The organism is Salinibacterium sp. 10G20-15, assembly GCF_057365065.1.
In genome coordinates, this window is record NZ_CP195118.1 from 2,400,131 (window position 1) to 2,457,801 (window position 57,671).

At 59.2% G+C, this 57,671-nt stretch carries 51 protein-coding genes and 1 tRNA gene (1 of these 52 cut by a window edge); 35 read left to right on the top strand and 17 right to left on the bottom strand.

Features of this window, described 5'->3' with window-relative positions; translation table 11 throughout:
• The 8 genes from ACR3YK_RS11635 to pyk all read left to right on the top strand — a co-directional run.
• On the top strand, positions 1-174 hold the 3' portion of the coding sequence (locus ACR3YK_RS11635) for a DUF6704 family protein (RefSeq protein WP_100388952.1). Its footprint begins 57 nt before the window's first position; the window shows 174 of its 231 coding nt (coding positions 58-231); its start codon lies beyond the left edge, outside the window; its stop codon occupies positions 172-174.
• 1 nt (position 175) lies between these two features.
• Positions 176-946, top strand: a complete 771-nt coding sequence (gene trpC / locus ACR3YK_RS11640) for an indole-3-glycerol phosphate synthase TrpC (protein WP_486175019.1) — start codon at positions 176-178, stop codon at positions 944-946.
• Complete coding sequence (gene trpB, locus ACR3YK_RS11645) at positions 946-2,163, top strand: tryptophan synthase subunit beta (protein ID WP_486175020.1); 1,218 nt, start codon at positions 946-948, stop codon at positions 2,161-2,163. Before trpC ends, trpB begins: the two co-directional genes overlap by 1 nt.
• A gap of 2 nt (positions 2,164-2,165) precedes the next feature.
• Complete coding sequence (gene trpA / locus ACR3YK_RS11650) at positions 2,166-2,948, top strand: tryptophan synthase subunit alpha (protein WP_486175021.1); 783 nt, start codon at positions 2,166-2,168, stop codon at positions 2,946-2,948.
• A gap of 24 nt (positions 2,949-2,972) precedes the next feature.
• Positions 2,973-4,031, top strand: coding sequence for a prolipoprotein diacylglyceryl transferase (gene lgt / locus ACR3YK_RS11655; protein WP_486175022.1), 1,059 nt, complete (start codon positions 2,973-2,975; stop codon positions 4,029-4,031).
• Between the two features lie 107 nt (positions 4,032-4,138).
• Positions 4,139-8,713 (top strand): glutamate synthase large subunit, encoded by a 4,575-nt coding sequence (gene gltB, locus ACR3YK_RS11660; RefSeq protein ID WP_486175023.1) that lies wholly within the window; start codon positions 4,139-4,141, stop codon positions 8,711-8,713.
• Positions 8,706-10,163: a glutamate synthase subunit beta gene (locus ACR3YK_RS11665; RefSeq protein WP_486175024.1), complete on the top strand. Its 1,458-nt coding sequence runs from the start codon at positions 8,706-8,708 to the stop codon at positions 10,161-10,163. The genes gltB and ACR3YK_RS11665 overlap by 8 nt, the downstream gene beginning before the upstream one ends.
• Positions 10,164-10,209: 46 nt before the next feature.
• Entirely contained in the window at positions 10,210-11,655 is a 1,446-nt protein-coding gene (gene pyk, locus ACR3YK_RS11670) for a pyruvate kinase (protein ID WP_486175025.1), read from the top strand.
• A 115-nt stretch (positions 11,656-11,770) separates the two neighbouring features.
• Here pyk and ACR3YK_RS11675 read toward each other — a convergent pair.
• Positions 11,771-11,853, bottom strand: a tRNA-Leu gene (locus ACR3YK_RS11675).
• Positions 11,854-11,892: 39 nt separating this feature from the next.
• Between ACR3YK_RS11675 and ACR3YK_RS11680 the strand changes: the two genes are divergently transcribed.
• Positions 11,893-12,498 carry an ANTAR domain-containing response regulator gene (locus ACR3YK_RS11680; RefSeq protein WP_100388959.1) on the top strand — a complete coding sequence of 202 codons (606 nt, stop codon included), beginning with the start codon at positions 11,893-11,895 and terminating at the stop codon, positions 12,496-12,498.
• An 84-nt stretch (positions 12,499-12,582) separates the two neighbouring features.
• On the opposite strand, the gene ACR3YK_RS11685 is transcribed toward ACR3YK_RS11680, so the two are convergent.
• Entirely contained in the window at positions 12,583-13,014 is a 432-nt protein-coding gene (locus tag ACR3YK_RS11685) for a PaaI family thioesterase (RefSeq protein WP_341619918.1), read from the bottom strand.
• A gap of 87 nt (positions 13,015-13,101) precedes the next feature.
• On the opposite strand from ACR3YK_RS11685, the gene polA reads away from it, so the two are divergent.
• The 4 genes from polA to rpsA all read left to right on the top strand — a co-directional run bounded on the left by polA (position 13,102) and on the right by rpsA (position 19,544).
• A complete protein-coding gene (polA, locus tag ACR3YK_RS11690; protein WP_486176413.1) occupies positions 13,102-15,750 on the top strand; it encodes a DNA polymerase I in 2,649 nt (882 codons plus the stop codon).
• 76 nt (positions 15,751-15,826) lie between these two features.
• Positions 15,827-16,093 carry an HPr family phosphocarrier protein gene (locus tag ACR3YK_RS11695; protein ID WP_486175026.1) on the top strand — a complete coding sequence of 89 codons (267 nt, stop codon included), beginning with the start codon at positions 15,827-15,829 and terminating at the stop codon, positions 16,091-16,093.
• A gap of 37 nt (positions 16,094-16,130) precedes the next feature.
• Positions 16,131-17,843: a DUF885 domain-containing protein gene (locus ACR3YK_RS11700; protein WP_486175027.1), complete on the top strand. Its 1,713-nt coding sequence runs from the start codon at positions 16,131-16,133 to the stop codon at positions 17,841-17,843.
• Positions 17,844-18,077: 234 nt separating this feature from the next.
• Positions 18,078-19,544 (top strand): 30S ribosomal protein S1, encoded by a 1,467-nt coding sequence (gene rpsA / locus ACR3YK_RS11705; RefSeq protein WP_486175028.1) that lies wholly within the window; start codon positions 18,078-18,080, stop codon positions 19,542-19,544.
• Between the two features lie 77 nt (positions 19,545-19,621).
• On the opposite strand, the gene ACR3YK_RS11710 is transcribed toward rpsA, so the two are convergent.
• Complete coding sequence (locus ACR3YK_RS11710) at positions 19,622-20,212, bottom strand: DUF4126 domain-containing protein (protein WP_486175029.1); 591 nt, start codon at positions 20,210-20,212, stop codon at positions 19,622-19,624.
• A 38-nt stretch (positions 20,213-20,250) separates the two neighbouring features.
• Here ACR3YK_RS11710 and coaE point away from each other — a divergent pair, with 38 nt between their 5' ends.
• A complete protein-coding gene (gene coaE / locus ACR3YK_RS11715; protein ID WP_486175030.1) occupies positions 20,251-20,868 on the top strand; it encodes a dephospho-CoA kinase in 618 nt (205 codons plus the stop codon).
• A gap of 59 nt (positions 20,869-20,927) precedes the next feature.
• Complete coding sequence (gene uvrB, locus ACR3YK_RS11720; protein ID WP_486175031.1) at positions 20,928-23,000, top strand: excinuclease ABC subunit UvrB; 2,073 nt, start codon at positions 20,928-20,930, stop codon at positions 22,998-23,000.
• Between the two features lie 65 nt (positions 23,001-23,065).
• On the opposite strand, the gene ACR3YK_RS11725 is transcribed toward uvrB, so the two are convergent.
• Entirely contained in the window at positions 23,066-24,193 is a 1,128-nt protein-coding gene (locus tag ACR3YK_RS11725) for a glycosyltransferase (protein ID WP_486175032.1), read from the bottom strand.
• Between the two features lie 79 nt (positions 24,194-24,272).
• Between ACR3YK_RS11725 and uvrA the strand changes: the two genes are divergently transcribed.
• The 10 genes from uvrA to ACR3YK_RS11775 all read left to right on the top strand — a co-directional run bounded on the left by uvrA (position 24,273) and on the right by ACR3YK_RS11775 (position 35,591).
• Positions 24,273-27,146 (top strand): excinuclease ABC subunit UvrA, encoded by a 2,874-nt coding sequence (gene uvrA, locus ACR3YK_RS11730; protein ID WP_486175033.1) that lies wholly within the window; start codon positions 24,273-24,275, stop codon positions 27,144-27,146.
• 17 nt (positions 27,147-27,163) lie between these two features.
• Complete coding sequence (gene uvrC / locus ACR3YK_RS11735; protein ID WP_486175034.1) at positions 27,164-29,110, top strand: excinuclease ABC subunit UvrC; 1,947 nt, start codon at positions 27,164-27,166, stop codon at positions 29,108-29,110.
• A 21-nt stretch (positions 29,111-29,131) separates the two neighbouring features.
• Positions 29,132-30,007, top strand: a complete 876-nt coding sequence (rapZ, locus tag ACR3YK_RS11740) for an RNase adapter RapZ (protein WP_486175035.1) — start codon at positions 29,132-29,134, stop codon at positions 30,005-30,007.
• 45 nt (positions 30,008-30,052) lie between these two features.
• A complete protein-coding gene (gene whiA / locus ACR3YK_RS11745) occupies positions 30,053-31,036 on the top strand; it encodes a DNA-binding protein WhiA (protein WP_486175036.1) in 984 nt (327 codons plus the stop codon).
• A gap of 108 nt (positions 31,037-31,144) precedes the next feature.
• Complete coding sequence (locus ACR3YK_RS11750; protein WP_486175037.1) at positions 31,145-31,771, top strand: superoxide dismutase; 627 nt, start codon at positions 31,145-31,147, stop codon at positions 31,769-31,771.
• 109 nt (positions 31,772-31,880) lie between these two features.
• Positions 31,881-32,888, top strand: coding sequence for a type I glyceraldehyde-3-phosphate dehydrogenase (gene gap, locus ACR3YK_RS11755; protein WP_486175038.1), 1,008 nt, complete (start codon positions 31,881-31,883; stop codon positions 32,886-32,888).
• Between the two features lie 12 nt (positions 32,889-32,900).
• A complete protein-coding gene (locus ACR3YK_RS11760; RefSeq protein WP_486175039.1) occupies positions 32,901-34,118 on the top strand; it encodes a phosphoglycerate kinase in 1,218 nt (405 codons plus the stop codon).
• The gene (gene tpiA / locus ACR3YK_RS11765; protein ID WP_486175040.1) at positions 34,106-34,903 is read left to right on the top strand and encodes a triose-phosphate isomerase; all 798 of its coding nucleotides are present in this window, start codon (positions 34,106-34,108) and stop codon (positions 34,901-34,903) included. The genes ACR3YK_RS11760 and tpiA overlap by 13 nt, the downstream gene beginning before the upstream one ends.
• Positions 34,904-34,949: 46 nt before the next feature.
• The gene (secG, locus tag ACR3YK_RS11770; RefSeq protein WP_129071428.1) at positions 34,950-35,198 is read left to right on the top strand and encodes a preprotein translocase subunit SecG; all 249 of its coding nucleotides are present in this window, start codon (positions 34,950-34,952) and stop codon (positions 35,196-35,198) included.
• Positions 35,199-35,228: 30 nt separating this feature from the next.
• Positions 35,229-35,591 (top strand): RNA polymerase-binding protein RbpA, encoded by a 363-nt coding sequence (locus ACR3YK_RS11775; protein WP_486175041.1) that lies wholly within the window; start codon positions 35,229-35,231, stop codon positions 35,589-35,591.
• A gap of 160 nt (positions 35,592-35,751) precedes the next feature.
• Here the strand turns inward: ACR3YK_RS11775 and pgl are convergent, their stop codons facing one another.
• From pgl to tkt, 6 genes are read right to left on the bottom strand one after another with little or no spacing between them, the layout of a single operon-like run.
• On the bottom strand, positions 35,752-36,555 hold the full coding sequence (pgl, locus tag ACR3YK_RS11780) for a 6-phosphogluconolactonase (protein ID WP_486175042.1): 804 nt from the start codon (positions 36,553-36,555) through the stop codon (positions 35,752-35,754).
• Positions 36,556-37,521, bottom strand: coding sequence for a glucose-6-phosphate dehydrogenase assembly protein OpcA (locus tag ACR3YK_RS11785; protein WP_486175043.1), 966 nt, complete (start codon positions 37,519-37,521; stop codon positions 36,556-36,558).
• Positions 37,518-39,059 carry a glucose-6-phosphate dehydrogenase gene (gene zwf / locus ACR3YK_RS11790; RefSeq protein ID WP_486175044.1) on the bottom strand — a complete coding sequence of 514 codons (1,542 nt, stop codon included), beginning with the start codon at positions 39,057-39,059 and terminating at the stop codon, positions 37,518-37,520. Before zwf ends, ACR3YK_RS11785 begins: the two co-directional genes overlap by 4 nt.
• Positions 39,060-39,094: 35 nt before the next feature.
• Positions 39,095-40,693, bottom strand: coding sequence for a glucose-6-phosphate isomerase (locus tag ACR3YK_RS11795; RefSeq protein WP_486175045.1), 1,599 nt, complete (start codon positions 40,691-40,693; stop codon positions 39,095-39,097).
• A complete protein-coding gene (tal, locus tag ACR3YK_RS11800) occupies positions 40,690-41,802 on the bottom strand; it encodes a transaldolase (RefSeq protein WP_486175046.1) in 1,113 nt (370 codons plus the stop codon). The genes ACR3YK_RS11795 and tal overlap by 4 nt, the downstream gene beginning before the upstream one ends.
• 24 nt (positions 41,803-41,826) lie before the next feature.
• Positions 41,827-43,920 carry a transketolase gene (tkt, locus tag ACR3YK_RS11805; RefSeq protein ID WP_486175047.1) on the bottom strand — a complete coding sequence of 698 codons (2,094 nt, stop codon included), beginning with the start codon at positions 43,918-43,920 and terminating at the stop codon, positions 41,827-41,829.
• Between the two features lie 230 nt (positions 43,921-44,150).
• Between tkt and ACR3YK_RS11810 the strand changes: the two genes are divergently transcribed.
• Positions 44,151-45,071 carry a heme o synthase gene (locus ACR3YK_RS11810; protein ID WP_486175048.1) on the top strand — a complete coding sequence of 307 codons (921 nt, stop codon included), beginning with the start codon at positions 44,151-44,153 and terminating at the stop codon, positions 45,069-45,071.
• Between the two features lie 28 nt (positions 45,072-45,099).
• Here ACR3YK_RS11810 and ACR3YK_RS11815 read toward each other — a convergent pair whose 3' ends face one another.
• Positions 45,100-46,029 (bottom strand): COX15/CtaA family protein, encoded by a 930-nt coding sequence (locus tag ACR3YK_RS11815; RefSeq protein ID WP_486175049.1) that lies wholly within the window; start codon positions 46,027-46,029, stop codon positions 45,100-45,102.
• Positions 46,030-46,274: 245 nt separating this feature from the next.
• Between ACR3YK_RS11815 and sufB the strand changes: the two genes are divergently transcribed.
• From sufB to ACR3YK_RS11840, 5 genes are read left to right on the top strand one after another with little or no spacing between them, the layout of a single operon-like run.
• Positions 46,275-47,693, top strand: a complete 1,419-nt coding sequence (gene sufB, locus ACR3YK_RS11820) for a Fe-S cluster assembly protein SufB (protein ID WP_486175050.1) — start codon at positions 46,275-46,277, stop codon at positions 47,691-47,693.
• Positions 47,694-48,881 carry a Fe-S cluster assembly protein SufD gene (gene sufD, locus ACR3YK_RS11825; RefSeq protein ID WP_486175051.1) on the top strand — a complete coding sequence of 396 codons (1,188 nt, stop codon included), beginning with the start codon at positions 47,694-47,696 and terminating at the stop codon, positions 48,879-48,881.
• Complete coding sequence (locus ACR3YK_RS11830) at positions 48,878-49,213, top strand: non-heme iron oxygenase ferredoxin subunit (RefSeq protein WP_486175052.1); 336 nt, start codon at positions 48,878-48,880, stop codon at positions 49,211-49,213. The genes sufD and ACR3YK_RS11830 overlap by 4 nt, the downstream gene beginning before the upstream one ends.
• 37 nt (positions 49,214-49,250) lie before the next feature.
• A complete protein-coding gene (gene sufC, locus ACR3YK_RS11835; protein ID WP_486175053.1) occupies positions 49,251-50,015 on the top strand; it encodes a Fe-S cluster assembly ATPase SufC in 765 nt (254 codons plus the stop codon).
• 4 nt (positions 50,016-50,019) lie between these two features.
• Positions 50,020-50,349 (top strand): metal-sulfur cluster assembly factor, encoded by a 330-nt coding sequence (locus ACR3YK_RS11840; protein ID WP_486175054.1) that lies wholly within the window; start codon positions 50,020-50,022, stop codon positions 50,347-50,349.
• On the opposite strand, the gene ACR3YK_RS11845 is transcribed toward ACR3YK_RS11840, so the two are convergent.
• Positions 50,346-50,972, bottom strand: coding sequence for a biotin transporter BioY (locus ACR3YK_RS11845; RefSeq protein WP_486175055.1), 627 nt, complete (start codon positions 50,970-50,972; stop codon positions 50,346-50,348). The two genes, ACR3YK_RS11840 and ACR3YK_RS11845, sit on opposite strands and share 4 nt — an antisense overlap.
• A gap of 110 nt (positions 50,973-51,082) precedes the next feature.
• Here ACR3YK_RS11845 and ACR3YK_RS11850 point away from each other — a divergent pair, with 110 nt between their 5' ends.
• On the top strand, positions 51,083-52,681 hold the full coding sequence (locus tag ACR3YK_RS11850) for an ABC-F family ATP-binding cassette domain-containing protein (RefSeq protein ID WP_486175056.1): 1,599 nt from the start codon (positions 51,083-51,085) through the stop codon (positions 52,679-52,681).
• Here ACR3YK_RS11850 and ACR3YK_RS11855 read toward each other — a convergent pair.
• The 3 genes from ACR3YK_RS11855 to ACR3YK_RS11865 are packed head-to-tail and all read right to left on the bottom strand — an operon-like array spanning position 52,678 to position 54,049.
• Positions 52,678-53,514 (bottom strand): SURF1 family cytochrome oxidase biogenesis protein, encoded by an 837-nt coding sequence (locus tag ACR3YK_RS11855; protein ID WP_486175057.1) that lies wholly within the window; start codon positions 53,512-53,514, stop codon positions 52,678-52,680. The two genes, ACR3YK_RS11850 and ACR3YK_RS11855, sit on opposite strands and share 4 nt — an antisense overlap.
• Positions 53,511-53,753 carry a hypothetical protein gene (locus ACR3YK_RS11860; protein ID WP_486175058.1) on the bottom strand — a complete coding sequence of 81 codons (243 nt, stop codon included), beginning with the start codon at positions 53,751-53,753 and terminating at the stop codon, positions 53,511-53,513. Before ACR3YK_RS11860 ends, ACR3YK_RS11855 begins: the two co-directional genes overlap by 4 nt.
• The gene (locus ACR3YK_RS11865) at positions 53,750-54,049 is read right to left on the bottom strand and encodes a DUF3099 domain-containing protein (RefSeq protein WP_486175059.1); all 300 of its coding nucleotides are present in this window, start codon (positions 54,047-54,049) and stop codon (positions 53,750-53,752) included. The genes ACR3YK_RS11860 and ACR3YK_RS11865 overlap by 4 nt, the downstream gene beginning before the upstream one ends.
• A gap of 71 nt (positions 54,050-54,120) precedes the next feature.
• On the opposite strand from ACR3YK_RS11865, the gene ACR3YK_RS11870 reads away from it, so the two are divergent.
• A complete protein-coding gene (locus ACR3YK_RS11870) occupies positions 54,121-54,843 on the top strand; it encodes a beta-ketoacyl-ACP reductase (protein ID WP_486175060.1) in 723 nt (240 codons plus the stop codon).
• A 50-nt stretch (positions 54,844-54,893) separates the two neighbouring features.
• Here ACR3YK_RS11870 and serB read toward each other — a convergent pair whose 3' ends face one another.
• Positions 54,894-55,532, bottom strand: coding sequence for a phosphoserine phosphatase SerB (gene serB, locus ACR3YK_RS11875; RefSeq protein ID WP_486175061.1), 639 nt, complete (start codon positions 55,530-55,532; stop codon positions 54,894-54,896).
• Between the two features lie 129 nt (positions 55,533-55,661).
• Between serB and ACR3YK_RS11880 the strand changes: the two genes are divergently transcribed.
• A complete protein-coding gene (locus ACR3YK_RS11880; protein WP_486175062.1) occupies positions 55,662-56,444 on the top strand; it encodes an ABC transporter ATP-binding protein in 783 nt (260 codons plus the stop codon).
• Between the two features lie 73 nt (positions 56,445-56,517).
• Positions 56,518-56,769, top strand: coding sequence for a type B 50S ribosomal protein L31 (locus ACR3YK_RS11885; RefSeq protein ID WP_100388998.1), 252 nt, complete (start codon positions 56,518-56,520; stop codon positions 56,767-56,769).
• A gap of 144 nt (positions 56,770-56,913) precedes the next feature.
• Here the strand turns inward: ACR3YK_RS11885 and ACR3YK_RS11890 are convergent, their stop codons facing one another.
• A complete protein-coding gene (locus ACR3YK_RS11890; RefSeq protein ID WP_486175063.1) occupies positions 56,914-57,612 on the bottom strand; it encodes an exonuclease domain-containing protein in 699 nt (232 codons plus the stop codon).
• Positions 57,613-57,671 lie beyond the last annotated feature (59 nt).

Genomic DNA, 57,671 nt, shown 5'->3' on the forward strand with positions numbered 1-57,671 from the left:
GTGATCATGTTGGTCGCGTTCACGATCGGAACGCTCGCTTTCTGGTTCAACATTGCGTGGCTTGTCTTCGCGTCGGCCGGACTGGTTGTCGTTGGGCTGATCGTCGGCCAGGTGCTCAAGCGCCTTGGCTACGGCGTGGGTGGCGACAAACTCACCCCTAAGACGCACAGCTAAAGTGCTCTCCGATTTAGTTGACGGCGCTCGTGAGGACGCCGCCGTCCGTCGTGAGACCGTCAGTCTCGCCGCTGTAGAGCGCGCTGCGGCTGATGCTGCTCCGGCGCTCGATGCTCTTGACGCTTTGTCTCCGCGCGAGCGTGTGCACATTATTGCTGAGATCAAGCGGTCTAGCCCGTCTCGTGGCGCTTTGGCAGAGATCAGTGATCCTGCGTCGCTCGCCACCTCGTATCAAACCGGGGGAGCGAGTGCGATTAGCGTGCTGACCGAACAGCGCCGCTTCGGCGGGTCGCTTGACGACCTCGTGGCGGTGAAGTCTGTAGTGCGGCTTCCTGTGTTACGCAAAGACTTTATTGCCGAGCCGTATCAGGTGTTTGAGGCTCGAGCCGCCGGTGCTGACCTCGTTCTCTTGATCGTCGCGGCGCTGGATCAGCCCACGTTGACTACGCTCTACAACCTCATCGTGCAGCTCGGCATGACTCCGCTGGTAGAAACACACTCAGCAGAGGAAGTTTCTCGCGCCCTCGACGTGGGAGCGAGCCTCGTGGGAGTCAACGCTCGCAACTTGAGCACGTTTGAACTTGACCAAAATCTGTTCAGCGAACTCGCTGACCAGATTCCTAGCGGAGTCATCCGCATCGCAGAGTCGGCAGTGAAAACCGCCGCAGACGTTGCGCACTACCGCAACGCGGGAGCGGACGTCGTTCTCGTGGGCGAAGCTCTCGTCACGGGCGACCCGATCGCCACTTTGCAAGACTTTTTGGACTGCTAATGCTGAAAGATGAACTGGGCCCCTACTTCGGTGAGTTCGGCGGGCGATTCGTTCCAGAATCGCTCATTGCCGCGCTCGATGAATTGGATGCTGCTTATAACGACGCTAAGAACGATCCGGAGTTCGCTGCCGAGCTTGCCGAGCTGCACGCGAGTTACACCGGGCGTCCTTCGATCATCACTGAGGTGCCGCGTTTTGCAAAACATGCCGGGGGCGCTCGGGTCATCCTCAAACGTGAAGACCTCAACCACACGGGTTCTCACAAGATCAACAATGTTCTGGGTCAGGCGTTGCTCGCCCGCCGTTTGGGCAAGACACGTCTGATTGCAGAGACTGGCGCGGGCCAACACGGTGTCGCCACAGCCACTGCTGCAGCCTATTTCGGTATGTCCTGCGTGGTCTACATGGGCGAAGTCGACACCGAACGACAAGCCCTTAATGTTGCTCGTATGCGCCTCTTGGGGGCTGAGGTCATCCCCGTTACGGCAGGCTCGCGCACGCTGAAGGACGCAATCAACGAGGGACTGCGCGACTGGGTCGCCAACGTCGAAGACAGTCATTACCTCATGGGCACCGTCGCGGGTCCGCATCCTTTCCCCGTCATGGTTCGAGACTTCCACCGTGTCATCGGCGATGAGGCGCGCAAACAAGTTCTTGAACTCACCGGCGCTCTTCCTGCAGCCGTCGCCGCGTGCGTGGGTGGTGGTAGTAATGCGATGGGAATCTTCCACGCTTTCCTCGATGACCCGGGTGTGGCCCTCTATGGCTATGAAGCAGCCGGCGAGGGGCATTTGACCGAGCGTCACGCTGCCACGCTCACCAAGGGACGCCCCGGTGTCCTGCACGGTGCTCGCAGCTACATGCTGCAGGATGACGAAGGCCAGACCATGGAATCGCATTCGATTTCGGCGGGTCTCGACTACCCCGGAGTGGGGCCCGAGCATTCTTGGCTCAAGGACATCGGCCGCGCCAACTACGAACCGATCACCGATGCCGAAGCGATGGAGGCTCTGCGACTGTTGAGCCGCACCGAGGGAATCATCCCCGCTATTGAGTCTGCGCACGCCTTGGCCGGAGCGCTCAAGCTCGGCGAGCAGTTGGGCCCAGAATCGGTCATCCTCGTGAACCTCAGCGGTCGCGGAGACAAAGACATGGAAACAGCGGCCGAGTATTTTGAACTGATTGATTCAGCCGAAGCCAACAAGGCAGGGGAGTAGCCGTGAGCACAGTAGAAGCGGCGATTGCTCGCGCCAACGCGGAACGTGGCGGAGCCCTCATCGGTTACTTGCCCGTCGGTTTTCCGACCGTTGCCGAGAGCATCGAGGCAGCCGTCGCAATGGCGGAGAACGGCGTCGATGTGATCGAACTCGGTCTGCCTTACTCCGACCCGGTCATGGACGGTCCCGCAATCCAGAAGGCAACGCAGACCGCGCTGTCGAATGGTTTCCGCCTTCACGACGGCTTCGATGCGGTTCGCGAGATTACCTCTCGCGTGTCGGCACCGGTTGTTCTGATGAGCTACTGGAACCCGATCATGCAGTACGGCGTCGATCGTTTCGCCGATGAGCTCAAGGCTGCCGGCGGGTCTGGAATCATTACTCCTGACCTCGTGAGCGACGAAGCGGTTGACTGGATCGCTGCATCCGAGCGAACAGGTCTCGACCGGGTGTTCCTCGCGGCTCCGTCGTCGAGCGACGCGCGCCTCGTTCGTGCGGTTGAAGCGAGCACCGGGTTTGTTTACGCCGTCTCCACGATGGGCATTACGGGCGCACGTTCCGACGTCGACGCTGCAGCCAAGACTCTCGTGGCACGTCTGCGTGAAGCTGGCTCCACCAGCGCCTGCGTAGGCCTGGGAATCTCAACCGCCGAACAGGTCCGTGAAGTCCTCACCTACGCCGACGGTGCGATTGTCGGTTCAGTGTTCGTCAGCGCTTTGTCAACCGGTGGGGTGGATGCTGTTGCGAAGACTGCAGCGTCACTCGCGACCGGTACTCTTGCTTAGTCGCAGTCCAGAAAGGTGACCTCCTTGTCATTAGTGCCCCTCAGTATCCCGAGCCCGCCTGACTCGTGGTCGACGCTTGTTACGATCCCGTTCGATCAGTGGTTCAGTGCTGTAGGCCTTAACTTCGGTCAAGCGGTTCAGATTCACACCTATGCGATCTGCATCCTTCTGGGAATCATCGCAGCAACGATGCTTACCGAACGTCGCCTCACACGGCATGGCGCTGAACCGGGGATTGTCATTGACATCATCATCTGGGCGGTGCCGTTGGGGCTCGTCGGTGCCCGTTTGTACCACGTCGCGACTCACCCGGGGGACTACTTCTACGAAGGCGCAGACCCGTGGGAAATTATCCGCATCTGGAACGGTGGCAACGCCATCTTTGGCTCGCTCATCGGTGGCGCTGTAGGTGCTTACATCGGCGCCCGTATCACTGGAATCCGTTTTTGGAGCTTTGCGGATGCTCTGGCTCCCGCCATGCTCTTGGCTCAGGCTATTGGTCGTCTCGGCAACTACTTCAACCAGGAGCTTTTCGGACAGCCGACGGCATTGCCGTGGGGCCTGCAGATCGATGCCGGCAATTCAGCTATACCGGTGGGGCTTCCCGCCGACACACTGTTCCACCCGACGTTCCTCTACGAAATGATCTGGAATGTCGTGGGCATTGTTTTCTTGCTCACCATGGAGCGCCAGTATGGCTTCGTCAAAAAGCATGTTCTCGGTATTACGGTTCCCGTCTTCGCGCCCACCGGTCCTGTCCGTCTTCAGTGGGGCAAGGTTTGGGCGCTGTACATGATCTGGTACGGCATTGGCCGCGTGTGGTTTGAGTCGATTCGGATTGACCCGAGCGAAGTAATTCTCGGGCTGCGCGTAAATGTCTGGGGAGCCCTGTTAACTGTTGCTCTCGGCGTCGCGCTCTTCGTCATCCAGTCCCGTCGTCACGTGGGCGCGGAAAAGACGGCTTACGTTGATGGTCACACGTGGTCTGGCGATGGTGTTGTAAACTCCGAAGATCGTTATTCCGAACATGACATTGTCGTCAACGCTGTCGAGGAGTCCGCTCCTGGCATAGCTTCGAAATAGTCCGCCACAAGCGGTCGCACCCTCTCAGACCTGAATCAGGCGCTGAAAATTGTCTCTGGGCCATAGAAGTCCCTCTCCGCACCAGTAATACGTGAGGACGGTACGGCATGGCTGTTACCCCACCCTTTGAACGATTTGGATCGATCCCTCTAGCACAGGGGATGTATGACCCAACTAATGAGAAAGACGCCTGCGGGCTCGCCATGGTGGCGACCCTGCGCGGCACCCCCGGGCACGACATTATCGCGACCGCTCTCGAGGCGCTGCGTAACCTCGAGCACCGTGGCGCCGTCGGCTCTGATGCCGGAACCGGCGATGGTGCTGGCATCATGCTCCAAATTCCGGACGCGTTCTTCCGCGACGTCGTAGAGTTTGACCTGCCTACCGAGGGCCGCTATGCCGCCGGCATCGCGTTCTTGCCCCTCGACAGCGCAGCGCGCGCCGAGGTGAAAGAGGGCATCGAGAAGCTCGCTGAAGAAGAGGACCTCACGGTTCTCGGCTGGCGCGACGTTCCGATCCAGCCGGGAGAACTTGGCTCGCTGGCTCGCGGCGCTATGCCCGCGTTCGAACAACTCTTCCTGCAGTCGAAGCGAGTCGATCTCAAGGGAACGCTTCGCGGCATTCACCTTGACCGTCAGACGTATCGCCTGCGTAAGCGCGCCGAGCGCGAGCTTCACGTGTACTTCCCGTCGTTGTCGTGTCGAACGATCACCTATAAGGGAATGGTTACGACGCTTCAGCTCGAGCCGTTCTACCCTGACCTGTCAGACGAGCGCTTCGCGTCCAAGCTTGCGCTCGTGCACTCGCGTTATTCCACAAACACATTCCCGTCTTGGCCGCTTGCTCAGCCGTTCCGCATGGTCGCTCACAACGGCGAGATCAACACCGTGCAGGGAAACCGCAACTGGATGCGCGCCCGTCAGTCTCAGCTCGAGTCGGCGGTCTTTGGTGACATCAAGGACATTCTTCCGGTCAATACTCCGGGCGCCAGCGACTCGGCTTCGTTCGATGAGGTTGTCGAACTACTCAACTTGGCTGGTCGTTCATTGCCACACGCCATGATGATGATGGTTCCCGAAGCGTACGAGAACCAGACCGATACCGATCCGCGTCGTCGTGCCTTCTACGAGTACCACTCGATGCTCATGGAGCCGTGGGATGGTCCTGCCGCCCTTGTCTTCACCGATGGCTCTCTCGTGGGTGCCACTCTCGACCGCAACGGACTTCGCCCCGGACGTTACTTGGTCACCGATGACGGTCTCGTCGTTCTCGCGAGCGAGATTGGTGTCTTCGACGTCGAACCGACGAAGGTTGTTCGTAAGGGACGTCTCCGCCCCGGCAAGATGTTCCTCGTAGATACGGCCGCTGGTCGTTTGATCGAAGATGACGAAATCAAGGCCGAGCTCGCTGCATCGCAGCCCTGGGCTGAGTGGCTCGAGAGCGGTCGAATCGCCCTCGAAGAGCTTCCTGAGCGCGAGCACATTGTGCATACACCTGCGTCGGTCACTCGTCGTCAGCGCACCTTCGGTTACACCGAGGAAGAAGTGCGCATCCTCATCGAGCCCATGTCGCGGCTCGGTGCCGAACCGTTGGGTGCCATGGGGTCAGATACTCCGATTGCCGTGCTCTCTCAGCGCCCGCGTCTGCTCTTCGACTACTTCACTCAGCAGTTCGCACAGGTCACTAATCCGCCTCTCGATTCAATTCGCGAAGCCGTCGTGACGTCGATGGCGCTCGGGGTCGGCCCCCAGCGCAACCTGTTGGATGCGACCCCTGAGCACGCCAAGCAAGTTGCGCTGCCGTTCCCCGTGATCGACAACGACGAGCTCGCCAAGATTCAGCACATCGAACCGCACCCCGGAAGTCGTCTTTCGACCACGATCAAGGGGCTATACCGCGTTGATACCGGCCCCTCCGCAATGGAATCCCGGCTCGCCGAGATGTGCGCTGAAGCTGATGCTGCTATTGCCGCCGGCGCTGAGTTTATCGTTCTCTCTGATCGAGACTCGAACAAGGATCTCGCCCCGATTCCGTCGCTGCTGATGCTCGCCACCGTGCATCATCACCTGATTCGCCAGCAGGAGCGGATGAAGGTTGGGATTATTGTCGAGGCCGGTGACGTGCGTGAGGTTCATCACGTCGCGTTACTCGTTGGATACGGCGCCTCTGCCATCAACCCCTACCTTGCGATGGAATCCGCAGAAGAACTCGTCCGTAACGGAACGATCACCGGAATTACCCCTGAAAAGGCTGTTCGCAACCTGATTACTGCCCTGGGCAAGGGCGTGCTGAAGATTATGTCCAAGATGGGCATCTCTGTAGTGAGTTCTTATGCGGGGGCGCAGGCCTTTGAGGCCGTGGGGCTTTCGCAGGCGTTCGTTGATCAATACTTCACCGGCACCAAGAGCATCCTGGGGGGTGTGGGCCTCGATGTGATTGCTCGCGAGAACGCTGAACGTCACATCAACGCTTACCCCGAGGATCGTGCGCCCACCGTTCATGAACGTCTCAACACCGGCGGTGAGTATCAGTGGCGTCGTGAGGGGCCGCCGCATCTGTTCAATCCTGAAACCGTTTTCAAGCTGCAGCATTCGACGCGAACGCGACGTTACGATATTTTCCGCGAGTACACGTCGAAGGTCGACGAACAAGCCGAGAACCTGATGACGCTCCGTGGGCTTTTCAAGCTCAAGACGGCCGAGCGCACCCCGATCCCGATCGACGAGGTCGAGCCAGTCTCGAACATCGTTAAGCGCTTCAGTACAGGCGCCATGAGCTACGGGTCCATCAGTAAGGAAGCGCATGAGACGCTCGCGATTGCGATGAATCAACTCGGTGCACGCTCGAACACGGGCGAGGGGGGAGAAGACGTGGATCGTCTTCTCGATCCCACTCGCCGCAGTGCTATTAAGCAGGTCGCTTCGGGTCGTTTTGGAGTCACAAGCATGTATCTCTCCCATGCCGATGACATCCAAATCAAGATGGCTCAGGGCGCAAAGCCCGGCGAAGGCGGACAACTGCCCGCCGGCAAGGTGTACCCCTGGATCGCGCGAACGCGTCACGGCACTCCCGGTGTTGGCCTGATCTCACCACCGCCTCACCACGACATCTACTCGATCGAAGACCTCAAGCAATTGATTTTCGATTTGAAGCGCTCGAATCCCTCGGCGCGCGTGCACGTCAAGCTTGTAAGCCAAAAGGGTATTGGCGCCGTCGCTGCCGGTGTCACGAAGGCGAAGGCTGATGTTGTGTTGGTGTCCGGCCACGACGGTGGTACTGGTGCGAGCCCGCTGAACTCGCTTAAGCACGCGGGTACGCCTTGGGAGATCGGTTTGGCCGAGACCCAGCAGACGCTCATGCTCAATGGCATGCGCGACCGCGTCGTGGTGCAGGTAGACGGTCAGATGAAGACCGGCCGCGATGTCATTATCGGCGCGCTTTTGGGTGCTGAAGAGTATGGCTTCGCAACGGCTCCTCTCGTGGTGTCGGGTTGTATCCTGATGCGCGTCTGTCACCTCGACACGTGCCCCGTTGGCGTGGCGACTCAGAATCCTGAGCTACGGGAGCGCTTCACCGGAAAGCCCGAATTCGTGGTGAACTTCTTCGAGTTCTTAGCTCAAGAAGTACGCGAGTACTTGGCAGAACTTGGCTTCCGCACTCTGGAAGAAGCGATTGGCCACAGCGAACTGCTCGATGTCGATCGTGCGGTTTCGCACTGGAAGACTGACGGCCTCGACCTGTCGCCGGTATTCGACGGCCCCGAACTCAGCTCGACGGAGCCGCGCACGCATGCCGTCGAGCAGGATCACGAACTCGCAGAGCACTTCGACCAGCAGCTCATCCAGTTGAGCAAGGCCGCTTTAGAGGACAACGAGTCGGTCGAGATTGATCTGGCTGTTCGCAACACTGATCGAGCGGTCGGAACGATGCTGGGTCACGAAGTTACTCGCCGCCATGGCGAGCACGGGTTGCCCGCGAACACGATTTCGATCACGCTGCACGGTTCTGCCGGTCAGTCGTTGGCAGCGTTCGTCCCCGCCGGTATCTCGATCAAGCTCTATGGTGATAGCAACGACTACGTCGGTAAGGGATTGTCGGGCGGCTCCGTTGTCGTGCGCCCTGACCTCACTAGTGTGTTCGCTGCGGAGAAGAACGTCATCGCCGGAAACGTCATCGGTTACGGTGCCACCAGCGGAAGCATCTTCATCCGTGGCAAAGTCGGCGAGCGGTTCATGGTACGAAACTCCGGCGCTACCGCAGTTGCCGAAGGCGTCGGCGACCACGCGCTCGAATACATGACGGGCGGGCTGGTGCTGATCCTTGGCGCCACTGGCCGCAACCTAGGTGCGGGAATGTCAGGCGGTACCGCCTACGTCCACCAGCTCCGCGAGGAACGTGTCAACGGTGACTCCCTGAGTTCAGGGGAGCTCATGTTGAGCGGCCTCGGTAGTGCCGATATTGAAATCGTCAAGGATCTCCTCGAACGTCATCTCGAAGAGACCGGGTCAGTAGTTGCCGAAAGCATGCTGGCCGATATGGATGCCACGGCAGCCCAATTCACGAAGGTTACGCCTCGTGATTACGCGGCCGTTATCCAAACTCGAGAGACTGCATTAGCCGAGGGACTCGACCCCGACGGGGACGTCACCTGGGCGCGAATTAGGGAGGTTACCGGTGGCTGATCCCAAGGGATTCCTCAAGGTTCAAGAGCGCGAGCTGCCGAAGCGGCGCCCCGTCAGTCTTCGACTGATGGACTACAAAGAGGTTTATGAGCAGCAAGAGTCGGGCCAGCTAGCTCGGCAGGCTGGTCGTTGCATGGACTGTGGCGTACCGTTCTGTCATCAGGGGTGCCCACTCGGCAACCTGATTCCGGAATGGAACGACCTCATGCGCCGCGGGGAGAGTGCCGAAGCGATCGAGCGTCTTCATGCCACCAACAATTTCCCAGAGTTCACGGGACGTTTGTGCCCGGCACCATGCGAGAGCTCGTGCGTGCTGGGAATCAACCAGCCGGCAGTGACGATCAAGCAAATCGAAGTTTCGATCATCGATCAGGCTTTCGCTGACGGTAACGTCACGCCCCACCCGCCCGGACGCTTGACGGGCAAGACCGTGGCCGTTGTCGGCTCGGGCCCCGCGGGGCTTGCTGCCGCTCAACAACTGACACGGGCGGGCCACACTGTCGCTGTTTTCGAGCGCGAAGACCGCATCGGCGGATTGCTGCGTTATGGAATTCCAGATTTCAAAATGGAGAAGCGCCACATCGAGTCGCGTCTCGCGCAAATGCAGGCTGAGGGAACGCGTTTCCGCGCCGGCGTCAACATCGGTGTCGACATCTCGTGGAACGATCTCCGCTCACGCTACGACGCTGTCGTGGTTGCCACAGGCGCCACCGTACCCCGTGATCTGCCCATTCCGGGCCGGGATGCGCTTGGCGTTCACTTCGCCATGGAGTATCTCGTGCAGTCGAACCGTGCGGTCGCTGGCGATTCGGTCAGTGAGCAAATCACCGCTGAAGGTAAGCACGTCGTCGTTCTCGGCGGCGGCGACACCGGAGCGGACTGCATCGGAACGGCACACCGCCAGGGTGCGCTGTCCGTCACGAACCTTGCGATCGGTGTACAGCCTCCCAGCGAACGCCCAGAGCACCAACCGTGGCCGTTGACCCCGACGCTTTTCGAGGTTTCAAGTGCTCACGAAGAGGGCGGCGAGCGCCAGTACTTGGCCTCAACGGTCGAGTTTCTCACAAACTCCGTTGGCGAGGTACGCGCGATCCGTGTAGCGGAAACCGAGTTCGTTGACGGTCGACGCCTCCCTAAGGCGGGAACCGAGCGCGAAATCCCGGCGGATCTCGTTCTACTGGCTCTCGGGTTCACCGGGCCCGAAACTGACACTCTCGACAAGCAGCTTCCGCTCGAGGCTGACAACCGCGGCAACCTCACCCGCGACGACAACTACGAAAGTGGAACCCCCGGCGTCTACGTCGTGGGAGATGCAGGTCGTGGCCAGTCGCTGATCGTGTGGGCGATTGCTGAAGGTCGGGCTGCGGCATCCGCCGTTGATCGCTACCTTGAGGGGGAGACACAATTGCCGTTCCCCGTTCACCCGCACGATCGAGGCATGACGCTCTAAGAGTTCCACCACCACTACCACCACCACTAACCCGTCAAAGGAAGATATGAGACGCGCTAAAATCGTCGCGACACTCGGCCCGGCTACGTCGAGCTACGAGAACATCAGGGCAATCATCGATGCAGGTGTCGATGTTGCCCGTATGAACCTCAGTCATGGAAGCTACGCCGTCCACGAAGAGGTGTACGCGAACGTTCGTCGCGCCGCTCAGGATGCCGGCAAGCCGGTCGCGGTGATGGTTGACCTTCAGGGGCCCAAGATTCGTCTCGGCAAGTTCGAAGACGGCCCGTACGACCTCGCGGTTGGCGACATCTTCAAGATCACTATCGAAGACATCGTGGGTAACCGTGAAATCTGCGGCACGACGTTCAAGGGACTGCCCCAAGACGTTGCCCCTGGCGATTTCCTCCTGATCGACGACGGCAAGGTTAAAGTCAAGGTTGTTTCTGCAACTGACACGGTCGTGACAACCGAGGTCGTTGTGGCGGGCGCGGTTTCGAACAACAAGGGCATCAACCTCCCCGGTGTTGCTGTTAACGTGCCTGCGCTCTCTGAGAAGGACGAAGACGATTTGCGCTGGGGGCTTAAGCTCGGTGCTGACGTCATCGCGCTTTCTTTCGTTCGCAACGCGGACGATATCGTTCGAGTGCACGAGATTATGGACGAAGTAGGCCGCCGCGTTCCCGTCATTGCCAAGATCGAAAAGCCGCAGGCTGTCGATCATCTCGAAGCCATCGTGGACGCGTTCGATGCCATCATGGTCGCTCGCGGTGATCTCGGCGTTGAACTTCCACTCGAAGCGGTACCGATCGTTCAGAAGCGCACTATCGAGCTTGCTCGCCGCATGGCTAAGCCTGTTATCGTCGCGACTCAGATGCTCGAGTCGATGATCTCCAGTCCCGTACCGACGCGTGCCGAGACCTCTGACGTTGCCAACGCTATCCTCGATGGTGCTGACGCCGTCATGCTTAGTGGTGAGACCAGCGTGGGGGAGTATCCGGTCATCACCGTGCAGACCATGGCGAAGATCGTAGAGTCCACCGAGGAACACGGTCTCGACCGCATCGCAGAACTCGGTACCAAGCCGAAGACGCAGGGTGGCGCCATCACGCTGGCCGCCGCAGAGGTCGCGTCGTTCGTCGAAGCGAAGTTCGTCTGCGTCTTCACGGAGTCAGGGGATTCGGCTCGTCGTATGTCGCGTCTACGCTTCCGTATCCCGATGAAGGCGTTCACTCCGAGCCCCGAGATCCAGCGTCGTATGTCGCTGATCTGGGGTATCGAATCCTTCATTGTCGACCGCGTCACCCACACCGACGAGATGTACCGTCAGGTTGATGAAATTCTTCTCGGACAGGAACTCGCAGAGGTCGGCGACAAGGTCGTCGTAATCTCGGGATCCCCTCCCGGAATCTCCGGTTCCACCAACGACCTGCGCGTGCACGTCATTGGCGATGCCGTCAACGCCAAAGCACCGGCGTGGGCCACAAAGTAGCGTCACGACGCTTCTGAGGCCCCTCTGCGGCACGAACTTTCGAGTTCGTGCCGCAGAGTTCGTTAACGAGAAAAAACCGGGAACAGAACTGCTCCCGGTTTTCCCTTGTTTGCTGTGCCGAATGTGGGACTCGAACCCACACGTCCTTTCGAACAAAGCATTTTGAGTGCTCCGCGTCTACCATTCCGCCAATTCGGCTGACTACAACGCTGAATAGAATACCGTAGGCTTGGCTCTGTGACTGACCAAAACACCAATCAAACTGCTCCTCGCCGCGTTGTCGTTGCCGAAGATGAGTCGCTCATCCGCATGGACATAGTCGAAATCCTGCGGGATGCCGGCTACGAGGTTGTTGGAGAAGCCGGTGACGGCGAGACCGCTGTCGCCCTGGCGACTGAGCTGCGCCCCGATCTGGTCATCATGGATGTCAAGATGCCCCAGCTCGACGGAATCTCCGCAGCCGAGCGCTTGAGCGCCAACCACATTGCTCCCGTAGTGCTGCTCACGGCGTTCAGCCAGAAGGAGCTTGTGGAGCGTGCGTCGGAGGCCGGCGCTCTGGCCTACGTTGTCAAGCCCTTCACCCCCAACGACTTGTTGCCCGCGATCGAGATCGCGCTCAGCCGCTATACCCAAATCATTACGCTCGAGGCCGAGGTCAGCGACCTCGTCGAGCGCTTCGAAACGCGCAAGCTCGTCGATCGCGCCAAGGGGCTTCTCAACGAGAAGATGGGGCTCAGCGAGCCAGACGCCTTCCGTTGGATTCAGAAGGCTTCTATGGATCGCCGTCTCACGATGCACGATGTTTCGCAGGCGATCATCGATCAGTTGAGCGCCAAGAAGTAGACGCTTCACCACAAACCCGGTCCGCCTCGTGATTGCGAGGCGAACCGGGTTTTCGTTTTTCTCTAGCGGGCGACACGCCCGTGGTTACGTCGTGGGGCGATCTTTCAGGATGTTCGTAATCCGAATCGTGGAGAGCCTACGCTCTTGCTCATCGCGAACAACGATTTCGTGAGTCGCTAGAGTGCGCCCCAGAGCAAGCGCGGTGCAGGTAGCGGTCACGACGCCAGAGCGCACTGAGCGACTGTGCGTCGCGTTGATTTCGATTCCCATGGCAATGCGCCCGGGGCCGGCGTGGATGGCGGACGAAATCGAGCCCAGGGACTCTCCGAGTACGACGTGGGCTCCGCCGTGAAGGATGCCGATTACTTGGGTATTGCCTTCCACCGGCATCGTCGCCACTGAACGTTCAGCACCGAGCTCGAGAAATTCGATGCCCATTTTGCGTGTAAGCGAGCCGCCCCCTGACTCGACAAGTCGTGCAATTAGTTCCGGATCGAGGTCATCGGGGTACTTCACAGAGGGTGTCCTTCTTGTTGGGCCGTTTCCGCTGTCGGCAGCCCCGGCTAGGCTGGCTGCGTGTCGGATTCCCAAAAGCCTACTCTTATGATCATTGACGGCCACTCGCTGGCCTTCCGAGCCTTTTACGCGCTCCCCGTCGACAGTTTTCAGAACCGCGAGGGGCAGCACACCAATGCCATCCACGGTTTCTTGTCGATGCTGATTTCTCTTCTTCAGAACGAGAAACCAACGCATCTAGCGGTCGCGTTCGATATCTCGCGATACTCCTTCCGTACCCGTGAGTACCCCGAGTACAAAGGAACCCGCAGCGAGACGCCCGTCGAGTTCGTCGGTCAGATACCGCTTCTTGAGGAAGCGCTTAAAGCCATGGGAATTCAGACGCTCAGCAAAGAAGACTTCGAAGCCGACGATATTCTGGCAACCCTCGCGAACGAGGGTTCTGAGAACGGCTATCGGGTGCTCGTAGTGTCAGGCGACCGTGATGCGATCCAGATGGTCAACGACAACGTCACCCTGCTCTACCCGAACGCTCGCGGCGTTTCTGAGCTCAAGCGTTACGACCGCGATGCAGTGTTCGAGCGTTACGGCGTCGAACCCCATCAGTATCCGGATGTCGCAGCACTCGTCGGGGAGACCAGCGACAACCTCATCGGCGTCGACAAGGTGGGGGAGAAGACCGCGGTCAAATGGGTCAATCTGTATGGTTCCCTCGACGAGGTGCTGGCTCACGCTGACGAGATCAAGGGCGTCGTCGGCCAAAATCTTCGCGATCAGATCGATCGACCTGCGCGTAATCGCAAGCTCAACCACTTGCTGACCGATGTCGACTTGCCGGTGAGCGTGGGAGACCTCGACCGTCGACCTATCGACGAGACGGCCGTCCGCGAGGTATTCGATCGTCTGCAGTTCAAGACCCTGCTGCAGCGAGTAATGAAGATCGCTGCCGCCGAACGCGGCGACGACGCGACTGCCGCGGCATCATCCGACGCCGTTGATGACGCGGCGGCGATTCCCGCCATCCGCACCATGGTCGACGAAGAGCTCGCTAAGTGGATTTCTACCAACAGCAAAGACAACACGGCGCCGCTCGGGCTCACGGTCACGAGCGTGGACGGCGTTGTGACCGGGCTAGGGCTCGCGACAGCCACCGAGACAGCGTTCGTTCCTTGGGCTGCTGATCGCCCCGACTACGAGGCGCTCACGACGTGGCTTGCGAGTGATTCGCCCAAGTTCATGCACTCCGCCAAGACGCAGCTCAAGATAGCCGCAGACTCGGGTCTGAACATTGCCGGTGTCACTTTCGACACGATGTTGGCAGCCTGGGTGCTCAAGCCGAGTGGTAAGCCCGAAGAGCTTGAGGCACAGGTTTACAACTACCTCGGGGAGACGATCGAGCAGGGCGATCCCAACCAGTTGGTCCCCGAAACCGAAGAGCTGAGTCCTGCAACGAAGTCTTGGTACGTCGTGCGGCTAGCTGAATACCTTGCGTCGCGCCTCGACGAGGGATCCCTTGCGGTTCTCACCGACATCGAAATGCCGCTTGTGCCCGTCTTCGCGCAGATGGAACGCACCGGAATCGCCGTCAACCGCCAGCTGCTCACTGATCTCAGCTCGTCGCTCAGTACGACTGCGGCTGACGTCGCCCGGAATGCGTTTGAAGTGATTGGGCGCGAGATCAACCTCGGTAGCCCCAAGCAGCTTCAAGACGTGCTGTTTACCCAGCTTGAAATGCCGAAAACTCGTGCCAATAAAACTGGGTTCTCGACGGATGCTGCCAGTCTCGCCGATCTCCAAGAACAAGCACCTCACCCGTTCCTTGACCTGTTGCTTCAGCATCGCGATGCGACCAAGCTGGTTCAGATCATCACCGGAATTGAGAAAGCGATCGATGACTCTGGTCGTGTGCACACGACCTACGAGCAGGCCGGATCCAGCACGGGCCGCATAGCCTCGAACGATCCCAACCTGCAGAACGTGCCGGTCAAGACGGCCACAGGGCGAAAGATTCGCGCGTCGTTCGAAGCGGGCGCGGGATTCTCCACTCTCCTCACTGCGGACTACTCGCAGATCGAAATGCGCATCATGGCCCACCTCTCCGGCGATGAGGGTCTTATCCAAGCCTTCAACGAGGGCGAGGACCTCCACCGTTTCGTCGGCTCTCGCATCTTCGGCGTCGAGCCGGCAGACGTCACCGCCGAAATGCGCACCAAGGTCAAGGCGATGTCGTACGGGCTCGCCTACGGGTTGAGTGCGTTCGGTTTGAGCAAGCAGTTGCGTATCGAGACCAGTGAAGCCAAGACGCTGATGACTGACTACTTTGCTCGCTTCGGCGCAGTGCGGGACTACCTGCGCAACGTAGTTGAGCAGGCTCGAGTCGACGGGTACACCACGACAATCTTCGGCCGCCGCCGTCCCTTCGGAGACCTCAACTCCAAGAATCGCGTTCTGCGGGATAACGCAGAACGTCAGGCCCTCAACTCGCCTATTCAAGGCTCGGCAGCTGACATCCTCAAGCGGGCAATGTTGCAGATCGATGCGGACATTCGCAGCGAAGGGCTTCAGTCGCGCATGCTGCTTCAGGTGCACGACGAACTGGTCTTTGAAATCGCTGGGGGAGAACTCGAACGAATGACTACACTCGTTCATGAGCGAATGTCAGGGGCTGCGTCGTTGACGGTTCCGCTCGATGTACAAATCGGTACGGGCCACAACTGGGACGCTGCCGCGCACTAGTCGCGCCGGTTGCCGATGCCGTACGCCGTACCCGGAATGCACGAGCAACACGCGCGCACCCCACGAAGGAGCAGATGTGAGTAGCAGAACAGTCACTGTTGGTTCGAAAGTGGGGCTGCACGCCCGCCCCGCTTCGGTATTCGCGCAAGCGGTCGCTGAGTGTGGCGTTGTAGTGATGCTGACGGATGCCGCGGGCACGACCGTGAACGCGGGCAGCATCCTCAGTGTGCTCTCGCTGGGTATCGGCTATGGAGACACGATCACTCTCAGTTCCGACGACGAGAGTGCCGACCCCGCTTTGGATTCTCTCGCTCAGCTACTCGCAAGCGAACTCGACAACTAACAGACCCACCCCGGCCATTCGAAGGAGCACGACAACGATGTCAGAGACGAACACCTCATCCGCAGCAGCCCACGATGCACCCCGCGCGGCCACACCGATCGACGCGATCGCTGAGGAGTGGGTAGAAAAGCTGGTGGACCTGAATCCCGCTATTGGAACCTATATCGGTTCGCCGGGGGAGCACTCGGGCTATGCCGACTACTCACCTGAAGGTCACGCGAATGTGGTCGCGGCTACCCGCGATGTGCTGGCGCGACTGGAAGCCGCACCGATCGTTGATGACGTCGACGTCGTCACCAAGACAGAGATGATCTCGACGCTCACACTCGATCTCGATTCCGATGCCGCTCAACTGTGGAAGCGCGATCTCAACAACCTCGCTAGCCCGGCTCAAGATATTCGTGGCGTTCTTGACCTGATGCCGATCGCGACTGAAGGGGATTGGTCTGTCATCGCCGAGCGTCTTCACAACATCCCCGAGGCAATCGACGGCTACATCGCAACGCTTCGTCACGGAATCGAAGGTTCAGTCGTTCCTGCCCAGCGTCAAGTCGCTGAAGTGATCGCCCAGGCGCGCCAGATCGCGGCTCCCGGCGGGTTCTTTGACTCGTTCATTGCCCAGGCCGCCGCGGTGAGTGGCAGCAGCACGCTCAACTCCGCGTTGTCGGAGGGCGCAGCGGCTGCAGCATCCAGCTATCAGAAGCTCGAACACTTCTTGGCAGAGGAACTGGCGCCGAATGCAACAGCGCAGGATGCATTCGGTCGCGATTTGTACGCGCTGCAGTCGCAGTCGTTCCTCGGCGCGAAAATCGATCTGGACGAGACCTATGAATGGGGAATCGAAGAGCTTGCGCGCATGACGGCCGAGCAACAGGAGATTGCTCACGAGATCAAGCCGGGCGCTTCGATTGCCGAAGCGATCGAGTTTCTCGACGCTGATCCCTCCCGCACCCTCCATGGCACTGATGCTCTGCAGCAGTGGATGCAGAAGCTCAGCGATGAAGCGATCGAGGCGCTGGCGGGCACCCACTTCGACATTGCCGAACCGATGCGCGCTCTCGAGTGCATGATAGCCCCCACGCACGATGGAATCATCTACTACACCGGCCCCAGTGATGACTTCTCGCGCCCTGGCCGCATGTGGTGGTCTGTTCCGGAATCGGTGACGGAGTTCACGACTTGGCGCGAAGCAACGACCGTGTATCACGAGGGCGTTCCCGGCCACCACCTCCAGATTGCTCAGGCTGTCTACAACCGCGATCAGCTGAACACGTATCGGCGTCAGCTGGCCGGTTCCTCCGGTCACGCCGAAGGCTGGGCGCTCTACGCCGAGCGACTCATGAGTGATCTGGGCTTCCTTGACGACCCTGCGAATCGTCTTGGGATGCTCGACGGCCAGCGGATGCGAGCGGCTCGGGTAGTTCTTGACATCGGCGTGCACCTCGGTAAACCTAAGCTCACGGGTTCTGGCGTGTGGGATTGGGACTATGCGCTCGACTTCATGACGAACAACGTGACTTTGGACCCGGCAAACGTGCGGTTCGAAGTGAACCGTTACTTCGGATGGCCAGGGCAAGCCCCGTCCTACAAGGTTGGTCAGCGCATTTGGGAACAGTTGCGAGACGAGTGCCAAGCCAACGAGGGGGCGGACTTCGATCTCAAAGAGTTCCACCGGCGAGCTCTGAACGTCGGCGGCGTCGGTCTCGACACTCTTCGTGCAGCGCTGTTGGCCCGATACTCGGCATCGTAATCCCGCGGTCGTCACTCGCGGTGCGCGAGTATCGGTCCGCTGTGGATGCGGATGAAGCGACATCCGCGAAATACCGGCGCTTAGCGGTTGGTTTTGTGGGCTTCGAAGGGCTAGGCTGGAGTGTCGCAATTGCGACTTCTTATTCGCCTGCCTTCGGCGATCCACAAGATTCATTTCGTCGTCGGCCCAATTATGCGCTTCTCGAAGCGTGACCCATACCGGAGCAACTACTACATGACAAACGCAACGACCGACAAGGCACCCAAGCAGGTCGCCATCAATGACATTGGATCTGCTGAAGATTTCCTCGCCGCGGTCGAAAAGACGCTGAAGTTCTTCAACGATGGTGACCTTATCGAAGGCACCGTCGTCAAGATCGACCGCGACGAGGTTCTCCTCGACGTCGGTTACAAGACTGAGGGTGTCATTCCCTCTCGTGAACTTTCCATCAAGCACGACGTTGACCCCACTGAGGTCGTCAACGTTGGTGACACCGTTGAGGCCCTCGTTCTCCAAAAGGAAGACAAAGAAGGCCGCCTCATCCTCTCCAAGAAGCGCGCACAGTACGAGCGTGCTTGGGGCGACGTCGAGAAGATCAAGGAATCGGATGGCGTTGTCACCGGTTCGGTCATCGAGGTCGTCAAGGGTGGACTCATCGTTGACATCGGACTTCGTGGGTTCCTCCCGGCATCGCTCATCGAGCTGCGCCGTGTTCGTGACCTCACGCCGTACCTCGGCCAGGAGATCGAAGCCAAGATCCTCGAGCTCGATAAGAACCGCAACAACGTTGTTCTGTCGCGCCGTGCACTCCTCGAAGAGACGCAGTCGGCTAGCCGCACTTCGTTCCTCAACAACCTCGCCAAGGGCCAGGTTCGTAAGGGTGTCGTTTCCTCGATCGTCAACTTCGGTGCATTCGTTGACCTCGGCGGCGTAGACGGCCTCGTCCACGTTTCGGAGCTCTCGTGGAAGCACATCGAGCACGCTTCAGAAGTCGTTGAAGTTGGCCAGGAAGTTACGGTTGAAATCCTCGAGGTTGACCTCGAGCGCGAGCGCGTGTCGCTGTCGCTCAAGGCAACGCAGGAAGACCCGTGGCAGGTATTCGCCCGCACCCACGCAATCGGACAGGTTGCTCCCGGTAAGGTCACCAAGCTCGTTCCGTTCGGTGCATTCGTTCGCGTCGCAGACGGCATCGAGGGCCTCGTGCACATCTCCGAGCTTTCGGGTAAGCACGTTGAACTCGCCGAGCAGGTCGTGTCGGTTGGCGACGAAGTATTCGTCAAGGTCATCGACATCGACCTCGAGCGTCGCCGCATCTCGTTGAGCCTCAAGCAGGCCAACGAGGGTGTTGACCCCGAGGGTACCGAGTTCGACCCGGCTCTCTATGGAATGCTCACGGAGTACGACGACCAGGGTAACTACAAGTACCCGGATGGCTTCGACCCCGAGACCAACGAGTGGAAAGACGGCTTCGAGTCGCAGCGCGAGAAGTGGGAGCAGGATTACGCTGCTGCCCAAGCTCGCTGGGAACAGCACAAGAAGCAGGTTGCTGCCGCAGCGATTCAGGAAGAATCGATCAGCAGCGCGCCCGCCGGAGCGTCCTCGTTCTCGAACGACGACGCTGCATCGACTGCAGGAGCGGGAACGCTCGCAGACGACGAGACTCTTGCCGCTCTGCGCGAGAAGCTCTCCAGCAACAACTAGTAGCACCTAGCTGAACGTTGTGGCCAGTCTCCCTCGGGAGGCTGGCCACAGTCAGTTAAGCGACGACGCGGTAGGCGCTACGAACTGCGAACCTTGGTTCGACGGGCTCGTCTCACTCGCACCACCAGCAATGCAATAAGCCCGACGAGCGCTATTGTTCCGATCACCGGGACGATTAGCGCGAGCAGACTGAGCGCTACGCTGCTGATGTCTTCTACGGTGCTCACCACCGGCGCTGCTACTCCGGCTGTTGCCGCATTGAGCACCGGGCGGGCGGCCATTTTCGTGGCATGCGTACCTAGCGCGAGAACTATTCCGATCGCTACGGGCACCCAGGCGTTCGATGAGAAAAACGACGCCGGGTCAGTGACGACCGCTGTTTCTGAAGCAGCGCCGGTGCCAAAAGCGATGCCGCCGGCGGCCGGTCGTACGATTGCTTGAATCCAGTCGTTGATTGAGTCGACCATTGGCACCTTGTCGGCGATGACCTCGACGACGAGAAGGACGCCGAGGATCGCAATCACCCAAGGATTCTCGAGCCAGACCCAGGCGCTGGGCAATTCGACGAAGTCCAGCGTTCGGCCCGCGACCCCGAGCACGAGCAGGGGTATGTACGCGTTAAGACCTGCCGCCACAGCGAGTCCGCTTCCGGTGAGAACTTCGAGCATCGTAGGCCCTTTCGACAAGCCGAGGTTAGCATTAGGGAATGCATTTGATCGCGCTTACCGGAGGCATTGCCGCAGGCAAATCGACTGTCGCTGCGCGGTGGGCGGAACACGGAGCTGTGATTGTTGATGCGGATTCTCTCGCGCGTGAAGTTGTGACATCGGGGTCACCGACGCTAGGGGCTATTGCCGAGCGTTTCGGTGAGAAAGTGTTGCAGAGCGACGGAACGCTCGATCGTCAGGCGCTTGGCGCCCGCGTCTTTGGCGATGTGAAAGCGCGCGAGGCCCTGAACGCGATCACGCATCCCGCGATCAGTGCTCTCGCGCATCAGCGTTTTGAGCAGGCCGCAGAGCAGAACCCTGACGTTTTCGTCGTCTACGATGTGCCACTGCTCGTGGAGTCCGGTCAGCCGCTAGCAAAGTTCAAGGCGGTTGTGACTGTCGAGGCCGACCCAGAGCTTCGCGTGCAACGCCTCATTGATCATCGCGGCATCGATCGCACCGAGGCGGAGCGTCGCGTAGCGTCGCAAGCGACTGGCGCTCAGCGCCGTGCCATCGCCGACTTCGTTGTTGATTCCGGAGACAACCTCGAGAGCACTGTTGCCCAAGCGGATGACGTATGGCACCAACTCCGCAGCACGCTGGTGCCTTCCGTCTAAGAGCCCCAAGAGGCCGCGCTTTCAGGCTTGTTGTCAGTGCCCTTGTTTACACTTGAGGGATGCAGCCAACGCGATCCGTGCGTCCTTTTGAGGTAGTCAGCGAATACTCTCCTTCGGGAGATCAACCTCAAGCGATCAAGGAGTTGGCTCAGCGCATCAACGCGGGCGAAACAGACATCGTGCTGCTGGGGGCCACCGGTACGGGCAAGTCGGCAACGACGGCGTGGTTGATCGAACAGGTGCAACGACCAACGCTCATCATGTCGCACAACAAAACGCTCGCGGCCCAACTGGCCAACGAGTTCCGTGATTTGATGCCCAACAACGCCGTTGAGTATTTCGTTTCCTATTACGACTACTACCAGCCTGAGGCCTATATCCCTCAGACAGATACCTTCATCGAGAAGGACTCCTCTATCAATGCCGAGGTTGAGCGCCTCCGTCACTCCACTACGAACTCGCTACTGAGCCGCCGCGACACCGTAGTGGTTTCGACGGTATCGAGCATTTATGGATTAGGTGCCGCAGAATCCTACCTAGAAGCGATGATTGCTCTGCAGGTGGGTATGCGCATCGACCGGGAGACGCTCATTCGCAAATTCGTTGGCATGCAGTATCAGCGCAATGACTATGACTTCTCTCGTGGTAATTTCCGAGTGCGTGGCGACACCATCGAGATCATTCCGGTGTACGAGGAGTTAGCAATCCGGATCGAAATGTTCGGTGATGAGATCGAAGCCCTCTACTCGCTGCACCCGCTCACGGGCGATATCGTGAAAAAGATGGACTCAGTTTCCGTCTTCCCCGGCACGCACTATTCGGCCAGCCCGGAAACAATCAAGACGGCTATCGTCTCGATTCAAGAGGAACTGGCAGATCGTCTCGCCATTCTTGAACGTCAAGGCAAGTTACTTGAGGCACAGCGCCTTCGCATGCGCACGACCTTCGACATCGAAATGATGGAACAAATCGGTTTCTGCAACGGCATCGAAAACTACTCGCTCCACATGGATGGGCGCCAACCGGGGGAGCCACCGAGCTGTTTGCTCGATTACTTCCCCGATGACTTCCTCGTAGTACTCGATGAGTCGCACGTCACCGTGCCGCAAATCGGCGCGATGTACGAAGGCGATGCGTCGCGCAAGCGAACTCTGGTGGAGCACGGCTTCCGCCTTCCCAGTGCGCTCGACAACCGACCGCTCAAGTGGGAGGAGTTTCTCGACCGGGTGGGCCAAAAGGTGTATCTTTCAGCAACGCCTGGTAAGTACGAACTTGGAATCACCGACTCCGTTGTTGAGCAGGTCATCCGCCCCACGGGTCTCATCGACCCCCACATCATCGTCAAGCCGTCCAAGGGCCAAATCGATGATCTGCTCGAACAGATCACGGCCCGGGTGGAGAACAATGAACGCGTCTTGGTGACCACACTCACGAAGAAGATGGCTGAAGAACTCACCGAGTTCCTTTCGGAGAATGGTGTGCGCGTGCGCTACCTGCATTCGGATGTCGATACGCTGCGTCGGGTCGAACTCCTCACAGAACTCCGCCAGGGAGTCTACGACGTTCTCGTCGGCATCAACTTGCTTCGAGAGGGCCTCGACCTGCCGGAAGTCTCGCTCGTGGCAATCCTTGATGCCGATAAGGAGGGCTTCCTTCGCTCGTCAACCTCGCTCATCCAAACCATCGGACGCGCGGCGCGTAACGTTTCGGGTGAAGTGCACATGTACGCCGATGTCGTGACTCGCTCGATGGCTTTCGCGATCGAAGAAACCGACCGGCGCCGGGAAAAACAGATCGCATACAACGCCGAGCACGGCATCGACCCTCAGCCCCTTCGAAAGAAGATTGCGGACATCACAGATGCGTTGCTCCGTGAAGGCGCAGACACCGCCGAACTGCTCGCTACGCGCAGCAGGGACGGCAAGAAACGCGCTCCGACTCCGAACCTCAAGCGTGAAGGAATTGCGGCCGCTGGTGGCAACGATCTCGAACAAATAATTTCAGACCTCAACGAACAGATGCTGCAGGCAGCATCCGAGCTGAAGTTCGAACTCGCTGCTCGGCTGCGGGATGAGGTTCAAGAACTCAAGAAAGAGCTACGAAAGATGGAGCAGGCCGGTCACTTGAAATAATTGTCGGTGCGTGCCGCCGGCATACGCGTTAGCAACGGCTAGTGGAGCTATCTCGCGGTGAGGGGCTACTCGCCCTGGGCGCGTAGCGATTCATGGAGAGCGAGGAGCATGCGCTCTGATTCAGCGGAGTCATAGGGGAGCGCGGTAGCGCGTGCTGCATTACGTCGCTTCTCGACCGGCTCGCCCTGAATGATGCGCAGTGCGCGTTCAATATGGTTCGGGTCCGGCTCAACTGAGAGTCCGCCACCGTCCACGATAAGGATCGATGGTGTGGAGCCGCTGGTTGCAACAATGGGCGTTCCTGAAGCGAGCGATTCCAGTGCAACGGCGTGGCCGTGATGGTTTTCTGCCGTCACTAGGGTGATGTCAGCGGTAGCAAAAACTTCGGCACGTTCAGCGAGCCCAAGATCGCTTGCGCTCAGAAACTGCACGGGCAGCCCTCTCGTGTTGCGATCCAGACGCCCCAGTAGGGGTCCGTCTCCCATGAGTACCAGTTGAACGTTGTCACCTCCTGCAATGAGCCGTTTGACCGCGTCGATGGCGAGGCTAGGCATCCCGGCAGAGGTGAGGGGCGTTGCGCACAAAAGGACGATGTCTGCGCTGCTGGAATCGCGAAGAATGCTGTTGTGGCGAAGCGGAGAAAACACTTCCACGTTCACCCCCGCCGGGGCGTGAATCACCTCATCGTCGCTAGCCGCTGCCGCTGCTGCTACGCGATCGCTGGAGCCCGCCTCCCGTACGGAGTCGCGCACAGTTTCTAGATGCGCGAGCTCCCGAGCTAGGGGAGCCACGCTGACTACCCGGCCGTAACCGACGTGGTTCTGGATGCTCGGCGCAACTTTGCTTGACTGGTCGACAATGTATATAGCGGGGATACAGTTCTGTTGCGCCCATGACCCGAGCTCTCGAGCGCTCAGGCGATCGGCGACCTCAATGTGATCCGGAACAATCCTCTCGAGCGCGCGCCGTATTGCTTTCGCTATCGGCACGAAGCCACGAGATAGGGAGCGTCCTCGAGCAGGAACCGTAATGACCGTGCCGTACTCGGCCCACGCCACAGACGGCTCTGTACCCGGAACGATGACTGTGAACTCGTGGCCTGCCGCTAGGTACGCGAGCCCTCGAGAGCGGACCGCGCTCGAGGGACCGAGCGAGGGTGCAGTGAAGAAACTCGTGACGTGCGCGATGTGCATGGTGCCATTATCCCGCTTACTACTCTCGCGGCTGGGCAAACGCACAGGCAATGTCAGTGGTCTCCGTAGAATAGGAAGGGTGACTACTGCACAGTCGATTCCTAATTCTCACCTCAGCGTCCGCGGCGCTCGGGTTCACAATCTCAAGAACGTCGATCTGGAGATTCCGCGTGATTCTCTTGTCGTCTTTACCGGCCTGTCTGGCTCGGGTAAATCGAGCCTTGCGTTCGACACAATCTTCGCGGAGGGTCAACGCCGCTATGTTGAGTCTCTCTCGGCCTACGCCCGCCAGTTCTTGGGACAGGTGGATCGACCCGACGTCGACTTCATCGAAGGCTTGAGCCCTGCGGTGTCGATCGATCAGAAATCGACCAACCGCAACCCTCGCTCTACTGTCGGCACGATCACAGAGATTTATGACTACATGCGGCTCTTGTGGGCCCGCATCGGTGTTCCGCATTGCGCTGTCTGTGGCGAAAAAATCGAGCGCCAATCGGTGCAGCAGATCGCCGACCAGCTCATGAAGCTCGAAACGGGCACGCGCTACCAGGTGGTGAGCCCCGTGGTCTCGCAGAAGAAGGGTGAATTCGTTGATCTCTTCGCAGAACTCGCATCGAGCGGTTACTCTCGCGCCATTGTTGACGGCGATGTTGTGCAGCTCAGTGATCCGCCCAAGCTCAAGAAGCAGTTCAAACACGACATCTCCGTTGTCGTCGACCGACTAGTCGCTGGCGACGATATCCTGACGCGTCTCACCGACTCCCTCGAAACTGCGCTTCGTCTCACCGATGGCACCGTTGCGATCAATTTTGTGGACGAAGAGGGTGATGCCGCTTGGCGTTCGTTCTCCGAAAAACTGTCGTGCCCGAATAACCACCCCGTCCAACTCACCGAGATTGAGCCGCGGACGTTCTCGTTCAACGCTCCTTTTGGCGCTTGCCCGGAGTGTTCAGGGCTCGGTACTCGCATGTCGATCGACGCAGATCTCCTCGTTGCCGATGACTCGGTGAGCCTCGCTGAGGGCGCCATTTTGCCCTGGGCGCAGGCGGGCAAGGGTCTCTACAATTACTTCGAAAAGTTACTTGACGGCCTTTCTCGTGACCTCGACTTCTCTCTAGACACCCCGTGGGGCGAATTGCCCGACGATGTGCGCGAGGCTGTACTGCGCGGCAACGACTTCAAGGTATCGGTCAAGTGGAAGAATCGCTACGGCCGAGAAATGAAGTACTCGACCGGCTTCGAAGGCGTGATCCCGTACATCGAACGCAAGTACCTCGAGGCAGAGACCGACGTTCAGCGTCAGCGTTACGCCGCGTACCTTCGAGAGATTCCGTGCCCTGTCTGCGATGGAAAACGACTCAAGCCTGAGGTCCTCGCTGTCACGGTCGCTGATAACAGCATTTCGGATATCTGCGAGCTCAGCTTGATTGATGCCTACGGTTTCATGAAGGAACTGGAACTCTCCGATCGGGATGCTCGGATCGCCGCGCAGGTGCTGCGTGAAATTCGTTTGCGCCTCGAGTTCTTGGTTGAAGTAGGGCTGAGCTATCTCAATCTCGCGCGCGCAGCAGCCACGCTGAGCGGTGGAGAAGCGCAGCGTATCCGACTGGCGACCCAGATCGGTTCTGGCCTTACCGGAGTCCTCTACGTGCTCGATGAGCCCAGCATTGGGTTGCACCAGCGTGACAACCGTCGACTGATCGAGACGCTCGTAAAGTTGAAAAACCTCGGCAACACGCTCATCGTGGTCGAGCACGACGAAGACACTATTCGAACAGCGGACTGGGTCGTTGATATCGGGCCAGGTGCCGGCGAGCACGGTGGAGAAGTTGTTCACTCTGGCTCGTACAAGAATCTGCTCAAGAACAAGAACTCAATAACGGCTGATTATCTCTCGGGGCGAAAGGCGATCGAGACGCCGAAGAAGCGCCGCCCCGTCGACAAGACCCGTCAGATCGTGGTTGAAGGTGCTAAAGCCAATAACCTCAAGAATCTTACGGTCAAGTTCCCCTTAGGAACCTTCACAGCGGTGACGGGGGTGAGCGGGTCGGGCAAGTCCAGTCTCGTCAATGACATTTTGTACAAGGTGCTCGCCAACGAGCTCAACGGCGCACGCCAGATCCCGGGAAAGCACACACGCGTTACTGGCCTTGAGAACCTCGACAAGGTTGTGCACGTTGATCAAAACCCGATCGGCCGCACACCACGATCGAACCCGGCCACCTACACAGGGGTCTTCGATAAGATTCGAACTCTCTTTTCAGAGACCGCGGACGCTAAAGCGCGTGGATATCTTCCCGGTCGCTTCAGTTTCAATGTCAAGGGCGGCCGTTGCGAGAACTGCTCGGGTGACGGCACGATCAAGATTGAAATGAACTTCCTGCCCGACGTTTACGTCGCGTGTGAAGTATGCGGGGGAGCCCGGTACAACCGCGACACGCTTGCCGTGAAGTACAAAGCGAAGAACATCGCCGAAGTGCTCGATATGCCGATCAGCGAGGCCGCAGAGTTCTTCGAGGCGATCTCCAGCATCCACCGTTTCTTGAAGACGTTGGAAGATGTTGGACTCGGCTACGTACGGCTTGGCCAGAGCGCGACCACCCTCTCGGGCGGTGAAGCCCAGCGCGTCAAGCTTGCCACTGAGCTGCAGAAGCGTTCCATGGGCCGCAGCATTTACGTTCTCGACGAGCCGACGACTGGTCTGCATTTCGAGGATGTACGTAAGTTGCTCCTCGTTCTTAATGGACTCGTCGACAAGGGCAACACTGTCATCGTCATCGAGCACAACCTGGACGTCATCAAGTCGGCGGACTGGCTCATCGACCTCGGTCCTGAAGGTGGTTCTGGCGGCGGTGAGTTGCTGTCGACTGGCACACCAGAAAAGGTAGCCAAAGTTGCCAGCAGCCATACTGGTCAGTTCCTCGCTGAGGTGTTGAGCGGCAACCGTGTCTAGAACGCGAGGGATGCACCGTGGCTAGTACCGTCGCGTGGCGGCCCCGAGCGGGCGATATCCCGAACCAGCCAGGGGTCTACCGATTCACGGACGACAACAAACGAGTGCTGTACGTCGGTAAGGCGAAGAACCTTCGCGCCCGATTGAGTAACTACTTTGCCCCGTTGGCGACGCTTCACGAGCGCACTCGGCGCATGGTTTTGTCGGCGTCGAACGTCGAATGGACGATTGTTGGCAACGACTTCGAAGCGCTCCAACTGGAGTACACCTGGATCAAGGAATTCGATCCACCTTTCAACGTTCAGTACAAAGACGATAAGTCTTACCCGTATCTGGCGATCACGATGGGCGACGAGGTTCCACGGGTGCTCGTCACTCGGAACCGAAACCTTCCCAATGCTCGCTATTTCGGACCGTATTCCCGCGCGTGGGCTATCCGCGACACTGTTGACGTATTACTCAAGGCATTCCCGATGCGCAGCTGTTCCACGTCGGTGTACAAGCGCGCCCAGCAGACTGGACGTCCCTGCCTCCTCGGCGATATTGGCAAGTGCGCCGCTCCCTGCGTTGGCCGAGTGTCTCAAGAGGATCACAAGTCGATCGCTCTTGACTTCGCGTCGTTCATGGCGGGCAACGATTCTCGAATGCTGGACTCCATCCGGGTGAAAATGACGGATGCCGCTGGCGAACAAGACTACGAATCCGCTGCGCGGTACCGCGATCAGATCGGCGCGATGGAGACTGCTCTCGCTAAGAACCAGATTGTGCTCTCTGAAGACGTTGACGCCGATTTCTTCGGCATCGCCCACGACGAGCTTGCGGCTGCCGTACAGCAGTTCGTCGTGCGCGGCGGGCGCATCCGCGGTGTGCGGGGTTGGGTCGTCGACAAAGAACTCGATGTCGAGCTCGGTGGACTCGTTGAATCGGTGCTCCAGAACGCTTATGACGACACCTCCCCGCCGCGCGACGTACTAGTACCGGCGCTGCCAGACGACAGTACAGCGCTCGAAGAGTGGCTAGCGCAACGACGGGGCCTGGGGGCTCGGGTGCGGCTTCGAGTCGCCCGACGCGGTGAGAAGGCGGCACTTGCGCAAACCGTGGAGACCAACGCGAAGAACGCGCTCATGCTCTACAAGTCGAAGCGAAGCGGCGACTTTGTTGCCCGATCGCAGGCGCTGGCGGATATTCAAGAAGCACTCGGCATGGCAGAAGCGCCATTGCGCATGGAGTGCTTCGATGTCTCACACCTCTCTGGAACCAACGTTGTCGCCTCCATGGTCGTGTTCGAAGACGGGCTACCAAAGAAGCAGCACTATCGTCGTTTCAACATCGCCGAGACCACCGATGACACAGACTCGATCTACCAAGTGTTGAAGCGCCGCCTCGCTTACCTCGCTGCCGGCGATGCAGTCCCTACTGCAGCCGAGGTCGAGGAAGCAGCGAAGCTAACGGAAAGCTCTAATGCGGTGGGCGACACTGCACGCTCCGCCCCCGAAAGCGGCGAAGTTCCGGTACCACCCTCCAAGTTCGCCTATCCGCCACAGCTTCTCATTGTGGATGGGGGTCAGCCCCAAGTGAACGCAGCGCAGCGCGCTCTCGAAGAAACGGGTGTCTCGGGCATCCAGTTGGCGGGAATTGCCAAGCGACTCGAAGAGATCTGGCTCCCAAATTCTGATTATCCCGTCATCTTGCCTCGAAACAGCGATGCACTCTTTTTGATTCAACGACTTCGCGATGAAGCTCACCGTTTCGCGATCACCCATCAACGTCAACGACGTTCGAAAGACATTTCATCGGTGCTCTCCACCGTTCCGGGGCTTGGCCCCTCGCGCATCAAGGCGCTGCTCCAGCACTTCGGTTCAGTGTCTCGGCTCCGAGCAGCCTCCCCTGAACAAATGAGCGAAGTACCGGGCATTGGCGAGACGACGGCGGCCGCAATCATCGAGAAGTTGGGTCAGCGTTAGCTCGGGTAGTCTGGAGGCACCATGAAACCCGTGACCGAGCAGCAAGAAGTCCTCATTGTGACCGGCATGTCTGGCGCGGGGCGTTCGACTGTTGGTAATGCGTTAGAAGACCTCGGATGGTATGTCGTTGACAACCTTCCACCTCAGATGCTTCTGCCGCTCGTAGATCTTGCTCACCGGGCGGGGGATTCGCTCCCGCGTGTCGCCGCTGTCATCGATGTTCGCGGTGGAAAGCTTTTTTCAGATGCGCAGAACGCAATCGAAGCCCTACGAGGCTCCACGTCTTTGCGCGTGCTCTTTCTCGACGCCGAAGATGCGGCACTGGTACGTCGATTCGAGCAGGTGCGTCGGCCGCATCCGCTCCAAGATGAGGGCACTCCGCTCGATGGCATCGCCGCCGAACGAACACGCATGGCTGAGATTCGCTCGAACAGCGACATCATCATCGACACTACCGACCTCAATATCCATCAGCTCGCCACCACGATCATTGAGAAGTTCTCGGCGGAGAACGATGCTGGATTGCGTATTACTATTGAGAGCTTCGGATTTAAGTACGGACTTCCAGCGGACGCCGACATGGTGGCTGACTGCAGATTCTTGCCTAATCCCTTTTGGGTGCCCGAGCTCAAAGCATTAGACGGACTCAATGAACGCGTCCGTGCGTATGTGGTTGGGGCGCCCGGAGCACAGGAGTTCGTGGCGGATTACGCCCGAGCCCTCGAACCTGTATTCGCCGGGTATCAGCGCGAGAATAAACGACACGCAACGATCGCGATCGGCTGTACTGGTGGCAAACACCGTTCGGTCGCGATTGCCGAAGAGTTGTCAGCTATTCTTAGCGGCCTGCCCGGTGTAGCCGTCAGCATCAAACATCGGGACCGTGGACGAGAGTAGATTACTCATCCAACAGCACCGTCATCGTGGAAGGAAGGCCAGTTAGTGGCATTAACTGCTGAAGTCAAAGACGAACTGGCACGAATTCAGTTAGGGAAGACGACTGAGCGCGCTGCAGAGCTCGCGACTATTTTGCGTTTCTCCGGTGGTCTCCATCTCATTTCTGGACGCATCGCAGTCGAGTCTGAGCTGGAAAGCGAATTGCTCGCGCGCCGGGTACGCCGCGATATCGCTGAGCTATACGGCGTGCGTTCCGAGATCTCACGCGTCGCCTCGTCGGGCGGTGGCCGTCGCACGAACAACCTTCTGGTTCGCGTGCTTGACGGGGGAGAGACGCTAGCGCGCCAGACCGGACTTCTGGATGCGCGTCGACGCCCCATCCGTGGGCTTCCGAATCGGGTGACCACCGGCGGTCGCGGCGAGCTCGCTGCCGTGTGGCGCGGCGCCTTTCTCGCTGCAGGCTCACTAACTGACCCTGGCCGCTCTGCCGCGCTCGAGGTTACGTGCCCCGGAAACGAAGCAGCTATGGCTCTTGTGGGAGCAGCCGGCCGTCTTCGCGTCGCGGCTAAAGCCCGCGAAGTCCGCGGCGTGCACCGCGTCGTGGTTCGTGATGGCGAGGCAATCAGCGCCATGCTCTCTATCATGGGGGCTAACACCACCGTGGTGAGTTGGAACGAGCTTCGACAGCGCCGTGAAGTACGGGCGACCGCCAATCGTTTGGTGAACTTCGACGATGCCAACTTGCGACGATCCGCGCAAGCCGCCGTTGCAGCCTGTGCCCGAGTAGAACGCGCGCTGGAGATTTTGGGCGACGACGTTCCGCAGCACCTCCGCTATGCAGGAGAGCTTCGGCTGAGCCACCGAGACTCCAGCCTCGACGAACTAGGCCACCACGCCGACCCACCCATGACGAAGGATGCCGTTGCTGGTCGCATCCGCCGCTTGCTGGCGATGGCAGATAAGCGTGCCAGCGATTTAGGTCTTGCGGGTACTGAGGCAAACCTTCCCGCGGAGTTGGACGAGGCTTAGCGTTCGCTCCATGCGGCACGAGTGTCGCATGGACGTGGTTAGACTGGAATCATCGCCTGGCCGTGCTTTTTAGCCGGCACAGGAATCTAGATCCTAGGAGGACTTTCGATGGCTGACTACACTCTTCCCGAACTCTCATATGACTACTCCGCGCTCGAGCCAAGCATCAGCGCAACCATTATGGAGCTGCACCACAGCAAGCACCACCAGGCCTACGTCACCGGAGCGAACGCAGCGATTGCTGGCCTCGCAGAGGCTCGCGATTCCGGCAACCTCGCCAACGTGAACAAGCTCGAAAAAGACTTGGCCTTCAACTTGGGCGGCCACGTCAACCATTCGATTTTCTGGACCAACATGTCTCCCAACGGTGGCGACAAGCCCACTGGCGACCTCGAGAGTGCGATCGATGACCACTTCGGATCCTTCGACAAGTTCACCGCACACTTCACTGCCACGGCCATGGGCGTCCAAGGCTCCGGTTGGGCAGTACTGGCTTGGGACTCGATCGGAGAGCGACTGATCATCGTTCAGTTCTTCGATCAGCAGGGAAACCTTCCCGCCGGTATCGTGCCGCTCCTCATGCTCGACGTGTGGGAGCACGCGTACTACCTCGATTACAAGAACGTGCGCGCGGACTACGTTAAGGCGTTCTGGAACATCGTTGACTGGGCGAACGTCCAAGACCGCTTCAGCGCAGCTCGCTCGAAGACAAACGGTCTCCTGCTACTCTCGTAGCGGCATCGTGGCCGGGTTAGGCCCCGGCTTAAGCCCTGTCTCCGCTAAATAGCAACATCCCACCACTACAGCACGACGCGTCCTAGACGCCTGATTTTCTGGAGTAACAGTGAGCGTAAAAATCGGTATTAATGGTTTCGGTCGCATTGGTCGCAACTTCTTTCGAGCGGCTATGGCCAAGGGCAGCGACATTGAAATCGTCGCCGTCAACGACTTGACAGACAACAAGACGCTCGCTCATCTGCTGAAGTACGACACCATTACCGGCCGCCTTGGCGCCGATGTCACGTTTGATGATGACCACATTGTGGTCGACGGTAATGCCATCAAGGTCTTCGCCGAGCGCGACCCTTCGAACCTGCCGTGGGCTGAGTTGGGTGTTGACATCGTCATCGAGTCGACAGGCCACTTCACTAAGTCGGTAGACGCTGCAAAGCACATTGCTGCCGGCGCCAAGAAGGTCATCGTTTCTGCACCGGCCACCGGCGACGACGTCGCTACGTTGGTTCTCGGAGTGAACGAAGACACCTACGACTCGGCCGTTCACAACATCATCTCGAATGCGTCGTGCACCACGAACTGCTTGGCTCCTCTTGCCAAGGTGTTCTTGGACAACTTCGGCATCGAGACTGGCTTCATGACCACGGTTCACGCGTACACCGCCGATCAGAACCTTCAGGATGGCCCGCACGGCGACCTGCGTCGTGCACGCGCTGCAGCGCAGAACATCATCCCGACCTCGACGGGGGCCGCTAAGGCACTCGGTCTCGTGATCCCCGAACTCGTCGGCAAGCTCGATGGCTATGCACTGCGCGTTCCCGTCATCACGGGATCGATCACGGACCTCACGATCACCACGAATGCCGACGTCACCGTCGAGCAGATCAACGCAGCGTACAAGGCAGCAGCTGAGGGCCCCCTCAAGGGAATCCTGAAGTACACCGAAGACGCGATCGTATCGACCGACATCGTGGGCGACCCGCACTCGTCGATTTTCGACGCTGGTCTCACGAAGGTCATCGGCAACCAGATCAAGGTCGCTTCGTGGTACGACAACGAGTGGGGCTACTCCAACCGCCTCGTTGACGTTGCAGAGTTCGTCGGCGCACGCCTCTAACCCTCAACGACTATGAGCCTCAGAACTCTCTCAACGCTCTCCGAACTGCGCGGAAAGCGCGTCATTGTCCGGTGCGATCTGAACGTCCCACTTAAGGACGGTCAGATCACCGACGATGGTCGCATCCGCGCATCCTTGCCCACGCTAAACGCTCTCATCAACAAGGGCGCCCGCGTGGTCATCGTTTCTCACCTGGGTCGCCCCGGGGGAGAGCCCGATGCCCAGTACAGCCTCGAGCCCGTCGCGCAGCGGCTCTCGGAGTTGCTGGGTAAGGCAGTGGTGTTCGCTAAGGACACCGTAGGTCACGCCGCCGAACAGGCCGTCGCTGACCTCGAGGATTGCGGCGTAGCGCTGTTGGAGAACCTGCGGTTCAATGCCGGCGAAACTTCGAAGTCAGAGGCCGAACGCGAAGAGTTTGCTCACAAACTCGCTCGCTTCGGCGACGCGTTCGTCTCTGACGGTTTCGGAGTCGTGCACCGCAAGCAGGCGAGTGTTTTCGAGCTTGCTCAAGCGCTTCCTAGCGCTGCGGGATTGCTCATTGAGAGCGAACTTGACGTGCTTGAACGCCTCACGGTGACTCCCGAGCGTCCCTACACCGTCGTTCTGGGCGGTTCCAAGGTCTCAGACAAGCTCGATGTCATCGGCGCTCTGCTCCCACGAGTGAACACGCTGCTCGTCGGTGGTGGCATGCTGTTCACGTTCCTCGCTGCTCAAGGCCACAAGGTCGGGGCTAGTCTGCTGGAGCACGATCAGCTCGAGACAGTGAAGAATTACTTGTCGCAGGCGGCAGAATTAGGCGTTGAAATAGTGCTGCCAACGGACATCACCGTTGCTGCTTCGTTTGGGCCGGACGCTGCTCACACGGTGACCTCGTCGAATGCGATCGAAGACACCGAGTTTGGCGACGCGGGAATCGGTCTCGACATCGGCCCAGAGACCGCCGCACGTTTCGCGGAAGTCATTCGCAATTCGACGACCGTGTTCTGGAACGGTCCCATGGGCGTGTTCGAGTTCCCTGCTTTTGCGGCGGGCACAAAAGCAATCGCGCAAGCTCTGACCGAGACAAACGGTTTGGGCGTCGTGGGTGGCGGTGACTCCGCCGCTGCGGTACGAGCACTAGGTTTCAACGACGACCAATTTGGTCACATTTCTACGGGTGGCGGTGCGAGCCTCGAGTTTCTTGAGGGCAAACAGCTTCCCGGACTGGAGGTACTTGGATGGCAAAGGTAAAGCGCGTCCCGCTCATTGCGGGCAACTGGAAGATGAATCTGGACCACCTCCAGTCAATCGCTTTCGTACAAAAACTTGCGTGGACGTTGAAGGACGCGAACCACGACTTCGGCGTCGACGGCGCCGAAGTTGCGGTGTTTCCGCCGTTCACCGACCTGCGCTCTGTGCAGACGCTCGTAGCTGCAGATAAGCTCGACGTGCGCTTTGGCGCGCAGGATTTGTCTGAGCACGACTCAGGCGCTTACACGGGCGAGATTTCTGGCGCTTTCCTTTCGTCGCTTGACTGCCGGTATGTTCTTGTTGGGCATTCCGAACGTCGCACAATGCACGGCGAAACCGACGAGCAACTCGCGCGTAAAGTCGTCGCCGCCCTCAAGCACGGCCTTATTCCTGTCCTGTGCGTGGGCGAAACAGCTGATGACCTCGAAGCCCATGGACCGAGCGCAGTTCCTGTTGCTCAGTTGAGAGCGGGGCTAGCCGGAGTCACCGGTAGCCCTGAAATCGTCGTCGCCTACGAGCCCGTCTGGGCGATTGGTTCAGGCAAAGCGGCTACACCAGAGCAAGCGGAGCAAGTCGCCGCGCGTCTCCGCGAAACCCTTGCTGAAGTACTTGGCGAGGATGTCGCAGCGAGCACTCGGATCCTCTATGGCGGCTCGGTGAAGTCAAACAACATCGCAAGCCTGATGCGCGAGCCGAACATTGACGGAGCTTTAGTCGGCGGTGCGAGCCTCGATGTGGCTGAATTCGCCAGCATCTCGCGCTTCTCCAAGCACGTCGGCACCTAAACGCTATACTGTTCGAGGCCGCTACGGCCTGTTCGAAAGGTTCTTTGTGGAAATTCTCCAGGTTGTGCTGCAAGTCTTGCTCGCTATCACGAGCTTGCTGCTCACACTTCTAATCCTTCTCCACCGCGGTCGCGGTGGCGGTCTCTCCGATATGTTCGGAGGAGGAGTCACGTCCAACCTCGGGGCGTCAGGAGTTGCGGAACGCAACCTCAACCGCATCACGGTGATCCTCGGCATTGTGTGGATCAGTTGTATCGTGGTTCTCGGTCTCATCACCAAGTTTGACGGCGCTTAAGAAGCTCTCACCTCCTAACGAAGGAACACAGTGGTATCAGGCGGAAGTGCAATTCGTGGTTCGCGTGTTGGCGCAGGTCCTATGGGCGAACAAGATCGTGGATTTCATGCAGAGCGTATCCAGGTCTCCTACTGGGACGCGGAAGGCAATGAAACGGTACGATCATTCGCTGCGAACGTACCCGAAGAAGACATCCCAGAAACGATAGATTCTCCGTCTACTGGGCTTCCCGCCGGACGAGACAAGGAGAATCCTCCGTCGGTAGCAAAACTTGAGCCCTATAAGACTCACTTGGCCTACGTGAAAGAGCGTCGCAGCGAGGATGAGGCTGCAGAGCTCCTCGACGAAGCACTCGCTCAACTGCGTACGCGTCGTGGTACTGCATCGTCCTAGAGTTTCACGGACACCGTTATTCGAAGCCAACGTGCTGCAGCCCTCGCGGAGATCTCAAGCTGATTGACGAACGGGAGGCCCCGACCTAGTGGTCGGGGCCTCCCGTTCGTTAACCAGAAAGCAATTGCGTCGCGAAGAAAAACACGACCAGAAAAGGTGCTTAGTGCTCGTCGGTGGAATCAGCGCTCGTCCAGAATTGGCCGGGGTCGATCAGAGCTGCAGGCACTTGCGCAGCAGCGTCAGAGTCCACAAGAAAGAGTGTCTTACGACGCCCCTCAAGTCCGGCAGCCGGAACCTCGTTGTAACTCGCACCCGCCAAAGATAGCCCGAGTGCTGAGGCTTTGTCGGCACCGGCGACCACTGCCCAGATTCGTACTGAGGAGTTAATAACCGGCAACGTCAAGCTCACTCGTTCCTCGGGTGGTTTGGGGGAGTTGCGGACAGCAATGACCGTTCGCTCCGTTTCGCGAATTCCCTCTCGCTCGGGGAACAGCGACGCAATGTGGCCGTCTGGCCCAACGCCGAGGAACACGATATCGAAGTTTGGATACCTACCGTTGCGTGCAGCGTGCGCTCGGAGATCATTAGCGTACGCCTGGGCTGCGTCGTCCAAGGAAAGTCCGGAGTCGGAGGCGGCGACGGCATGGACGCGGGCCGGTTCCACAGGAATGTGATCGAGGAGGGCGGCGCGGGCTTGGACTTCATTGCGTTCGGGATCGCCGGCCGGAAGCCAACGTTCGTCCCCCCACCAGAAGTTCACGCGTGACCAATCGACAGCATCTCGCTGAGGAGAGTCGTTGATGGCAGCGAGGACTGCTTGCCCCATCGTGCCTCCGGTAAGAACAACCGTAGCCTCATCAAATTCAGCGATGATATGCGGAACCTTCACAAGAAAATGAGCAGCAACAGCGTTTGCCAACTCCGCTTTGTTCGCATGAACTATCGCTCGACGTTCGTTACTCATTTACTTGTCACCTTCTTCGATGCTTCGAACGCCGGTAAGCTCGCTCACGCCGCGCCGTACGACAGCTCCGAATAGTGTGTCGGGGTCGAGTCGGCGAAGCTCTTCGGACAGGCAGTCACGGAGGCTGCGCCGGGGGAGTGAGATATCGTGCACCGGTTGATCGGGCTGCGTTAGGGTAGCGATTGACGCGACATTGCGTTCGAGCGTGATCGAGCCAGACGCACGCTCTAAGGTCACGGCGTGGATGCCGGTGGGAACTGGGGATCCGTCTGCGACATCAAGAGTGACAGTCACCTTAAGTTGCATCTGCAACCACGCTGCCAGCAGCATCGTCGACGCAGAATCGGCGGCGCCGCTTACGGTGACCGCGGTGATCGGCTCGTACGGAGGCTGGTCGAGCACGGCTGCGAGTTGGGCGCGCCAGAGCGTCAAGCGTGTCCAAGCGAAATCGGTATCACCAGGAACGTACGTGTTACACATGCGGTGCATCGCTTCGAGCGGCGACGAGCTCGCCGCTGCATCCGTAATGCGACGCTGCGCAATTCGCCCGAGTGGTGACTCGGAGGCGTTATCCGGTCCTTCTCCTGGCCACCACGCCACCACAGGAGCATCCGGAAGTAAGAGTCCGGTAACGAGACTCTCTTGATCGAGCGCCGCGTCGCCGTGCGCTGTCACTAGAATCACTTCGCTTGCGCCAGCGTCGCCGCCCACTCGGATTTGAGCGTCCACGCGTGCTTCTTCATGGGTAAGGGGCGCATCGGGGCTGGTCGATACGACCAGAACTCGCATGGGATGCTCGCGGGATGCGTCATTAGCGGCTTCGATGGCTTCTTCTTCGTTCCCGAAATGCGTGGCAATGATTAGAGTCAACACGCGTCCGAGGGCAACGGCGCCACCGTCCTCCCGTATGCTAACGAGCGCCTTCGAGATTTTTGCTGTGGTCGTGTTGGGTAGATCTACAATCATGGACGTCTCCAGACTCGGCCGTCGCGCTCCATGAGGTCATCGGCTGACTTTGGGCCCCAGGTTCCGGGACGGTACTGTTCGGGCGCACCTTGTGTAGCCCAGAATTCTTCGATGGGATCGAGAATCTTCCAACTGAGCTCGACCTCTTCGTGGCGGGGAAACAGTGGAGGATCTCCGAGCAAAACGTCGAGAATGAGTCGCTCGTACGCTTCCGGACTTGCCTCCGTGAAGGCGTGGCCGTACCCGAAATCCATCGTTACATCGCGAACGTGCATTTCTGCGCCCGGCACTTTGGACCCGAAGCGAATAGTCACGCCTTCGTCTGGCTGAACTCGAATAACTAAGGCATTCTGGCCGAGGGCTGACGTTCGGCTCTCTTCAAACAGGTACTGCGGCGCGCGTTTAAAGACGACTGCGATCTCAGTAACACGACGTCCCAGCCGCTTTCCAGCTCGAAGGTAGAACGGTACACCTGACCAACGACGCGTGCCGATATCCAATCGAATCGCGGCGTAGGTTTCCGTGGTGGATTCGGGATTCATCCCATCCTCGTCGAGGAAGCCGGTGACCTTTTCGCCGCCCTGCCAACCACCAGCGTATTGACCACGCGCCGTGTGCTCTGCCAGATTTTCGGGGAGGCGCACGGCCGAGAGCACCTTCTCTTTCTCCGCGCGAAGGTCAGCAGCATCGAAGGAAACGGGCTCTTCCATCGCGGTCAGAGCCAGTAGCTGGAGTAGATGATTCTGGATCACATCGCGTGCGGCGCCAATGCCGTCGTAGTAGCCAGCGCGGCCGCCAACCCCGATATCTTCAGCCATCGTGATCTGAACGTGGTCGACGTGATTGGCGTTCCAGAGGGGTTCGTAAAGTTGATTCGCGAATCGCAGAGCCAGAATGTTCTGAACGGTCTCTTTACCGAGGTAGTGATCGATACGGAAAACACTGTCGGGCGGGAAAACAGACTCCACTACGTCGTTGAGCTCGCGCGCAGTCTGGAGGTCACTGCCAAAAGGCTTCTCAATAACGACCCGGCTCCAGCGACCCTCTTGCTGTTCAGCCAGCCCGGAGTTGCGGAGCTGCTCGGTAACCTGGGGGAATGACTTGGGCGGAATCGAAAGATAGAACGCGTGGTTGCCCATGGTTCCTCGTTCACGATCCAGCTCAGCGAGGGTGTTCTTGAGTCGCTCAAAAGCTTCGGCGTCATCAAACTCTCCTTGAACGAAGCGAATGCCCTGCGCCAGTTGCTTCCACACGTCCTCGTCGAAGGGCGTGCGTGCATGCTGCTTTACGGCGTCATGGACAACCTGCTCGAAGTCCTGATCTTCCCAATCGCGGCGGGCAAAGCCCACGAGCGCGAAGCCAGGTGGAAGCAGCCCCCGGTTGGCGAGGTCGTACACGGCCGGCATGAGCTTCTTGCGTGACAAATCACCGGTAACGCCGAAAATGACCAGAGCGCTCGGTCCCGCAATTCGATTAAGCCGGCGATCTGACCTCAACCTGAGCGGGTTGAAGTCGGCGCTGATGTCAACGGGGGGCATACTTCTCCTCTGCACGCTGCGCTAAAGAGCTGCAGCTATCCGATCGCGTCGAGAACGAGCGGCAACGAAACCTTCGGGTTCGACACCGTCAGGCTCAACACCGGACGGCCATGCCCTGCCAGAACGCTGGCGTCACCAGCAGCCTGCGCACGGATAAGTTCGCCGAACGTAAACGGACGGTCAGGAATCTGCAGATCAGACTCTTCGACCACGATGATCTGCAAGAACACGCCTACCGCGGGGCCGCCCTTATGGAACTGGCCGGTCGAATGCAGGAAGCGAGGCCCCCAGCCGAACGTCACAGGGCGCTTAGAGCGCGCTGCAGCACGCTCACGGATCTCCGCGAGCTCGGGGTAGGCGGTGCGATCGGCGTAAGCCTGGATTGCAACGTAGCCATCGTCGTCCAAGTAGGAAAGCAACGATGAGACGACGCCCGCGAGATCGGTGCTCTCTGCCACGACGCCAGAGGTGCCGCGAACCTCAATATCCCCGGCGACGAAGGCGGGAGCCTGCGGCGGAGTGGGGTTATCAATCAGCTCGCGCGCTGCATTCTTCGCAGCTTCGACATCAGGCTGGTCGAAGGGGTTAATGCCGAGAAGACGTCCGGCAACAACGGTCGCGTACTCCCACAGAAGTAGCTGCCCGCCGAGCGAGCCGGCAATTTCAATCTCGCCTTCGACGACCTCTTTGGTGTCATCCCAGTCGCCAACGAGTCGAACTACCTGCAGGTCATCGAGACCTTCAGCAATCTCGGGGGAGTCAGGCTGCAAAACAACGGGCAGGATGCCCGTGCCCAGTTTTCCCGTTGACTCTGCAATGAGCTGTTCAGCCCAATCTCCGAAGCCGAGGATGTGGGTACCGTCAGCAACGATGCCAAGCTTGTCTTTGCGCGGATCCGTGCCCGCGATCGCAGCGCCGAGCACGAGGCCCGGATTGCTCTCGTTGTCTACCGCGAGTTCGACCATGACTGCTTCGGCTTCGTCGAGAAGCTCCGACAGGTCAACGCCAGCGAGTCCTGACGGAACAAGGCCGAACGCGGTGAGTGCCGAGTAGCGCCCGCCAACGTTCGGGTCGGCGTTAAAGACACGGTATCCGGCGGCACGAGCCGCACCATCTAAGGGCGAACCGGGATCGGTCACGATGATGATGCGTTCGCGGGGGTCGATCCCGGCATCAGCGAAGAACTTCTCGTAGATTCGCTTCTGCGAGTCCGTCTCCAACGTCGAGCCCGACTTCGAAGAAATGACTACTGCAGTCGACTGCAGTCGGTCAGCCAGCGCAGCCTGCACCTGAGCGGGGTCGGTCGAATCAAGAACCGTGAGCTCCACGCCGTAGGTGCGAGTAATGACCTCGGGCGCGAGCGACGAGCCACCCATTCCGCCCAGCACGAAGTGATCGACGCCAGCGGCACGCAATTTATCGCGCAACGCGTAGATGTCATCGATCATGGGGCGTCCGACGGAAACGGCTTCGACCCAACCGAGACGCTTAGCCGACTCCTCTTCAGCGTCGGGGCCCCACAGGGTCGCGTCGCCTCCGGTGATTCGGCTCGCAACCAGATCGTTGACTAGCTGCGGAACAATACGGTTGACGGCTTCGGCAGCCGCGCCCGTTACTGCGATTTTCACACTCATTTTGCAGCCTCTAGTGCGGCGGAAACTGTGTCGAGAAGCTCGTTCCAGGAAACGATGAACTTCTCGACGCCTTCCTTCTCGAGAAGCGCAGTTACCTCGTCGTAGGAAATTCCGACCGCTGACAACGCGTCCAAGGTGATGTTCGCGGCGTCGTAGCCGGCCGTCACTTGCTCGCCCTCGATGACTCCGTGGTCGAAGGTTGCTTCCAGAGTCTTCTCGGGCATCGTGTTCACCGTCTCGCCGACGGCGAGCTCGGTCACGTAGAGCGTGTCGGGCAGGCTTGGATCCTTGACACCGGTGGATGCCCACAGCGGACGCTGCTTGTTGGCGCCAGCGGCAATGAGGGCCTGAGCGCGGTCGGTCGCGAATGCGTTCTCGAAGACCTCGTACGCCAAGCGTGCGTTAGCGACGCCCGCCTTGCTCTTCAGGGCCTTGGCCTCATCGGTGCCGAGCGCGTCGAGACGCTTGTCGATCTCGGTGTCGACACGCGACACGAAGAACGAGGCGACCGAGTGGATCTTCGAAAGGTCGTGGCCTGCGGCCTGAGCCTTCTCAAGACCCGTCAGGTACGCCTCAATGACGTCGCGATGGCGCGCCAAGCTGAAGATCAAGGTGACGTTGACGCTGATACCAGCGGCAATGGTCTCGGTGATTGCTTCGAGACCCTCTACCGTTGCCGGAATCTTGATCATGGCGTTCTCGCGAGCAACCTTGGCCCACAGCTGCTGTGCCTGAGCAATCGTGCCGGCGGCGTCGTGAGCCAGTCCGGGCTCAACCTCGATCGACACGCGGCCGTCGCGACCAGCGGTTGCATCGTAAACGGGACGGAAAATGTCGCTGGCAGCAGCGACATCGTCCGTGGTGATCTCGAAGACAGCATCCGTCACGCTCGCACCCTTGGCGGCGAGAGCAGCAACCTGCTCGTCGTATGCCTCGCCCTTGGCCAGCGCCGTAGCGAAGATCGTAGGGTTCGTGGTGACGCCGACGACATTGCGTGACGCCATCAGTTCCTGCAGGCCGCCCGAGTTGATACGTTCCCGAGAAAGGTCGTCAAGCCAAATGCTCACTCCGAGGTCGGAGAGGGCAGCGGTGGGGGTTTTGTTGGTCATTTGTATCTCCTTGACTGTGGGCGCCTAAACGGCGTCCAGCGACTCGCGGGCGGCGGCCACAACGGCCTCGGTAGTGATGCCAAACTCACGGAATAGTGTTTTGTAGTCGGCGGAGGCGCCGAAGTGATCGATCGAGATGCTGCGCCCGTCCTCGCCTACATACTCACGCCATCCTGTGGACACTCCCGCTTCGACAGACACTCGTGCACGCACGGTAGAAGGCAGTACGGAGTCGCGGTACTCCGCAGACTGCTCAGCAAACCACTCAAGGCTTGGCGCAGAAACAACACGAGCATTGATTCCGTCTGCCTTGAGCGACTCGCGTGCCTCAACAGCAAGCTGAACTTCCGAGCCAGTTGCGATCAGAATGACATCGGGCGTTCCGTTCGGAGCCTCAGCTAACACGTAGGCGCCACGTGCGACGTTGGATGCCGCAGCGAAGGTTTCTCCGCTTGCTTCTGCGTCGCCACGCTCAAAGACAGGGATGTTCTGACGGGTTAGAGCGATACCAGCGGGTCCGTTGCGGCGCTCGAGAATCGTTTTCCATGCCCAGGCCGTTTCGTTGGCGTCGGCGGGACGCACGACATCCATGCCCGGGATCATGCGCAGGCTTGCGAGCTGTTCGATGGGCTGGTGAGTCGGCCCGTCTTCACCCAGAGCAATCGAGTCGTGGGTCCAGACGAAGATTGACGGCACTGCCATCAGAGCAGCAAGTCGGACGGCGGGGCGCATGTAATCGCTGAAGATCAAGAACGTGCCACCGAATGCGCGGGTGTTTCCGTGCAGGACGATGCCGTTGATGATCGCGCCCATGGCGTGCTCACGGATACCGAAGTGAAGAACACGTCCGTATTCGTTACCGCTCCACTCGTCAGTCGAGTGCTCGGCAGGAATGAACGACTTTCCACCAGCGATTGTCGTGAGGTTTGATTCTGCGAGGTCAGAAGACCCACCCCAGAGTTCGGGCATGACGGCACCAATAGCGCCAAGAACTTTGCCGCTTGCTGCGCGCGTCGAAACATCTTTGCCCGCTTCGAACTCCGGAAGCGCCTCGTCGATACCTTCAGGCAATGCGCCCGAAAGCACGCGGTCGAGAAGTTGTTTGCGTTCAGGGTTCGCCGCAGCCCACTCGTCGAACTTCACCGTCCACTCAGCACGCTCTTGCTTGCCGCGTTCTACAGCCAAGCGAGTGTGAGCAATCACGTCGTCATCAACCACGAAGCTCTTCTCGGGATCGAGACCCATCGCCACCTTCGTCGCAGCGAGCTCGTCAGCGCCCAAAGCAGATCCGTGGATTTTTCCGGTGTTCTGCTTGTTGGGCGCCGGCCAACCAATAATGGTGCGCAAGATAATGAGCGAAGGCTGATCGGTAACTGCCTTGGCGTCTTCGATCGCAGTGTTGAGGGCTTCGACGTCTTCGACGTACTCGCCGGTCTTCTTCCAATCCACAACCTGGACATGCCAGTTATAGGCCTCGTAGCGCTTCTGCACATCTTCGGTGAAAGCGATGTTGGTGTCGTCTTCGATCGAGATCTGGTTACTGTCGTAGATCGCAATGAGGTTTCCCAGTTGCTGGTGACCTGCGAGCGATGATGCTTCGGCGGAGACACCCTCTTGAAGGTCGCCATCACCGGCAATGACATAGACGAAGTGGTCGAACGGGCTCGTGCCCGCAGCTGCCTCGGGGTCAAACAGTCCACGCTCGTAACGGGCTGCGTACGCAAAGCCGACGGACGACGCGATGCCTTGGCCCAGAGGGCCAGTGGTGATCTCTACACCCTTGGTGTGACCGAACTCGGGGTGACCGGGAGTCAGCGATCCCCAAGTTCGAAGTGCCTTCAGGTCGTCGAGTTCGAGACCATAGCCGCCCAGGTACAGCTGAACGTACTGAGTGAGCGAGCTGTGCCCCACGGAAAGAATGAAGCGGTCGCGGCCGATCCACTGATCATCGCTGGGATCGCGACGCATCACCTTCTGAAAGAGCAAGTACGCTGCAGGCGCCAGGCTCATCGCGGTACCGGGATGACCGTTACCTACCTTCTCAACAGCATCAGCCGCCAGAATTCGAGCGGTGTCTACCGCTTTATTGTCGATGTGATCCCATTGAAAAGCTGCCATGAGATTTATGACCCTTCTGCAAGCGAAGTACCTGATCGTGGTCGACCTGGGCACGTGAACGACCCGCCACGCGACTTCATTGGCTCGGTCACTAACCTCTCGCTACGCAAGACCTGCGAACAAGCGGCTACCGACAGGCGGGCACCCCAAGTATAGGGAACCAAGCAATCGCTCGCTGCCCCTCAGGAGTGCGGTCACAGCAATTCTTTCTGCAGATTACAATCGTTGGTATGGATGTCACGCTAGAAGCCCCTGTACAGCACGAAAAAATCGGCATCCTCCGTAAAGTTCGCGCCTATGTTGCCCTGACAAAGCCGCGTGTGATTGAGCTCCTTCTCGTCACGACCGTGCCCGTCATGGTTCTTGCCGCGAACGGCATCCCCAACTTGTGGCTCGTTCTAGCCACCCTCGTCGGAGGCATCCTGAGTGCATCTTCAGCGAATGCTTTCAATTGCTACATTGACCGTGACATCGACCGCGTCATGGCTCGCACGAAGAACCGCCCTCTCGTCACCGGCGAACTTAGTGATCGTGAAGCACTCTTATTCGCTTGGAGCAGCGGAATCAGCTCGGTGCTCTGGCTCGGTCTATTGACGAACTGGCTCGCTGCGGCGCTCTCGCTTTTCGCGATCCTTTTTTACGTTTTCATCTACACGTTGCTGCTGAAGCGTCGCACTCCTCAGAACATCATTTGGGGTGGAATTGCTGGCTGCATGCCCGTCTTGATCGGGTGGGCCGCAGTGACAGGCGATCTCTCGTGGGCCGCGTTTATCTTGTTCGCGGTTGTTTTCCTCTGGACGCCGCCGCACTACTGGCCGCTCTCGATGAAGTATCGCACCGACTACCAATCAGTCGGGGTGCCGATGTTGGCCGTTGTTCGAGGCAGGGCGGCTGTCGGCCTTCAGGTCATTCTTTACGCATGGGCAACTGTTGCCTGTTCACTGTTGCTGGTGCCAGTGGCGGGAATGGGAGTTCTTTACACCCTCGTTGCGGCGCTGAGCGGAGCCTGGTTCATCATTGAGTCTCACCGCCTCTACAACACCGCGATCCGGCACGACGAGGTCAAAGCCATGCGCGTGTTCCACAGCTCAATCAGCTATTTGACGCTCGTCTTCTTGGCAGTGGGCATCGACCCGCTGCTCCCGTTCTAGCGCGAGAACAACGGTCCCAGCCTTTGCTCTAGAGAGCAGGTTCTGCGCTTGCTCGCTCGGCTTGGGTGACGCTGGGCCGCAGTGAGAGAACGACCGCGGTCATGGCTGCAGCGATCCCACAGGCGATCACCATGTGGCTGCCCACGAGGAGAATAGGCAGTCCGGTGCGCGACTGGATAATTCCGATCAGGGCCTGAACGACCTCAAGCACGAGCAAAATGATGGCAAAGTCCATGATGCGGCGGTGGCCGCCACGGGCCAAGACGATGACGAGTGCGAGGGTCGCTGCGATCAACGCGTAACCCGGCCAACTGTGGACGTGCTGCAGGATGCCGGCGTCAAGACCGTTGCGGGCAGACCCATCGTCGCCAGCGTGAGGGCCTGCTCCGGTGGTCAGAATCCCCGCGATGATTGTCAATGCCACAAAGAGGCTCACCGCATGCGTGAGGATCGCGACAGGTTTGGGCACCGAGAGTGCTGGCCCCCGGAGACCTGTCCAGACCCGATAAACGAGGGCCGCGCTTATGGCCACCAAAATCGCGGAGATGGCGTAGTGAACACCCACGATGCTGGGGTCGAGCTGAACACGCACTGAGAGACCTCCAATGAGGCCCTGAAGGACGGTGCCACCCAAGATCATGAGAGATAGCGACATAAGGTCGCGGCGTTCGCGACGGATGCGCACCACCATCAGCACCATGAGAATCGCTACGAAACCCACGATGATGGAGAGCAAGCGATTGCCAAACTCGATTACACCGTGAACTCCCATCTCAGGAGTCGCGATCAATGACTCGTCCGTGCATAGAGGCCACGTCGGGCATCCGAGTCCTGATCCGGTCAACCGAACGGCACCACCCGTGGCCACAATCAGGATCTGGATGACGAGCGAAGTGACAGCAAAAAATCTGACTCGGGCGTCGACGGACTGGGGCAATCGTGCGATGACGGCGTTCACGGCCGTACCTCCTGTTATTTCGGGCTTCTGCCTGTAGAATGGGTTGCGTTCAGGAACACAGCCCATGCCGGGAAGTCAATGGTGACAGCGGGGTAGCGCCTCGCTTGTCCTGTTTCAGTCTAAGTTCGCCCGCGCAGTGTTGTGTCACAGCGCACGCGCACCTCACGAAACATCCCGGCAAAGTGCTGTGCGAAGGAATGCCAACTCAACCACCTTGGTTGATAGCGGCAGGAAAAGAGGTACCAATGTCCGACGTGCTGATTGATCGTCCGGAACTCAATGGCTTGGGCCAGTATGAGTTTGGCTGGGCAGACTCCGACGTAGCGGGAGCCTCTGCGCGACGGGGCATCAACGAGGAGGTCGTTCGCGACATCTCTACGTTGAAGAACGAACCGGAGTCCATGCTCAAAATGCGACTCAAGGGCCTTGAGCTCTTCGGGCGTAAGCCCATGCCCACATGGGGCGCAGACCTGTCGGGAATTGATTTCGACAACATCAAGTACTTCGTTCGTTCCACCGAGAAGCAGGCTCAGACCTGGGAAGACCTTCCCGAAGATATTCGTGACACCTACGAGAAGTTGGGAATTCCGGAAGCCGAGCGCAACCGTCTCGTTTCTGGCGTTGCTGCCCAGTACGAATCTGAAGTTGTGTTCCACTCAATCAACGAGGAGCTCGAGTCGAAGGGTGTCATTTTCATGGACACTGACACGGCGCTTCGTGAACACCCTGAGTTTTTTGAGGAGTACTTCGGTACCGTAATTCCGGCAGGCGACAATAAGTTCGCCGCCCTCAACACTGCCGTCTGGTCAGGCGGCTCGTTCGTCTACGTCCCTAAGGGCGTTCATGTAGAGATCCCGCTGCAGGCTTACTTCCGCATCAACACGGAGAACATGGGCCAGTTCGAGCGCACCCTGATCATCGCTGACGAGGGTTCCTACGTTCACTACATCGAGGGGTGCACCGCGCCGATCTACAAGTCGGACTCGCTGCACTCCGCAGTGGTAGAGATCATCGTCAAGAAGGACGCCCGCGTTCGCTACACGACGATCCAAAACTGGTCGAACAACGTCTACAACCTCGTGACCAAGCGAGCAATCGCGCACGAGGGCGCCACCATGGAATGGATTGATGGCAACATCGGGTCCAAGGTCACGATGAAATACCCCTCGATCTACCTGGTGGGGGAGCACGCCAAGGGCGAAACGCTTTCCGTCGCCTTCGCTGGTCCCGGCCAGCACCAAGATGCCGGCGCCAAGATGATTCACATGGCTCCGTACACGACGTCATCGATCGTCTCGAAGTCTGTGGCACGAGGTGGCGGCCGAGCTGGTTACCGTGGCGAAGTCCGCGTTGACGAGAAAGCCCATCATTCGGCCAACACCGTGCGCTGCGATGCGCTTCTGGTCGACACCATTTCCCGCTCGGATACCTATCCGGCGATCGACATCCGGGTGGATGACGTAGAGCTCGGTCACGAAGCTACGGTGTCAAAGGTCAGCGCTGAGCAACTCTTCTACTTGCAGTCGCGCGGCATGGAAGAAGATGAGGCTATGGCGATGATCGTCCGCGGCTTCATCGAACCCATCGCGCGCGAACTGCCCATGGAGTACGCCTTCGAACTCAATAAGCTCATTGAACTGAGCATGGAAGGATCCGTCGGCTAAATGACCGTCGTTACACCAGAACAACACGGATTTAAGGCTCACAGCGACGGCGGATGGGACCCAAGCGAAAAAGGCTTCGTTCCCGTTCAGACTCGTTCGGAGCGCCCCACGTCATTCGCTCACGATGATTTCGCTGCGGTTAACGGACTGGAAGCAGAGTGGAAGCTCACTCCCGTCAAGCTTGTCAAGCCACTCATTGACGACAACCTCGACGGCTCGCCGTACGACATCGCTAGTGACACGGTCGACGGCGCCACCGTCGAGTGGGTTTCCCGCGATGATTCTCGCGTCGCTTCCGCTGGCGCGCCCGAAGAGCGTGCTTCCGCTAACGCGTGGAGCAGCTTTGAACAGGCGTTGGCCATCACGCTGACGAGCGAAGAGCACCGCACAGTACGAATCTCGCGCTCGACTCTCGGCACCGCTGCACGCGGCGCGCACACGGTAATTACGGCTCGTCCTCACAGCAACACCACGGTGATCATCGAATCTGCCGGTGAAGCCTTGCTGAGCGAGAACGTTGAAGTCGTAGTTGAAGAGGGCGCAACCTTGAACTTCGTGAGCGTGCAGGATTGGGCGGCTGACGCCATCCACCTCTCAAGCCACTTTGTTCAGGTAGGGCGCTCTGCCACGCTGAAGCACACGATCGTGTCGCTCGGCGGCAAAGTCGTTCGCGTGAACCCGTCCGTTCACCTGTCGGGAGAGGGCGCCGACGGCGAACTCTACGGTCTGTACTTCGCTGACGCTGGACAACACCTCGAACAGCGCGTGTATCTGCACCACCAGGCTGCCCAGACTCGCGGTCGCGTTAACTACAAGGGCGCGCTTCAGGGCGACGGCGCACGCACGGTGTGGGTCGGTGACGTCTTAATCGGTCGCGACGGTGCTGGCACAGACAGCTACGAGCAGAACCGAAACCTGGTTCTTACCGAGGGCACGCGCGCCGACTCGATCCCGAACCTTGAAATCGAAACCGGAGACATCCAGGGGGCTGGCCACGCTAGCGCCACCGGACGATTCGACGACGAGCAGCTGTTCTATCTGCAGGCTCGTGGAATCTCCGAAACAGAGGCACGCCGCCTCGTTGTCATCGGCTTCCTCGCGGAGATCGTTCAGAAGGTAGGCGACGAAGAACTCGAAGCACGACTTACCACTGCGATCGAGTCTGAGTTGGAAGGAACGCGCTCGTGACCGCTCAGCGCGTTTGCGGCGTCGAAGAACTTGAACTCAACAAGGCTTATCGTGTCGAGCTCGATGGCACCGCAATCTGCATCGTCAAGGACTCCACCGGTGAGGTACACGCCATTGGGGACACCTGTACCCACGGAGATATCTCCCTTGCTGAAGGCTTCGTCGAAGACGGTGCGATTGAATGCTGGGCTCATGGCTCACTTTTCTCGCTTGACACGGGTAAACCACTAAGTTTGCCCGCCTATGAACCTGTACCGGTCTTTGTAGTGAAGATCGACGACGACGGAGGGGTTCATATCGACCCCGAAGACACCGTCGCCATTGAGAGCTAACAGCTCTCCACACGAGACCATTAAGGAAAGAAAACGAATGTCAGTACTGTCAGTCAAAGACCTGCACGTGAGTGTCGAAACCGAGCAGGGCACAAAACAGATCCTCAACGGTGTCGACCTTGAGATCAAGCAGGGCGAAATCCACGCCATCATGGGCCCCAACGGCTCGGGTAAGTCGACTCTCGCTTACACAATCGCCGGTCACCCCAAGTACCACGTCGAGGGCGGCTCAATCACTCTCGATGGTGCTGAGGTTCTCGACATGAGCATCGACGAGCGTGCCCGCGCTGGCCTCTTCTTGGCCATGCAATACCCGGTAGAGATTCCTGGCGTCAAGGTCGCCGATTTCTTGCGCACCGCTAAGACCGCTCTCGCCGGTGAAGCCCCCGCTCTTCGCCCGTGGATCAAAGAGGTCAACGAATCCATGAAGGCTCTGCGTATGGACAAGACTTTTTCCGATCGCAACGTGAATGAAGGCTTCTCCGGTGGAGAAAAGAAGCGTCACGAAATTCTCCAGCTTGAACTCCTCAAGCCACAGTTCGCGATTCTCGACGAGACAGACTCCGGGCTCGACGTCGATGCTCTTAAGGTTGTTTCGGAGGGCGTCAATCGTGCCCACGAAGCCAACGGACTTGGGCTGCTCCTGATCACCCACTACACGCGCATCCTTCGGTACATCAAACCCGATTTCGTGCACGTGTTTGTAGACGGTCGCGTTGCGGAAGAAGGCGGCCCAGAACTCGCAGATCGCCTCGAAAACGAAGGCTATGATCGATTTTTGACCGACACGAGCGTAGCGTAGGCGTATGTCTACCGCTCTGGCACCCGCACTTTTCGACGAAGTCGAGGAAGCCCTTAAGGACGTTGTTGACCCCGAGCTCGGCGTCAATATCGTCGACCTGGGGCTCATTTACGATCTCAGCTGGGATTCTGAGAACAACGCGCTGATCATCAGCATGACCTTGACGTCGGCCGGATGTCCCCTCACCGATGTTATCGAGGAGCAGATCGCTCAATCGTTGGACAACGTAGTAGAGGCATTTCGCATCAACTGGGTGTGGATGCCGCCTTGGGGCCCCGAAAAGATCACTGACGATGGGCGCGACATGATGCGCGCTCTTGGCTTCTCTATCTAAACGAACTCGGCAGCACGTGGTCGTCGCTGCAGCACCGCTTTCCACGTAAGGGAGAGTAGGGCTGCGGCGATTGTCACTTTGAGCAGGGCTCCAACGAGAAACGGCGCAACGCCGATCTCGAACAGATAGGCGAGAGTGAAGTCTCTATTCGACTTCCCAAAAACTCGCGCAATTCCGATGAGGCCGAAGGCATAAATCACGACGCTGCCGGCCAAACTCGCAATCGCTGCTTTCCAGAAAGACTTGTTCCAGCCACGCTCGGCAAAAGCGCCGATCAGCCAAGCGGCGAATATATAGCCGATGATGTAGCCGCCGCCGGTTCCCGCAAGGACCTCTGGACCGCCCGCGGCGTCACTAAATACGGGTAAACCGATAAACCCCAGTGCCGCGTAAACTGTCAGCGCAACGGCTGCACGCAGCGCTCCGAGACTCAGCCCCACGATCATTACGGCGAGTGTCTGGGCCGTGATCGGTACGGGTTCGAGCGGGACGACAAACTGGGCGGCGACCGCTGTTGCCCCGGCCGCCGCCGCAACAAAAACGACGCTCGCGGCCACACTTGGTCCGAAAATGAGATCGATTATTGTGGGCTTGCCGAAACGAGCCCTGATTCTCTCTGCCACCGGATCCCCTCGCACGTCGTCGCTGCATCGAACATTCAGCACTAGGAAGTAGACTAGTTGGTTGGTGCTGTCGCCCACTTTCCCCAACCCCAAGATTTGGATGTTTCGCCGTGCTTGCTGTGCATGATCTCGAGTTGCGCGTCGGCGCACGCATGCTGATGCAGGGCGTCAACTTTCGCGTCGATCGTGGAGACAAGATTGGGCTTGTGGGTCGAAATGGTGCTGGCAAGACGACGCTGACCAAAACACTGGCGGGGGAGCTGGAGGCGACCGACGGCAAGATCGAACGCACGGGCGAAATAGGGTACTTGCCGCAGGACCCGCGCTCGGGCAACCCTGAAGACCTCGCTCGCACGCGCATTTTGGATGCCCGAGGGCTCGGAAGCATTGTTCTCAAGATGCGCCAAGCGCAGGATGAGATGGGAAGCAGCGATCCTGCAGTGAGTTCGGCTGCCATGGAGCGCTATGGCAAACTAGATGACCGCTTTTTGGCGCTGGGGGGCTACGCTGCCGAGGCCGAAGCCGCTTCTATCGCGAGCAACTTGAGTCTGCCCGACCGCATACTCGACCAGCCCTTGTCCACGCTCTCCGGCGGACAACGTCGCCGCATTGAACTCGCCCGCATTCTCTTCTCTGGCGCCGACACTATGTTGCTCGACGAACCTACAAACCACCTCGATGCTGACTCAGTGGTCTGGTTACGCGAGTTCTTGAAGAACTTCAGCGGCGGCCTGATCGTGATCAGCCACGATGTTGAATTGGTGGAAGACACGGTCAACAAGGTCTTCTATCTCGATGCGAATCGGCAGTTGATTGACCAGTACAACATGGGCTGGAAACACTACTTGCGCCAGCGCCAGTCAGACGAAGAGCGACGCAAGAAAGAGCGCGCCAACGCCGAGAAGAAGGCGTCAACGCTGCAGGCTCAGGCCGCACGTTTCGGTGCAAAAGCATCTAAGGCTGCCTCAGCTCACCAGATGGTGGCGCGCGCCGAGAAACTGCTTGCCGGGCTTGAGGATGTTCGTGCCTCCGACCGTGTCGCCGCTTTGCGTTTCCCGGATCCAGCACCCTGCGGTCGCACCCCGCTCATGGGCTACAACTTGAGCAAGAGCTACGGTTCTTTGGAGATTTTCGCTTCCGTCGATCTTGCGATCGATCGCGGCTCCAAAGTCGTAATCCTTGGCTTCAACGGTGCCGGTAAAACAACGTTGCTGAGGATGCTCGCCGGCGTGGACGAGCCCGACACTGGCCATATCGAACCCGGGCATGGCCTTCGCATTGGCTATTACGCTCAAGAGCACGAGACAATCGATGTCAAGCGCTCAGTTCTCGAGAACATGGTTTCGTCATCACCGAGCATTACTGAAACCGAAGCGCGCCGCGTGCTCGGTTCGTTCCTGTTCACGGGCGACGACGCTATGAAGCCAGCCGGCGTTCTTTCCGGCGGCGAGAAGACACGTCTGGCTCTCGCAATGATTGTGGTGAGTGGCGCCAATGTCCTGTTGCTCGATGAGCCGACTAACAACCTCGACCCTGCGAGCCGCGAAGAGATTCTCGGCGCCCTCTCGAACTACACCGGTGCCGTCGTTTTGGTCAGCCACGATGAGGGCGCTGTTGAAGCCCTCAACCCCGAGCGGGTCTTGATCCTGCCCGACGGTATCGAAGACCATTGGAACAAGGACTACGCAGACCTCATCAGCCTGGCCTAAGAATCGAGCAACGCGTCTTCGATCTCAGCATCCGTCGGCCCGCGTTTCTCCGACTTGAGCCGTCGCTTCTTCGCGCGCTCGCGCTCAGCAGGATCATCTTCGTTGATGACACGATATTCCTGACGTACCGCCCATCCGAGTCCGATGAAAGCCAATACGCCGAACGCCACCCACTGGAATGCATAAGACAAGTGCGCTCCCTCATCGAGGAGTGGCTTGGGATAGGCGAGGGGACGCACAGCTGGGGCGGGGTTTTCTGAAGCGAGCAGACCATAGGCCCCTGTATAGGTTGTGGCGCCCAGAACCTCTGCGATAGCAGGAAGATGAATGGTTGCAATTTGGCCGTCAGGCGCCGAGCGACCGAACACAGTCGGTTCACTCGGCTTGAGCCTGATCACGACATCTACGGTGCCGGTGGGAGCTTCGGGTACCGAATCCGGGGCGTCCTGACTGTTGCCCGAGGGAACCCAGCCGCGATCAACGATGACAATGTCGCCATTCTCTAATTGCAGCGGCACCAACACCTCGAATCCTGGTTGGCCACCGTATGGACGGCCTCGAACAAGCAGTTGCTCGTCAATGAGATACTCGCCGCTCACCGCAACCGACATCCACTTGTTGTCTTCGTTGAACTCGTTGAGCTGCGGCATCACTGCATCAAGGGATCGCGGAGCGGATTCCCAGTTCTCACTAACACGAGCTACTTCGGTAGCGGCCTCTTCGCGGCGATCAAACTGCCAATGTGAGAGAAAAACGCAACCAATTGCAAATACGATCACGAGCGTGAGGTAGCCGAACCAGCGACTTGAAAGTACGAAACGCCACTTACTCACGCAATACCACCATCCGGAACCATGCTGACAGTGGAGTCGAGATCGCTCACCAGAACGGGGAATCCCCGGCTTGCGAGATAGCCACGAAGAAACTCTTCGTGCTCGGCACAGGCGAGCCACACCTTCACACGCTCGGGGCCGTGAATACGTGGGTTACGCCAGTTGACGTTGACCTGCGCCGGCGCACTGCAGCCAGCGCGCGAGCACTGCCGCATGCTCGGGCCACTCTGTCCAATCACCGAGCAGCCTCATCCGATCCATGAGCGAGAAAAGAATCACGCGACTCGAGAGCAAACTGGCCGGGCGCGTTCACGGCACCCGAACGTCGTGTCTCGACGTTCGCGAGGACGACAGCGATATACGGCAAGACCACTGCACCAAAAATCGGCAACACGAGCCACCAGCCTCGAACGAACACGCACAGCAAGACGCAGACAACGCGAATCGCCATAGCGATGGAGTAGTTGATGACGCGGCGGCGACGCTCGTCATCCGGCCGCTCGGGGAGCGACGTAATCGACTCAGGAGTGTTCATGGGCTTTCTTCGGTTGCCGAGGTTGTGCCCCCTAAGCCTACGCCGCCCTCGGCGACTATATGCTGGGAACCATGAGCACCACAACAACTGAATCACGAATCGTTCTCGTCACCGGCGGCAATCGCGGCATCGGCCGGGCCATCGCCGAAGAATTTGTGGCTCAGGGCTACCGCGTAGCCGTGACGGCGCGCTCGGGCACCGGCCCCGAAGGAACCCTCACGGTCACCGCAGATGTCACCGACGCTACAAGCATTGATGCCGCTTTCACCGAGGTTGAAGCCAAGCTAGGGCCGGTTGAAATCGTTGTCGCCAATGCCGGCATCACCCGCGACATGCTGTTGATGCGCATGAGTGACGAAGACTTCACCGACGTACTCAACACCAATCTTTCCGGAGCCTTCCGCGTGGTCAAGCGGGCCTCTAAGGGGATGATGAAAGCCCGCTTCGGGCGCGTCATCCTCGTATCGAGCGTTGTAGGCCTCTTAGGCTCGGCTGGCCAGGTCAACTATTCTGCATCGAAGAGTGGTCTGATCGGGCTCGCTCGCTCGCTCACTCGTGAGTTGGGCAGCCGCGGCATCACCGCCAACGTGGTTGCTCCCGGTTTCATTGAGACTGATATGACAGCAGCTCTTGCGACCGAGCAGCAGGATGCTTACCTCAAGCAGATTCCCGCCAACCGCTTTGCGCAGCCGGCTGAAGTGGCGAAAGCAATCACGTGGCTGGCCAGCGATGACGCCGGCTACATCTCAGGCGCGGTTATCCCAGTCGATGGCGGCCTAGGAATGGGCCACTAGCCCACCAACCCGCTGGACAGTTACCCAAACTGGGCAACCTCGGATGCACGCTAACTGCGCAAGCCCAATAGCGGCAGAACGGCGCTGAGGTCGCGGGTGTCGATGTGTACGTCGGCATTAGCGCGCACGATCGGTTTTGCGGTGATACCGACAGACAGCCCCGCGATCTCCATCATGCGGAGATCGTTGGCACCGTCGCCGACGGCAATGCTCCGCGAAAGCGGAATACCCGAATCGGCGGCCCATTCGCGCAATGCATCGGCTTTGGCTTGAGCGTCGATGACGGGACCGAGAACCGCGCCGGTCAGGGCGCCATTGGCTACTTCGAGTCGGTTCGCTCGGGCGTAGTCCAGCCCAAGTCTGGTTGCGAGGGGATCAAGAAGCTCATGAAAGCCACCTGAGACTGCGGCAACGCGGCCTCCGGCATCTTTCACTCCCGCAATAAGTTCGGTGGCACCGTTGGTGACCCGGATGTCGCGAGCACACTCGACGATCACGCTCTCCTGGAGACCCGCGAGCGTTGCGACTCGCGCTCGGAGGCTCTGCTCGAAATCCAGTTCGCCGTTCATGGCGCGCGTAGTGATGTCGGTAACTTCTGATTCGGACCCTGCGCGAGCGGCAAGGAGTTCGATGACTTCGTTCTCGATGAGGGTCGAGTCGACATCGAAAACAACGAGAAACTGTGCCACAACGAGGCTCCTTCTAACGACGATTACTGCCGTGAGGTTCCTCACCTCACCGCTTCACTCGTCAGACTATCGGGATCACCCTTCGCGCCTCGCCCAAAGTTGGCTACGAAGCAATAGGATAAACACATCATGGCTAGCGTTCTCTCCTTCACCGACGTCACTGTCACTCGTAGTGGCAACACCATCCTCGATTCAGTTTCCTGGAATGCGGATGCTTCCGAGCGGTGGGTGATTCTCGGCCCGAACGGCGCAGGTAAGACCACACTGCTTCAGCTTGCGGCTGCTCAGATCCACCCCAGCGCCGGAGAAATTACAGTGCTCGACAGCACGCTCGGCGCTTCCGATGTTTTTGATGTTCGCCCACGTATTGGCTTTTCGTCGACGGCGCTTGCCCGCCGTGTGCCGAGTAATGAGCGCGTGATTGACGTGGTGCTTACGGCCGCCTATTCGGTAACAGGGCGGTGGAACGAAGAATACGAGAACATCGACATTCGTCGAGCTCGCCGAGTGCTCGGCGAATGGAGCCTTTCGCACCTCGAGGAGCGTCGCTTCGGCGAACTGAGTGACGGGGAACAAAAGCGAGTACAGATCGCTCGCTCGGTGATGACGGACCCGGAAATTCTTCTTCTCGATGAGCCGGCGGCGAGCCTCGACTTAGGCGCGCGAGAGGAACTTGTGCAACTGTTGAGCGGCTACGCCCAAGCGGAAACCGCTCCGGCGATCGTTATGGTCACCCATCACGTCGAGGAGATTCCCCGTGGATTTACCCACGCGCTCGTGTTGACAGAAGGAACGGTCCACAGCTCCGGTACGATTGACGACGTTGTCAGCTCAGAGAACTTGAGTGCCGCGTTCGGCCTCGAACTCATCATCACAAAAGACGCCGGCCGCTACACCGCACGAGCCGCCTAATCCTCTGATAGGCTTGTGTGTCGGTCCGCGTGACCGCCCACGTCTTTTTTCATCCAGAATCCAGGGAAATCCAATGAAGTCCGAGATCCACCCCACGTACGCACCCATCGTTTTCCGCGACCTCGCGTCTGGTTCCACGTTCCTTACCCGTTCGACTGTGTCGAGCGACAAGACGATCGAGTGGGAAGACGGCAACACCTACCCGGTGATTGACGTTGAAATCTCCTCGGAATCGCACCCGTTCTACACCGGCAAGCAGCGCATCATGGACTCCGCCGGCCGCGTTGAGAAGTTCAAGAACCGCTACAAGGGCTTCGGCAACTAGTAGTAATCCTTTCTTCCTGAAGGCGACCGGTTATCCGGTCGCCTTCAACCGTTAACGCGGCGGACCGCACAACGCGCTCCGCCACCAACGACACGTGCGCAGCGCCCGAGGGTACTGCGCACTTCGACGTAGCGAACCGTGTGGCTACTGGGGGAGTGAACGCACCGGCCAATCAGGGTTAGCCACAAAACTGTGATCGCCCTTGGACGAGCGCATGTAGTCCTGAAAACTGGCGGCCTGATCGGCGTACCAGCGCTGCTGCTGCGAATGCAGTTCTCCGAACGGGATGCTGAGCTGGTCACCGTACTTGGCGAAGAGTGCCTGCGCGACACGTGCCGCTGCGATGGCGTCTGACCCGGCATCATGCGCGTCGTCGAGGTCGACGCCATAAAGCGCGGACGTGACTTCGAGCGTGCGCTTGCCGCGACGGTAGCGGTCGACCGCTTTGTCGATCACGAGCGGGTCGATCACGAAGTAGGGTTCTGCCAGACCCGCAAGCGAGTACCGGCGACATTCGCGGTCGAGCAACGACAGGTCATAAGGAGCGTTGTAGACAACCAGCGGGATTCCGAGAGCACAGGTCACCTTGAGGGTCTGGACGATCTCCGCAACGACCAAGGATGCCTGCCGGCCTTCTGCTTGAGCTCGTGCGGTCGAAATTCCGTGAATTGCTGCCGCACCCTCCGGAATCTCGATGCCGGGATCAGCGAGCCAATCCCACCGCGATATGACCGCGCCAGCGGCATCGACGATCGCGATGCAGGCCGAGACGATGCGACTGCTTTCGACATCGACGCCGGTGGTTTCAAGATCAAAGGTGGCCAAAGTGCCGGAGTTGCTCATGCCCTCAGCGTAGAGCGCGACACTGACACCGGGAACTCGGCTCGCGGTACTCCGCGGGG

Excerpts from the sequence above, each read along its gene's own strand:
- trpB (WP_486175020.1), top strand. The coding sequence starts at position 946 with ATGCTGAAAGATGAACTGGGCCCCTACTTCGGTGAGTTCGGCGGGCGA.
- gltB (WP_486175023.1), top strand. The coding sequence starts at position 4,139 with ATGGCTGTTACCCCACCCTTTGAACGATTTGGATCGATCCCTCTAGCA.
- pyk (WP_486175025.1), top strand. The coding sequence starts at position 10,210 with ATGAGACGCGCTAAAATCGTCGCGACACTCGGCCCGGCTACGTCGAGC.
- polA (WP_486176413.1), top strand. The coding sequence starts at position 13,102 with ATGATCATTGACGGCCACTCGCTGGCCTTCCGAGCCTTTTACGCGCTC.
- ACR3YK_RS11700 (WP_486175027.1), top strand. The coding sequence starts at position 16,131 with ATGTCAGAGACGAACACCTCATCCGCAGCAGCCCACGATGCACCCCGC.
- rpsA (WP_486175028.1), top strand. The coding sequence starts at position 18,078 with ATGACAAACGCAACGACCGACAAGGCACCCAAGCAGGTCGCCATCAAT.
- ACR3YK_RS11710 (WP_486175029.1), bottom strand. The coding sequence starts at position 20,212 with ATGCTCGAAGTTCTCACCGGAAGCGGACTCGCTGTGGCGGCAGGTCTT.
- coaE (WP_486175030.1), top strand. The coding sequence starts at position 20,251 with ATGCATTTGATCGCGCTTACCGGAGGCATTGCCGCAGGCAAATCGACT.
- uvrB (WP_486175031.1), top strand. The coding sequence starts at position 20,928 with ATGCAGCCAACGCGATCCGTGCGTCCTTTTGAGGTAGTCAGCGAATAC.
- ACR3YK_RS11725 (WP_486175032.1), bottom strand. The coding sequence starts at position 24,193 with ATGCACATCGCGCACGTCACGAGTTTCTTCACTGCACCCTCGCTCGGT.
- rapZ (WP_486175035.1), top strand. The coding sequence starts at position 29,132 with ATGAAACCCGTGACCGAGCAGCAAGAAGTCCTCATTGTGACCGGCATG.
- ACR3YK_RS11750 (WP_486175037.1), top strand. The coding sequence starts at position 31,145 with ATGGCTGACTACACTCTTCCCGAACTCTCATATGACTACTCCGCGCTC.
- ACR3YK_RS11760 (WP_486175039.1), top strand. The coding sequence starts at position 32,901 with ATGAGCCTCAGAACTCTCTCAACGCTCTCCGAACTGCGCGGAAAGCGC.
- tpiA (WP_486175040.1), top strand. The coding sequence starts at position 34,106 with ATGGCAAAGGTAAAGCGCGTCCCGCTCATTGCGGGCAACTGGAAGATG.
- pgl (WP_486175042.1), bottom strand. The coding sequence starts at position 36,555 with ATGAGTAACGAACGTCGAGCGATAGTTCATGCGAACAAAGCGGAGTTG.
- ACR3YK_RS11785 (WP_486175043.1), bottom strand. The coding sequence starts at position 37,521 with ATGATTGTAGATCTACCCAACACGACCACAGCAAAAATCTCGAAGGCG.
- zwf (WP_486175044.1), bottom strand. The coding sequence starts at position 39,059 with ATGCCCCCCGTTGACATCAGCGCCGACTTCAACCCGCTCAGGTTGAGG.
- ACR3YK_RS11795 (WP_486175045.1), bottom strand. The coding sequence starts at position 40,693 with ATGAGTGTGAAAATCGCAGTAACGGGCGCGGCTGCCGAAGCCGTCAAC.
- tal (WP_486175046.1), bottom strand. The coding sequence starts at position 41,802 with ATGACCAACAAAACCCCCACCGCTGCCCTCTCCGACCTCGGAGTGAGC.
- tkt (WP_486175047.1), bottom strand. The coding sequence starts at position 43,920 with ATGGCAGCTTTTCAATGGGATCACATCGACAATAAAGCGGTAGACACC.
- ACR3YK_RS11810 (WP_486175048.1), top strand. The coding sequence starts at position 44,151 with ATGGATGTCACGCTAGAAGCCCCTGTACAGCACGAAAAAATCGGCATC.
- sufB (WP_486175050.1), top strand. The coding sequence starts at position 46,275 with ATGTCCGACGTGCTGATTGATCGTCCGGAACTCAATGGCTTGGGCCAG.
- sufD (WP_486175051.1), top strand. The coding sequence starts at position 47,694 with ATGACCGTCGTTACACCAGAACAACACGGATTTAAGGCTCACAGCGAC.
- sufC (WP_486175053.1), top strand. The coding sequence starts at position 49,251 with ATGTCAGTACTGTCAGTCAAAGACCTGCACGTGAGTGTCGAAACCGAG.
- ACR3YK_RS11840 (WP_486175054.1), top strand. The coding sequence starts at position 50,020 with ATGTCTACCGCTCTGGCACCCGCACTTTTCGACGAAGTCGAGGAAGCC.
- ACR3YK_RS11865 (WP_486175059.1), bottom strand. The coding sequence starts at position 54,049 with ATGAACACTCCTGAGTCGATTACGTCGCTCCCCGAGCGGCCGGATGAC.
- ACR3YK_RS11870 (WP_486175060.1), top strand. The coding sequence starts at position 54,121 with ATGAGCACCACAACAACTGAATCACGAATCGTTCTCGTCACCGGCGGC.
- ACR3YK_RS11880 (WP_486175062.1), top strand. The coding sequence starts at position 55,662 with ATGGCTAGCGTTCTCTCCTTCACCGACGTCACTGTCACTCGTAGTGGC.
- ACR3YK_RS11885 (WP_100388998.1), top strand. The coding sequence starts at position 56,518 with ATGAAGTCCGAGATCCACCCCACGTACGCACCCATCGTTTTCCGCGAC.
- ACR3YK_RS11890 (WP_486175063.1), bottom strand. The coding sequence starts at position 57,612 with ATGAGCAACTCCGGCACTTTGGCCACCTTTGATCTTGAAACCACCGGC.